The sequence below is a fragment of the Flavobacterium sp. 245 genome (assembly GCF_004362055.1).
Classification (GTDB): Bacteria; Bacteroidota; Bacteroidia; order Flavobacteriales; family Flavobacteriaceae; genus Flavobacterium.
In genome coordinates this window covers 1-57,671 of the sequence record NZ_SNXB01000005.1, presented here as the reverse complement: position 1 = coordinate 57,671, position 57,671 = coordinate 1, and the positions used below count along the sequence as shown (strand labels likewise).

At 33.5% G+C, this 57,671-nt stretch carries 57 protein-coding genes and 1 riboswitch (1 of these 58 running past the window's edge); of the genes, 23 read left to right on the top strand and 34 right to left on the bottom strand.

The genetic code is table 11. The features are described 5' to 3' along the window. The 3 genes from rny to EV145_RS11085 form a co-directional block, all read right to left on the bottom strand. Nucleotides 1-984 carry the 5' portion of a ribonuclease Y gene (gene rny / locus EV145_RS11095; RefSeq protein WP_133525292.1) on the bottom strand. Its footprint begins 579 nt before the window's first position, so only the first 984 of its 1,563 coding nucleotides appear in the window; the start codon lies at nt 982-984; its stop codon lies off the left edge, out of view. A gap of 209 nt (nt 985-1,193) precedes the next feature. Beyond that, a complete protein-coding gene (locus EV145_RS11090) occupies nt 1,194-1,487 on the bottom strand; it encodes a cell division protein ZapA (protein ID WP_133525291.1) in 294 nt (97 codons plus the stop codon). Nucleotides 1,488-1,493: 6 nt separating this feature from the next. Beyond that, entirely contained in the window at nt 1,494-1,784 is a 291-nt protein-coding gene (locus EV145_RS11085; RefSeq protein WP_133525290.1) for a hypothetical protein, read from the bottom strand. Between the two features lie 179 nt (nt 1,785-1,963). On the opposite strand from EV145_RS11085, the gene EV145_RS11080 reads away from it, so the two are divergent. From EV145_RS11080 to EV145_RS11070, 3 genes are all read left to right on the top strand, one after another. Continuing rightward, a complete protein-coding gene (locus EV145_RS11080; RefSeq protein ID WP_133525289.1) occupies nt 1,964-3,646 on the top strand; it encodes a M23 family metallopeptidase in 1,683 nt (560 codons plus the stop codon). A gap of 62 nt (nt 3,647-3,708) precedes the next feature. Then, nucleotides 3,709-6,120, top strand: coding sequence for a TonB-dependent receptor plug domain-containing protein (locus EV145_RS11075; protein WP_133525607.1), 2,412 nt, complete (start codon nt 3,709-3,711; stop codon nt 6,118-6,120). Nucleotides 6,121-6,196: 76 nt separating this feature from the next. Next, nucleotides 6,197-6,919 carry a hypothetical protein gene (locus EV145_RS11070; RefSeq protein ID WP_133525288.1) on the top strand — a complete coding sequence of 241 codons (723 nt, stop codon included), beginning with the start codon at nt 6,197-6,199 and terminating at the stop codon, nt 6,917-6,919. Nucleotides 6,920-7,111: 192 nt separating this feature from the next. Here EV145_RS11070 and EV145_RS11065 read toward each other — a convergent pair whose 3' ends face one another. The 5 genes from EV145_RS11065 to EV145_RS11045 all read right to left on the bottom strand — a co-directional run bounded on the left by EV145_RS11065 (nt 7,112) and on the right by EV145_RS11045 (nt 13,192). Next, nucleotides 7,112-7,813 (bottom strand): DUF2971 domain-containing protein, encoded by a 702-nt coding sequence (locus EV145_RS11065; RefSeq protein ID WP_133525287.1) that lies wholly within the window; start codon nt 7,811-7,813, stop codon nt 7,112-7,114. A 119-nt stretch (nt 7,814-7,932) separates the two neighbouring features. Next, nucleotides 7,933-9,762, bottom strand: a complete 1,830-nt coding sequence (locus tag EV145_RS11060) for an ABC transporter ATP-binding protein (protein WP_133525286.1) — start codon at nt 9,760-9,762, stop codon at nt 7,933-7,935. Between the two features lie 74 nt (nt 9,763-9,836). Beyond that, nucleotides 9,837-11,564: a phospho-sugar mutase gene (locus tag EV145_RS11055; RefSeq protein ID WP_133525606.1), complete on the bottom strand. Its 1,728-nt coding sequence runs from the start codon at nt 11,562-11,564 to the stop codon at nt 9,837-9,839. A 131-nt stretch (nt 11,565-11,695) separates the two neighbouring features. After that, nucleotides 11,696-12,652 carry a glycosyltransferase family 2 protein gene (locus EV145_RS11050; protein ID WP_133525285.1) on the bottom strand — a complete coding sequence of 319 codons (957 nt, stop codon included), beginning with the start codon at nt 12,650-12,652 and terminating at the stop codon, nt 11,696-11,698. Nucleotides 12,653-12,661: 9 nt separating this feature from the next. After that, entirely contained in the window at nt 12,662-13,192 is a 531-nt protein-coding gene (locus tag EV145_RS11045) for a DUF4199 domain-containing protein (RefSeq protein WP_133525284.1), read from the bottom strand. A gap of 249 nt (nt 13,193-13,441) precedes the next feature. Here EV145_RS11045 and EV145_RS11040 point away from each other — a divergent pair, with 249 nt between their 5' ends. From EV145_RS11040 to EV145_RS11020, 5 genes are all read left to right on the top strand, one after another. Next, nucleotides 13,442-13,696 (top strand): type B 50S ribosomal protein L31, encoded by a 255-nt coding sequence (locus tag EV145_RS11040; protein ID WP_011921626.1) that lies wholly within the window; start codon nt 13,442-13,444, stop codon nt 13,694-13,696. Between the two features lie 197 nt (nt 13,697-13,893). Beyond that, nucleotides 13,894-15,069: a GlmU family protein gene (locus tag EV145_RS11035; RefSeq protein WP_133525283.1), complete on the top strand. Its 1,176-nt coding sequence runs from the start codon at nt 13,894-13,896 to the stop codon at nt 15,067-15,069. Nucleotides 15,070-15,433: 364 nt separating this feature from the next. Next, complete coding sequence (locus EV145_RS11030; RefSeq protein WP_133525282.1) at nt 15,434-17,068, top strand: ABC-F family ATP-binding cassette domain-containing protein; 1,635 nt, start codon at nt 15,434-15,436, stop codon at nt 17,066-17,068. 215 nt (nt 17,069-17,283) lie between these two features. Further along, nucleotides 17,284-18,435: a porin gene (locus EV145_RS11025; protein WP_133525281.1), complete on the top strand. Its 1,152-nt coding sequence runs from the start codon at nt 17,284-17,286 to the stop codon at nt 18,433-18,435. A gap of 20 nt (nt 18,436-18,455) precedes the next feature. After that, on the top strand, nt 18,456-19,886 hold the full coding sequence (locus EV145_RS11020) for an anion permease (protein ID WP_133525280.1): 1,431 nt from the start codon (nt 18,456-18,458) through the stop codon (nt 19,884-19,886). On the opposite strand, the gene EV145_RS11015 is transcribed toward EV145_RS11020, so the two are convergent. After that, nucleotides 19,883-20,188, bottom strand: a complete 306-nt coding sequence (locus EV145_RS11015) for an N-acetyltransferase (RefSeq protein WP_133525279.1) — start codon at nt 20,186-20,188, stop codon at nt 19,883-19,885. The two genes, EV145_RS11020 and EV145_RS11015, sit on opposite strands and share 4 nt — an antisense overlap. Nucleotides 20,189-20,467: 279 nt before the next feature. On the opposite strand from EV145_RS11015, the gene EV145_RS11010 reads away from it, so the two are divergent. Continuing rightward, nucleotides 20,468-21,127 carry an alpha/beta hydrolase gene (locus tag EV145_RS11010; RefSeq protein ID WP_133525278.1) on the top strand — a complete coding sequence of 220 codons (660 nt, stop codon included), beginning with the start codon at nt 20,468-20,470 and terminating at the stop codon, nt 21,125-21,127. 257 nt (nt 21,128-21,384) lie between these two features. Here EV145_RS11010 and EV145_RS11005 read toward each other — a convergent pair whose 3' ends face one another. Continuing rightward, on the bottom strand, nt 21,385-21,900 hold the full coding sequence (locus EV145_RS11005; RefSeq protein ID WP_133525277.1) for a DUF2892 domain-containing protein: 516 nt from the start codon (nt 21,898-21,900) through the stop codon (nt 21,385-21,387). A gap of 167 nt (nt 21,901-22,067) precedes the next feature. Between EV145_RS11005 and rpmH the strand changes: the two genes are divergently transcribed. Both rpmH and carB read left to right on the top strand, forming a co-directional pair. Continuing rightward, nucleotides 22,068-22,229: a 50S ribosomal protein L34 gene (gene rpmH, locus EV145_RS11000; protein ID WP_008464848.1), complete on the top strand. Its 162-nt coding sequence runs from the start codon at nt 22,068-22,070 to the stop codon at nt 22,227-22,229. Nucleotides 22,230-22,376: 147 nt separating this feature from the next. Continuing rightward, nucleotides 22,377-25,232 (top strand): carbamoyl-phosphate synthase large subunit, encoded by a 2,856-nt coding sequence (gene carB / locus EV145_RS10995; protein WP_133525276.1) that lies wholly within the window; start codon nt 22,377-22,379, stop codon nt 25,230-25,232. Nucleotides 25,233-25,597: 365 nt separating this feature from the next. Here carB and EV145_RS10990 read toward each other — a convergent pair whose 3' ends face one another. From EV145_RS10990 to EV145_RS10975, 4 genes are read right to left on the bottom strand one after another with little or no spacing between them, the layout of a single operon-like run. Continuing rightward, nucleotides 25,598-26,134, bottom strand: a complete 537-nt coding sequence (locus EV145_RS10990; RefSeq protein ID WP_133525275.1) for a DUF4252 domain-containing protein — start codon at nt 26,132-26,134, stop codon at nt 25,598-25,600. A gap of 2 nt (nt 26,135-26,136) precedes the next feature. Further along, on the bottom strand, nt 26,137-26,664 hold the full coding sequence (locus EV145_RS10985) for a DUF4252 domain-containing protein (protein ID WP_133525274.1): 528 nt from the start codon (nt 26,662-26,664) through the stop codon (nt 26,137-26,139). Nucleotides 26,665-26,679: 15 nt separating this feature from the next. After that, a complete protein-coding gene (locus EV145_RS10980) occupies nt 26,680-27,138 on the bottom strand; it encodes a hypothetical protein (RefSeq protein WP_133525273.1) in 459 nt (152 codons plus the stop codon). Continuing rightward, complete coding sequence (locus EV145_RS10975; protein ID WP_133525272.1) at nt 27,125-27,634, bottom strand: RNA polymerase sigma factor; 510 nt, start codon at nt 27,632-27,634, stop codon at nt 27,125-27,127. Before EV145_RS10975 ends, EV145_RS10980 begins: the two co-directional genes overlap by 14 nt. Before the next feature lie 222 nt (nt 27,635-27,856). Here EV145_RS10975 and EV145_RS10970 point away from each other — a divergent pair, with 222 nt between their 5' ends. Then, on the top strand, nt 27,857-29,347 hold the full coding sequence (locus EV145_RS10970; protein ID WP_133525271.1) for a S41 family peptidase: 1,491 nt from the start codon (nt 27,857-27,859) through the stop codon (nt 29,345-29,347). A gap of 74 nt (nt 29,348-29,421) precedes the next feature. Here EV145_RS10970 and EV145_RS10965 read toward each other — a convergent pair whose 3' ends face one another. The 7 genes from EV145_RS10965 to EV145_RS10935 form a co-directional block, all read right to left on the bottom strand. Further along, nucleotides 29,422-30,471, bottom strand: a complete 1,050-nt coding sequence (locus EV145_RS10965) for a YncE family protein (RefSeq protein ID WP_133525270.1) — start codon at nt 30,469-30,471, stop codon at nt 29,422-29,424. 4 nt (nt 30,472-30,475) lie between these two features. Next, nucleotides 30,476-32,329 carry a TonB-dependent receptor plug domain-containing protein gene (locus EV145_RS10960; RefSeq protein ID WP_133525269.1) on the bottom strand — a complete coding sequence of 618 codons (1,854 nt, stop codon included), beginning with the start codon at nt 32,327-32,329 and terminating at the stop codon, nt 30,476-30,478. 26 nt (nt 32,330-32,355) lie between these two features. Continuing rightward, nucleotides 32,356-32,561, bottom strand: a riboswitch (cobalamin riboswitch). A 67-nt stretch (nt 32,562-32,628) separates the two neighbouring features. Continuing rightward, nucleotides 32,629-33,165: an alpha-ribazole phosphatase gene (gene cobC / locus EV145_RS10955; protein WP_133525268.1), complete on the bottom strand. Its 537-nt coding sequence runs from the start codon at nt 33,163-33,165 to the stop codon at nt 32,629-32,631. After that, nucleotides 33,150-33,947 (bottom strand): adenosylcobinamide-GDP ribazoletransferase, encoded by a 798-nt coding sequence (locus EV145_RS10950; RefSeq protein WP_133525267.1) that lies wholly within the window; start codon nt 33,945-33,947, stop codon nt 33,150-33,152. The genes cobC and EV145_RS10950 overlap by 16 nt, the downstream gene beginning before the upstream one ends. 177 nt (nt 33,948-34,124) lie before the next feature. Then, nucleotides 34,125-35,804 (bottom strand): nicotinate-nucleotide--dimethylbenzimidazole phosphoribosyltransferase, encoded by a 1,680-nt coding sequence (cobT, locus tag EV145_RS10945; RefSeq protein WP_133525266.1) that lies wholly within the window; start codon nt 35,802-35,804, stop codon nt 34,125-34,127. 136 nt (nt 35,805-35,940) lie between these two features. Further along, the gene (locus tag EV145_RS10940) at nt 35,941-36,447 is read right to left on the bottom strand and encodes a bifunctional adenosylcobinamide kinase/adenosylcobinamide-phosphate guanylyltransferase (RefSeq protein ID WP_133525265.1); all 507 of its coding nucleotides are present in this window, start codon (nt 36,445-36,447) and stop codon (nt 35,941-35,943) included. A 99-nt stretch (nt 36,448-36,546) separates the two neighbouring features. Beyond that, on the bottom strand, nt 36,547-36,909 hold the full coding sequence (locus EV145_RS10935) for a DUF5522 domain-containing protein (RefSeq protein ID WP_133525264.1): 363 nt from the start codon (nt 36,907-36,909) through the stop codon (nt 36,547-36,549). Nucleotides 36,910-37,005: 96 nt separating this feature from the next. Between EV145_RS10935 and EV145_RS10930 the strand changes: the two genes are divergently transcribed. From EV145_RS10930 to EV145_RS10920, 3 genes are all read left to right on the top strand, one after another. After that, complete coding sequence (locus tag EV145_RS10930) at nt 37,006-38,148, top strand: ABC transporter substrate-binding protein (protein WP_133525263.1); 1,143 nt, start codon at nt 37,006-37,008, stop codon at nt 38,146-38,148. Nucleotides 38,149-38,209: 61 nt separating this feature from the next. Next, complete coding sequence (locus EV145_RS10925) at nt 38,210-39,178, top strand: iron ABC transporter permease (protein ID WP_166638450.1); 969 nt, start codon at nt 38,210-38,212, stop codon at nt 39,176-39,178. Between the two features lie 104 nt (nt 39,179-39,282). Continuing rightward, nucleotides 39,283-40,059, top strand: coding sequence for an ABC transporter ATP-binding protein (locus EV145_RS10920; protein WP_133525261.1), 777 nt, complete (start codon nt 39,283-39,285; stop codon nt 40,057-40,059). On the opposite strand, the gene EV145_RS10915 is transcribed toward EV145_RS10920, so the two are convergent. The 4 genes from EV145_RS10915 to EV145_RS10900 form a co-directional block, all read right to left on the bottom strand. Then, on the bottom strand, nt 40,046-40,639 hold the full coding sequence (locus EV145_RS10915) for a hypothetical protein (RefSeq protein WP_133525260.1): 594 nt from the start codon (nt 40,637-40,639) through the stop codon (nt 40,046-40,048). The genes EV145_RS10920 and EV145_RS10915 overlap by 14 nt on opposite strands. Nucleotides 40,640-40,687: 48 nt before the next feature. After that, a complete protein-coding gene (locus EV145_RS10910) occupies nt 40,688-41,143 on the bottom strand; it encodes a tRNA (cytidine(34)-2'-O)-methyltransferase (protein WP_133525259.1) in 456 nt (151 codons plus the stop codon). A 67-nt stretch (nt 41,144-41,210) separates the two neighbouring features. Beyond that, nucleotides 41,211-41,777 carry a pseudouridine synthase gene (locus tag EV145_RS10905; RefSeq protein WP_133525258.1) on the bottom strand — a complete coding sequence of 189 codons (567 nt, stop codon included), beginning with the start codon at nt 41,775-41,777 and terminating at the stop codon, nt 41,211-41,213. Between the two features lie 66 nt (nt 41,778-41,843). Further along, nucleotides 41,844-42,041, bottom strand: coding sequence for a hypothetical protein (locus tag EV145_RS10900; RefSeq protein WP_133525257.1), 198 nt, complete (start codon nt 42,039-42,041; stop codon nt 41,844-41,846). A 143-nt stretch (nt 42,042-42,184) separates the two neighbouring features. On the opposite strand from EV145_RS10900, the gene EV145_RS10895 reads away from it, so the two are divergent. Both EV145_RS10895 and EV145_RS10890 read left to right on the top strand, forming a co-directional pair. Next, nucleotides 42,185-42,559: a hypothetical protein gene (locus tag EV145_RS10895; RefSeq protein ID WP_133525256.1), complete on the top strand. Its 375-nt coding sequence runs from the start codon at nt 42,185-42,187 to the stop codon at nt 42,557-42,559. A gap of 153 nt (nt 42,560-42,712) precedes the next feature. After that, nucleotides 42,713-43,465, top strand: a complete 753-nt coding sequence (locus tag EV145_RS10890) for an SDR family NAD(P)-dependent oxidoreductase (protein WP_133525255.1) — start codon at nt 42,713-42,715, stop codon at nt 43,463-43,465. A gap of 57 nt (nt 43,466-43,522) precedes the next feature. Here the strand turns inward: EV145_RS10890 and EV145_RS10885 are convergent, their stop codons facing one another. From EV145_RS10885 to EV145_RS10865, 5 genes are all read right to left on the bottom strand, one after another. Continuing rightward, nucleotides 43,523-44,083 carry a MepB family protein gene (locus EV145_RS10885; RefSeq protein WP_317128119.1) on the bottom strand — a complete coding sequence of 187 codons (561 nt, stop codon included), beginning with the start codon at nt 44,081-44,083 and terminating at the stop codon, nt 43,523-43,525. Nucleotides 44,084-44,158: 75 nt separating this feature from the next. Continuing rightward, nucleotides 44,159-46,018, bottom strand: coding sequence for a hypothetical protein (locus tag EV145_RS10880; RefSeq protein WP_133525254.1), 1,860 nt, complete (start codon nt 46,016-46,018; stop codon nt 44,159-44,161). Continuing rightward, the gene (locus EV145_RS10875; protein ID WP_262711921.1) at nt 46,015-46,530 is read right to left on the bottom strand and encodes an RNA polymerase sigma factor; all 516 of its coding nucleotides are present in this window, start codon (nt 46,528-46,530) and stop codon (nt 46,015-46,017) included. Before EV145_RS10875 ends, EV145_RS10880 begins: the two co-directional genes overlap by 4 nt. Before the next feature lie 87 nt (nt 46,531-46,617). Next, nucleotides 46,618-47,016 (bottom strand): hypothetical protein, encoded by a 399-nt coding sequence (locus EV145_RS10870; protein ID WP_133525252.1) that lies wholly within the window; start codon nt 47,014-47,016, stop codon nt 46,618-46,620. Nucleotides 47,017-47,023: 7 nt separating this feature from the next. Continuing rightward, on the bottom strand, nt 47,024-47,899 hold the full coding sequence (locus EV145_RS10865) for a protease complex subunit PrcB family protein (protein ID WP_133525251.1): 876 nt from the start codon (nt 47,897-47,899) through the stop codon (nt 47,024-47,026). Between the two features lie 188 nt (nt 47,900-48,087). Here EV145_RS10865 and EV145_RS10860 point away from each other — a divergent pair, with 188 nt between their 5' ends. The 4 genes from EV145_RS10860 (at nt 48,088) to EV145_RS10845 (ending at nt 51,534) form a co-directional block, all read left to right on the top strand. Beyond that, entirely contained in the window at nt 48,088-49,455 is a 1,368-nt protein-coding gene (locus EV145_RS10860) for a DNA recombination protein RmuC (protein ID WP_133525250.1), read from the top strand. A gap of 181 nt (nt 49,456-49,636) precedes the next feature. Further along, entirely contained in the window at nt 49,637-50,185 is a 549-nt protein-coding gene (locus tag EV145_RS10855; RefSeq protein ID WP_133525249.1) for an acyl-CoA thioesterase, read from the top strand. Nucleotides 50,186-50,224: 39 nt separating this feature from the next. Beyond that, nucleotides 50,225-50,617, top strand: a complete 393-nt coding sequence (locus EV145_RS10850; protein ID WP_133525248.1) for a VOC family protein — start codon at nt 50,225-50,227, stop codon at nt 50,615-50,617. A gap of 377 nt (nt 50,618-50,994) precedes the next feature. Beyond that, on the top strand, nt 50,995-51,534 hold the full coding sequence (locus EV145_RS10845; protein WP_133525247.1) for a YceI family protein: 540 nt from the start codon (nt 50,995-50,997) through the stop codon (nt 51,532-51,534). Between the two features lie 96 nt (nt 51,535-51,630). On the opposite strand, the gene EV145_RS10840 is transcribed toward EV145_RS10845, so the two are convergent. Next, a complete protein-coding gene (locus tag EV145_RS10840) occupies nt 51,631-52,542 on the bottom strand; it encodes a TIGR01777 family oxidoreductase (RefSeq protein ID WP_133525246.1) in 912 nt (303 codons plus the stop codon). A gap of 98 nt (nt 52,543-52,640) precedes the next feature. Between EV145_RS10840 and EV145_RS10835 the strand changes: the two genes are divergently transcribed. After that, nucleotides 52,641-53,300: a TetR family transcriptional regulator C-terminal domain-containing protein gene (locus EV145_RS10835; RefSeq protein ID WP_133525245.1), complete on the top strand. Its 660-nt coding sequence runs from the start codon at nt 52,641-52,643 to the stop codon at nt 53,298-53,300. Further along, nucleotides 53,300-54,604: an ABC1 kinase family protein gene (locus tag EV145_RS10830; protein ID WP_133525244.1), complete on the top strand. Its 1,305-nt coding sequence runs from the start codon at nt 53,300-53,302 to the stop codon at nt 54,602-54,604. The genes EV145_RS10835 and EV145_RS10830 overlap by 1 nt, the downstream gene beginning before the upstream one ends. Before the next feature lie 286 nt (nt 54,605-54,890). Here the strand turns inward: EV145_RS10830 and EV145_RS10825 are convergent, their stop codons facing one another. The 3 genes from EV145_RS10825 to EV145_RS10815 all read right to left on the bottom strand — a co-directional run bounded on the left by EV145_RS10825 (nt 54,891) and on the right by EV145_RS10815 (nt 57,464). Further along, nucleotides 54,891-56,186 (bottom strand): cryptochrome/photolyase family protein, encoded by a 1,296-nt coding sequence (locus tag EV145_RS10825; RefSeq protein ID WP_133525243.1) that lies wholly within the window; start codon nt 56,184-56,186, stop codon nt 54,891-54,893. Between the two features lie 180 nt (nt 56,187-56,366). Beyond that, nucleotides 56,367-56,876 (bottom strand): SRPBCC family protein, encoded by a 510-nt coding sequence (locus EV145_RS10820; protein ID WP_133525242.1) that lies wholly within the window; start codon nt 56,874-56,876, stop codon nt 56,367-56,369. A 147-nt stretch (nt 56,877-57,023) separates the two neighbouring features. Next, on the bottom strand, nt 57,024-57,464 hold the full coding sequence (locus tag EV145_RS10815; RefSeq protein ID WP_133525241.1) for a sterol desaturase family protein: 441 nt from the start codon (nt 57,462-57,464) through the stop codon (nt 57,024-57,026). Between the last annotated feature and the right edge of the window lie 207 nt (nt 57,465-57,671).

Here is a 57,671-nt window from a genome sequence, read left to right as displayed (position 1 = left end):
GTATTTCATTCTACCCACAACTTTAATCAATTCAGGGTGTAATCCATGAATTCCTAAGTCGATTACAGTACGTTTACCAACTTCAATAATTTCATCATCAATTTGTTTAGCTGTTTTTGCAACAACTTCTTCAATTCTTGCCGGGTGAATACGTCCGTCAGTTACTAATTTGTGTAATGACAAACGAGCAATTTCTCTACGAACTGGATCAAAACAAGAAAGGATGATAGCTTCTGGCGTATCGTCAACAATAATTTCTACTCCTGTTGCAGCTTCTAAAGCTCTAATATTTCGTCCCTCACGGCCAATAATTCTTCCTTTTACATCATCAGATTCAATGTTGAAAACAGAAACGCAATTTTCAACTGCTTCTTCAGTTCCAACTCTTTGAATGGTATTAATAATGATTTTTTTAGCTTCTTGTTGTGCCGTAAGCTTAGCCTCTTCAATAGTATCTTGAATGTGCGACATTGCTTTGCTTTTAGCTTCGGCTTTTAATCCTTCCACTAATTGCTCTTTTGCCTCTTCTGCAGAAAGCCCAGAAATTACTTCAAGCTGTTGTAGCTGGCTTTTGTGCAGTTTGTCAACTTCACTTTGTTTTTTGTCTAAAACCTCAATTTTGTTGTTGTACTCTTGAGTTTTAGCTTCAAAATCATCATTTACTTTTTTAGCTTTTGAAAGCTCATTAGAAATTTGAGATTCTTTGTCGCGCACTCTTTTTTCTACTTCAGCTACTTTTTTGTCTCTAGCTAAAATAACTTGTTCGTGCTCTGATTTTAGTTCGATAAAACGTTCTTTTGCCTGTAGAATTTTATCTTTTTTGATATTTTCAGCCTCTAAATTAGCGTCTTTTAAAATTGAAGCTGCCTCTTTTTTAGCGTTTTTGATTAGATTAGAAATATTGCTTTTTTCGATGATTTTAGCAATTGCAAAACCTGCTGCAATCCCTACAATACCTGAAATAATGATCGTTATTATGTCCATGTTTGTTAAAATTTATATATAAAAAAAGCCTACATTAATTGCTTGAATAAACTCGTAAAGACAAGTTTTGAGCTAACTCTCTGTTCAAGTTTCCCAGCCAAAAGGAGGGCATACTATAGTAGTGACGATTCGCTCATTCTAAATTGTTAGTGTTGAGTTTACCAATTGTGAACTAATGTAGGCAGTATCTTAGTTTCTGTAAAGAACGTTTAATTTTCGAGATATTGATCTAATAGCGAATTTAATTTCTTAATTCTATCGATGGTTTCTTCTCCATCGATTGCGTTATCAATTTGTTTTTGTTCAACTTGTGATGCAAATTGCAATGCACACATAGCTAATACATCTTGTTTGTCACGAACTGCGTAATTTTCTTCGAACTGCTTAATCATCGCATCAATTTTCTTAGAAGCGCTTCTAAGCCCTTCTTCCTGAGATGGTTCAACCGTTAACGGGTAAACGCGGTCTGCAATTGATATTTTGATTCTAAGCTTTCCGTCCATGTTTTACTAATCTGATAGTTGCGCTATACAGTAATCAATTTCGCGAATTAATGAATTTATTTTAAGCTTTGTCTCTCTCTTGTTATTGTCGCTGCCGAGCAACGAATTGGCTATTTTAAGTGTATCATATTGCTTCTTCAAAGCCTCAATTTCTTCAGATTGTTTCTGGATAATTTGCACAGCTTTGGCTAATTCTAATTGTAAATCCTGATTGTTTTTCTCCAGACCTTTTGATTTTTCAAAAAGCTTCTCGACTTTATATTCAAGAGTATCAATTATTTCGGCAATTACACTCATTATAAATCCTATTCATTACTTAATCATACAAAGTTAGTATTCCTTTTTATTAATGCAATTTTTTATCGATTTTTTTGCAGTTAAAATAAGCAAATAGATGAAATTCAGTCAATTGTATTTTTGCGGCTAAATTCTCGGTTTAAGCCTGTTATTTTTTTATCTTAGCAAAAATGTTGCTTATGAGATTTTCGTTATACACCTTGTTATTTTGCCACTTTATTTTTGCTCAGACGCAGTATCCTAAAGATTATTTTCGTGCGCCACTTGATATTCCAATGCAACTTTCTGGGAATTTTGGGGAGTTGCGTCCCAATCACTTTCACGCGGGTTTTGATTTAAAAACAAATCAGCGAGAAGGTTTAAATGTTTATGCAATTGCTGATGGTTATATTTCAAGAATTAAGATTTCAACTTTTGGAAATGGTAAATGCATTTATATAACACACCCAAATGGCTACACATCAGTATATGGACATTTGCAGACCGCAGTTGGTCCGGTGCAGGAGTATATTCAAAAGACACATTACAAAGAAAAAGCATTTGAGATTGAGATGTTTCCAAAACCAGATGAATTGCCTGTAACGAAAGGTCAATTAATTGCGCTTTCTGGAAATACGGGTTCTTCTGAAGGGCCACATTTGCATTTTGAAATTCGCGATACAAAAACAGAATTTGTCATTAACCCGATATTTTTTGGATTTGATAAAAACTTTACAGACACAAAAAAACCTGCTGTTTCTAGTCTTTTTGTTTATCCAATGGATAATGCGGTTGTGAATCAATCAAAACTGCCTGTAATGCTGAATATGTCACTTCAGAAAGATGGAACTTATCTTGCCAGCAAAGTAAAAACAAATGGGAAAATTGGTTTTGGAATTTCGGCTGTCGATTTTGATAATGTTTCGGGAAACAAAAATGGTGTTTTTAATGTTTCGACTTTTTTAAACGGAAATCAAAATTATAATTATCAATTTAATACGTATTCTTTTGACGAAATGCGATACATCAATGCTTTTATTGATTATCCAAAATATAAAAAAGCTGGACAGAGAGTTCAGAAGCTTTTTATGAAAACACCCTTTGCTTTGAGTATTATTAAAACGGATTCGCTTCGTGGGATTGTTTCGGCAGATCCAAATTTAGCTTCGTTATACAGAATTGAAGTTTCAGATTATTATGGGAATTTAAGTTCCATTACGGTTCCAATTGAATACGACAATGAAACTCCGGTTGTAAAAGAAGAGCCAATAGTTTCAAATTATTTTATCAAAGCGAATAGAGATGCAAATTTTGAAAAAGAAAATATGTCGGTATTTTTTCCGGCTGGAACTTTTTACGATGATTTCAATTTGAATTTTGATGTAAAAAACAATAAAATTTATATTCACGAAGATGTTATTCCGGTGCATTCTAATTTTACTGTCACTATTAAAGATGATACGTATGAAGAATCTTTAAGAGATAAACTTTTTATTGGACGAAGCGGCAGTTATAATGCAACTTCAAGAAAAGGAGATGTTTTTACAGCAAAATCTAAAACTTTAGGGCAGTTTGGATTGGTTTTGGATACAATTGCGCCTAAAATTTCGATTGCGAAATCTATTCAGGATAAATGGATCAGTGATGCAAAAAAAATACAGTTTACAATAAGTGATTCTTTGTCGGGAATTAAATCATATAATGGTTATTTAAATGGGAATTGGATTTTGTTTGAATATGACAATAAAACTAGAAAAATTACGCATACTTTTGATGATGCATTATTGTCTGAAGGTGCAAATGATTTAAAATTAGAAGTGACTGATAATGTTGGAAATGCCACTGTATTTGAAACTCACTTTTTTAGAAGTCAACAAAAATAAAATCAAAACGTTTGAATAATTATAAATTAATAGTTGTTTTCTTTTTTTTATGCATTGGCCAAATGGCAATTGCTCAAAATGCTCATGTTAAAGGTGTTATTTTAGACACTGAAAATCGGCCGGTTGCTGATGTGAATGTTACGTGTTTAGGAAATGTCGTTCAATCAGATTCGAATGGTGTTTTTGATATCGAATTACCTCCAAATAAAAAAGTATCTCTGATTTTTACTCATATTTCTTTGAAAATGTTGAGTTTAACAGTGAGTTTAAAGCCAAATGAAATTTTTCTTTTTAATCCGGTAATGAATAATTCGGAGGAACAAATGGGCGAAGTTTTTGTTTCTTCTAAAAATAAAAAACGCGTTCAGGGAATTGTGACCGTAGAGCCTGAAACCATAAAAAAAATTCCAGGCGCAAATGCCGGAATAGAAAATATACTGAAAACATTGCCGGGCGTAAATTCAAACAATGAATTGAGTACACAATATGCGGTTCGTGGTGGAAATTATGACGAAAATTTAGTTTATGTAAACGAAGTTGAAGTGTATCGCCCTTTTTTGATTCGTTCAGGACAGCAGGAAGGTTTGAGTTTTACAAATACTGATTTAGTTCAGAATGTTGATTTTTCAGCAGGTGGATTTCAGGCTAAATTTGGTGATAAATTGTCTTCGGTTTTAGATATTACATATCGAAAACCAACACAGTTTGGTGCTGCTTTTGAGGCAAGTTTCTTAGGTGGAAGTGCGGCGGTTGATCTTGTTTCTAAAAATAAAAAATGGTCGGCGGTAACCGGAATCCGTTATCGAAATAATAGTCTTCTTGTAAACAGTCAAGACACAGAAACGAATTATACTCCGGTTTTTGCCGATATTCAGACAAATATAAATTATGATATTTCCGAAAAATGGCAAATGAGCTTTTTAGGAAATATTTCTCAGAATAAATATTCCTACCAGCCTTTAACGCGTCAGACCAATTTTGGAACGATCGATCAGCCAATGGCTTTGAGTGTTTATTATGAAGGTCAGGAAAAGGATAAATACGAAACCTATTTTGGCGCTTTAAAAACAACTTATAAAGCTTCGCCAAGTCTTACTTTTAAATTAATTGGTTCTTTGTTTCATACTACAGAGCAGGAACATTTTGATATTTTGGCCCAATATAGATTAGGAAACGTTGATGAAGACGGAAATCCAGAGAATATTGATTTTACACGTGGTATTGGTTCGCAGCTTAATCATGCGCGAAATGACCTTGATGCATTAATTGGTAATGTCGAAATTAAAGGATTTAAGGAATGGCTGAATGACAGTGAATTGGAATTCGGTTTAAAATATACCAGAGAATCTATTCGTGATCGCGTAGTTGAGTGGGAAGTAATTGATTCGGCTGGTTTTTCAATTAATCCACCTTTGGTGATTTTGCCTAAAAATAATGAGCCTTATCAGCCGTATACCGGACCATTGTTGCCTTATCAAGATATTCGAGCCACAAATTACAATACCATAAACAGACTTTCAGGTTATGCACAATTCAATAAAAAAACGGCTATTGGTTCAAGTTTGGTCTGGTATCATCTTGGCGCGCGTTTTCAAAGCTGGAATGTTTCGGGAGCTTCTGTTGAAGGTAAAAATCAAATAGTCGTAAGTCCGCGTGCTCAATTTGCGATTCAGCCCAATTGGGATATGGATATGGTTTTCAGGATTTCTGGAGGATTGTATCATCAGCCACCTTTTTACAGGGAACTTCGGGATTTAGATGGGGTTGTAAATCCGAATGTAAAAGCGCAGGAATCGGTGCACATTGTTTTAGGAAATGATTACAATTTTAAAATGTGGAACCGCCCTTTTAAATGGGTTACCGAAGTGTACTATAAATCAATTTCAGATGCGAATGTGTATTCGATTGATAATGTCCGAATCCGTTATGTTGCCAATAATAATGCAAAAGCATACGCACAGGGTTTTGATTTCAGGCTGAATGGAGAGTTTGTTCCAGGAACGGAATCGTGGGTAAGTTTTGGATATATGAAGACCGAGGAAAATTATGAAAACAAAGGATATATAGCCAGACCAACAGATCAGCGTTTGAAATTTGCCATGCTGTTTCAGGATTATATGCCAAACATTCCGAGTGTGAAATTGTATCTGAATTTAGTTTATAATACCGGTTTGCCTGGTGGCGCACCTGCTTATTCAGATCCGTATTTGTATCAAAATAGGCTGAATGACTACAGAAGGGCAGACGTAGGATTTGCAAAAGTTTTTGTTGACAGCAGTACAAAAGTTGCTAAAGCTAAATGGTTGAAGGATTTTAAAGAATTATCAGTTGGGCTTGAAATTTTTAATCTTTTCAATAATCAAAACGCAATTACCAATACTTGGGTACGCGATGTGTATTCTAAAAATCAATATGCAATCCCAAATTATATGACTTCGAGGGTTTTTAATGTGAAGATTAACGCGAGGTTGTAAAGTTTACTAAAATGCAATAAAACCAAAATTTACAATCAAAAATAGTATATTTGATATTCTAATATAATTGCCATAAATGAAAAACTATATAAAATATATCGCCTTAGTAATTATCGGAACTACAGTGAGTTGTAAGGACGAAGTGCAGAAGCCGAAAGTAATTTATGATGCTTCAAACAAAGCAAGTGTAGTTGCCAAAACAGATTCTACCCAAATTGAGGTAGCAGATTTGCCTATTCAGATGGAAGGAACAAATTATTTAATTCATCCTGTTGGCGACTTGAGAGTTTATGAAAGAGGTTCAAAGGCGCGTTATGGTTCGTCAAGTGTAAATGATGTAAGTTTTACAATATCTAATTTAGGAGAATATGAAATTACAGGCTATCTGCAGAATTTAAAATTCCAACAAGTTGATTCAGATTCTATCAGGCCTTTATCAGATAAACCAGTTTTAATTTTGACGGCGACTTATTTGAAGACAGTTGCAGATAAAACTCAGAATAAAGTAATGGTTTATACGTTAACAGATTCTGATACAAATAAAGACGGGAAAATTGATACTGGAGATATTAAAACTTTGTATTTGAGTAAGATCAGCGGAGAAAACTTCACGAAAATTTCGCCAGATCTACAGGAATTGGTAGACTGGAGTTTAATTGAATCAAAAAATCGCATTTACTTCAGAACAATTGAAGATACCAATCAAAATGGTCAATTTGATAAAAATGACGTTTTACACTATAACTACATTGATTTAGCTTCTAAAAAATGGGAAGTTAAGAGTTATAAACCTATTTAAGATGCTAAGGTTCTAAGACGCTAAGATTCTGAGGTTTTAAGATTTCGGAATAAGAAAAAGCTCTTTAAAAATTATTGACTTAATTTTTAAAGAGCTTTTTCTTATTTAAGACTATGTTGAAAATCCTTTTAATCAGTGCAATCTGTGGCTAAAAAAACTTAGAACCTCAGAATCTTAGAATCTTAGCAACTTTCAAATCAATATGTCACTTTCCAAATCTGATTTTTCGATTTCAAAACCGAAATCCAAACGTTCAACCAATTCGATTACCAGTTTTTTATACCAGTTTTCAGATTTAGGATGAATGTAGATTTTTTCAATTAATTGATTGATGTCAACATTGATTTTTATTCCATCATTCAGTTTAATGGTGCTTTTAGAAGTATCCGTAATAATTCGGACTTCGCGTTCGTACTGAAAACTTTTTCTTTTAAATAAAAATGGAAAGAACAAATCATCAAATGGAATATATTCTTTTTTGTAGTCGATATAATTTACTTCACCAATATACTGATCAAAATTATTTTCGGGATTTAATGCTTTTTGCAATCTCCCAATTGTAGACTGAATAGCGAGTCCTTCGCTGTTTTGTGTGAAAATCTGCCACATAGCAAACGATTCGTATTCGTTAATGTGCCAACTGCTAATAGCAACCTTTTCGCGATGTGTTTTATAATAATTTAAAAAGTCAGGATTATCAACAGCCAGTTTTCTAATTTCTTCGTATGTAGGTTCGCTGAAAGTGCCTTCGTATTGATCTTCAAATTTATCGGAACGCGACATGAATAATTTCTTCGAAAGCAGTAAATCAAGAAATTTAGATAAGTCAAGATATTTCCAAACTATAGTATTTGGATCTTCAGGCAGTTTTATATTCGGATTCTTTAGATACATTTTTTAGGGATTTCAAAAGCTACCTAAAGTTAAAAAATAAACACAGATTAAAGAAATTAAATTGAGTTTTAATAGTTCCTTAATCTGTGTGAATTAATTTGTTTTCTTTGTTTTAAATCTTACGATTCAAAAGACTGCATAGTAACCAGTTTATTATAAGTTCCGTTTAAGGCAATTAATTGTTCGTGAGTTCCCTGTTCAACAATTCTTCCTTTTTGCATTACAACAATTACATCGGCTTTTTGAATTGTAGAAAGTCGGTGTGCAATAACAATCGAAGTTCTGTTTTGCATCATATTTTCAAGCGCAACCTGAACAAATTTCTCGCTTTCAGTATCCAATGCTGATGTTGCTTCGTCCAGAATCATAATTGGAGGATTTTTTAATACCGCTCTTGCAATAGATAAACGCTGTTTTTGTCCGCCCGAAAGTTTGTTTCCGCTGTCACCAATGTTAGTATAAATTCCTTTAGGAAGTTCTTTTACGAACTCGTAAGCGTTGGCAATTTTCAAAGCTTCGATAATTTCATCATCAGTCGCGTCTAATTTTCCTAATGAAATATTTGCTTTAATAGTATCATTAAATAAAATACTATCTTGAGTAACTAATCCCATTAAGCTGCGAAGTGACTGCAGATTCATGTCTTTGATATTAATATCATCAATCGAAATTGTTCCGTCATTAACATCATAAAAACGGGTTAAAAGGTTTGCAATGGTACTTTTTCCACTTCCAGACTGACCAACAAGTGCAACAGTTTGACCTTTTTTAATTTGAAGAGAAAAGTCTTTTAAGACAGTTTCTTCTTCATATTTAAAGTTAATGTGCTGAATATTTATGTTGTCATCAAAAGTAGTTTTTTCGACTGCTTTTTCTTTTGAAGTAATAGGGTTTTCCTGTTCCAGAATTTCAAGAACACGCTCTGCAGCTGCATTTCCTCTTTTTACTCCGTATGAAGCTTTAGAAATCGCTTTTGCAGGTGTTAAAATATTATATGCCAATCCCATGTAGGCAATAAATGAAGCACCTTCTAAAGTTTTATCAATTAAAACCATTTGTCCTCCGTACCATAATAAAATTGCAATTACAGTAATTCCCATAAATTCACTTGCAGGTGAAGCTAAGTTTTGGCGGTTTCCAATGCTGTTTGACAGAGTAAAAAAGCGTTCAGTTGAATTTTGAAAAATAGTGTTGAAGTAGTTTTCAGCATTATATCCTTTTACTACTTTCAAGCCACCTATTGTTTCTTCAATAGTAGATAAAAAAGCGCCTTGTTCCTGTTGTGCTTTTGAAGATTGTTTTTTTAGCTGTTTTCCAATTAATGAAATCAGATATCCTGAAACTGGAATAAAAATAAATACAAAGAGTGTTAATTTGGCACTAATAATTAACATTGCAATTATTGTAAAAAGGATTGTTAGAGGCTCTTTGACAATAAGTTCCAAAATAGCCAAAAAAGAAGTCTGAACCTCATTTACATCTGCTGAAATTCGAGAGATTACGTCGCCTTTTCTTTTTTCAGAATAAAAAGCCAAAGGCAATTCTAATGTTTTTTTGTATAATGCATTTCGCATATCTTTTAAAACGCCATTTCTTAAAAAGTTAATGAAAAACATTGCGAGATAATCGGCTAAATTTTTCAATAGGAAAATAGAGATGATTATTCCGACCATTACAGAAAGTATAAAACCTGGATTATTTGGGTCGTTATTTTTTGTAATGTAATAGTTTAGATAGTTTTCTCCGTATTCTTTTATATGTGCTATTCCTTCATAAGGAGGCATGGCAGTAAGTTTTTTGCTTTTGCCGAATAAAACCTGAAGCATCGGAATCAATGCCATGAATGAAAGTGTACTGAAAAGAGCATACAAAACATTAAAAAAAATGTTTAAGAATGCGTATTTTTTATACGGATAGATAAAAGGAACTATTTTTTTGAAATTACTCATTTAGGTGTTTTTTACCATTAAACCCGATAGCTTAAAAAGTTATCGGGTTTTTGAAAAATGTTTTTGTATTTTAATTATTTCAATTGCATATCTGCAATGATATTCTGTATTTTTCCGTCTAAGAATTTTTCTGCCTCTTCAAACTCTGAAACCGATTCGATTGCAGCATTTACGCTGATATAGAATTTGATTTTTGGTTCAGTTCCGCTTGGTCTTGCACAAATTTTAGAACCGTCTTCAGTGTAATAAATCAATACATTAGATTTTGGAATATCCATGGTAGATTCTTCACCGCTTATTAAATTCAAAGCAATTGAAGTGTCGTAATCTTCTACCATAATCACTCTTTGTCCATTGATTTCTTTCAAAGGATTCTGGCGCAAGTTGATCATCATCTGGTTGATTTCTTCTAAACCTTCCATTCCTTTTTTAGTCAAAGAAACCAAGTATTCTTTATAGAAGCCGTTTTCAACATAAAGCTGTAAAAGTTCTTTGTAAACAGAACTTCCTGCTGCTTTTGCCTGAGCAGCAACTTCGCAGATTAATAAAGTTGCAGCAACGGCATCTTTATCTCTCACAGCATCGCCAACCATAAAACCAAAGCTTTCTTCACCGCCTCCGATAAATTGAAGTTCTGGGAAATCTTTGATCATTTTTGCAATCCATTTAAAACCAGTCAAGCCAACTTTGCATTCAACGCCATAGCTTGTTGCCAATTCCATAATCATTGGAGTTGAAACAATTGTTGAGCCTACAAATTGTTTTCCGTTGATTTTTCCAGCTTTTTTCCATTGCTTCAATAAGAAAGAAGTCATTAAAACCATCGTTTGGTTTCCGTTAAGCAAAATTAACTTGCCATGATTATCTCTAACTGCAACGCCTAAACGGTCGCAATCAGGATCTGTACCAACAACAATATCAGAGTTTGTCTTTTCTGCTAAAGCAACAGCCATAGCCAAAGCTTCAGGCTCTTCGGGATTTGGAGATTTTACAGTTGGAAAATCTCCATCTGGAACCGCCTGTTCAGGAACAATATGGACATTTTTGTAACCAGCTTGAGATAAAGTATCAGGAACCGATTTTATAGAAGTTCCGTGCAACGAAGTAAATACAATTTGTAAGTTGTCTTTAGCTTCTGCCGGAGTATTAAAACTTGCGTTTTCAATAGATGATTTCACAAAGGCTTTGTCAATATCAGTGTCGATGTATTTGATCAGGCTTTCGTTAGCTTCAAATTTAATTTTGTCGTAGCTTAAATTTTCAATTACATTAATAATTGCAGCATCCTGCGGAGGAACAATTTGGCCTCCATCTTGCCAATACACTTTGTAACCATTGTATTCTGGTGGATTGTGTGAAGCGGTAAGAACAATACCACATTGACATCCTAAATATTTCAATGCAAAAGATAATTCGGGAGTTGGTCTTAAGTCTGAAAACAAATAAACCTGAATTCCATTTGCAGAAAAAACATCGGCAACAACTTTAGCCAAAGTATTACTATTATGACGGCAATCGTAAGCAATAACAACTTTTAAAGGTTCGTTTGGGAAAACTTCATGTAAATAGTTAGATAAACCCTGAGTGTTTTTTCCTAGTGTATATTTGTTTATTCTGTTGTTTCCAACGCCCATTACACCGCGCATTCCTCCGGTTCCAAATTCCAGATTTTTGTAAAAACTTTCCTCAAGTTCTTTTGGCGATGTTGTCATTAATTCCTTAACGGCTGCTTGTGTCTCTTTATCAAATGTTGGAGTTAACCATTCGTTTACAGCATTCAAAATATTAGGTGCTATATTCATCATTCGTGTATTTTTTATAGTTTAAATAAAAATAATATTTTTCAGGAGGTGATCACTGTTCCTTTTGGTCTTTTTTGTCCGTCGTGAGGACAAAAAAAGATTTTTTCTTTCATCAAAGTTAGGATGTCCTGCTAAAAATTAACCTCTCGGGAAACTTTATAACGTGCTTCGTTGCTTTTGGTTCTCAAAATAATCTCTCCCAGAAAACCTGCAAGAAACAATTGAGTTCCTAAAATCATAGTAGTCAAAGCGATATAAAACCACGGATTGCTGGTTACTAAACTGTATCGCATTCCGTTGTACATGTGGTGTAATTTTGAAACACCAATATATCCAGCAGATAAGAATCCGATGATAAACATAATAGATCCCATTGCGCCAAATAAGTGCATTGGTCTTTTTCCGAATCGAGACAAAAACCAAATTGTAATCAAATCCAGAAAACCGTTTATAAACCGTTCCATTCCAAATTTGGTTTCACCGTATTTTCTAGCTTGGTGAATAACTACTTTTTCACCAATTTTACTAAAACCAGCATTTTTTGCCAAAACCGGAATATATCTGTGCATTTCGCCTGATACTTCAATGTTTTTTACGACTGTATTTTTATACGCTTTTAATCCGCAGTTAAAATCATTTAATTCAACGCCCGAAGTTTTTCTGGCCGCCCAATTAAATAATTTTGAAGGCAGATTTTTTGCTACAACAGAGTCATAACGTTTCTTTTTCCAGCCAGAAACTAAATCATATTTCTGAGCTGTAATCATTTCATATAAACCTGGAATTTCATCAGGACTGTCTTGTAAATCGGCATCCATTGTTATAATGACATCGCCTTGTGCTTTTGCAAAACCTGCATGCAGCGCCTGTGATTTTCCGAAATTTTTCATAAAACGAATTCCTTTTACGTTAGGATTTTCGTTAGAAAAACTTTCAATAATATTCCAAGAATCATCTGTACTTCCATCATCAACAAAAATGATTTCATAAGAGTAATTGTTAGACTGCATCACTTTAATAATCCACGAATAGAGTTCTTTTAGTGATTCCTCCTCGTTTAGAAGCGGTATAAGTATAGATAAATTCATTTATATTTTTTATTCTTGAGTGGTTTTGCTTTTGAAAAATGCAGCAAAGATCAATCCGAAAATCGCACTGATTACTATTGCAAAAGCAGATCCTTTTAATAATTCGAAAGTTGAGTAAGGGCTGCTTTCTTTCATTTTGTTAATTGCTTCATTAATAGACGAAGCTGGAGCCCCAAATTTCTGCATCATGTTTGCAGTGTATTTAATCATTATTTCATTCAAAGTGTCTTTTGCACCCGGATCAATAACATTAAATAAAACAATATTAAAAGTTGTAGAAATTAAAACGCCAATTACGGCAGCTATAAAATACGTGGTAAAAGCATCTTTAAAAGGAAAAACACCTTTTAATTCTTTCTTCGTTTTAGAAAGTAGAACAATACTTATAGTTACGCTTATTGCAATTCCAATTATGCCCATCCACCATGCAGTGAATAAATTTAAATCAACCGCATAGATAGTAGCGGTAAATAATGCCGATGCAATTCCAATCATTACACCATAAGTAATACCATTCTTTTTTATAACTTCATTGATCATATTTCTATATGTTTTAAAATTAATCCACAAATATAGCAATTCCCAATATAATCGGAGATAAAAAAAGCTTTTTGAAATAAACTAAAAAAAAGTGAGCTAAGTATTTGTTTATTAAAAAAGAATTGTAAATTTGCACACTCAAAAATAATTAAATTTTTAAACAAAAAAGAGTAGTGTTGTTTATACCTTTTTCTAACCATGAAAAAGCTTCAAAATAAAAATGCTCTAAAACAATAAATAAAAAGAAAGATGAAAAAAGGAATTCACCCAGAAAATTACAGATTAGTTGCGTTTAAAGACATGTCAAATGATGACGTTTTTATCACTAAATCTACTGCAGATACAAAAGAAACAATTGAAGTTGACGGAGTTGAGTATCCAGTTGTAAAAATGGAGATTTCTAGAACATCTCACCCTTTTTATACTGGTAAATCTAAACTTATCGATACTGCAGGACGTATTGATAAATTCAAAACTAAATACGCTAAACACGCTAAAAAATAATAGCTGTTTTAAATTATATAAAAGCCTTCCAATTTGGGAGGCTTTTTTTATGGATTTGATTTTTTTATTGAAGCGAACACGTTAAAGAATAGAAGTATTTTATTTTATTAAAAAGTTTCACGTTTAATGAAACACATAAATATTTGTAACTTTGGCCTTGGTAACCAAATCAAATTTTAACACATTAAATTAATCGTATGAATTACATTCTTTTTGACGGTCCCGTCCGGAATGCTTTATTACCCTTTACTTTTACAAGGCCTGTTGCTGATATTCTAATAGGAATCACGACGATTCGTCAAAAATGGGAAATGCGCCTTGGATCAACTATCACAACAATTACTGAGGAATATTTATCTGAAAAATTCCCAATGGTTGAGATGGAAGAAAATGTTATGATCAACGCTGCTTATTTGCCAAATGATAAGCTTGCTGAACTGGTTTCTGATTTAACAACAAATCAGGCTATTTTTAAAGGTGAGGATGTAATCGCTTTTTTTACTACTGAAAATCAAGAGGAAGTTGATTTCGATACCTATGAAATTATTCAATACAATGAAGACTGTTTAACGGTGGAGCATACTTGGGATATTTTTTCTAAAAATGATGCCGCTATTCGTGCCGACTTTATTTTTTTGACAGAAGACAGAAAATCACAGCCAATTCCTAAAAGCGTAAATGTAATTGCGCCTGAAAATATTTTTATTGAAGAAGGAGCTAAACTAGAGTTTGTTACTTTAAATGCTTCAAATGGCCCTATATATATAGGAAAGAATTCAGAAATTATGGAAGGAACTGTAATTCGCGGACCTTTTGCTTTGTGTGAGAACGCTCAGGTAAAACTGAATGCAAAAGTTTATGGCGCTACAACGGTTGGTCCGGGATCAAGAATTGGAGGAGAGGTAAAGAATTCTGTTTTATTTCAAAATTCAAATAAAGGGCATGATGGATTTTTAGGTGATTCTGTTTTAGGTGAATGGTGCAATATTGGTGCAGATTCAAATAATTCGAACCTAAAAAATAATTACGAAGAAGTAAAGCTGTGGAGTTATGAAACGGAAGGTTTTGCAAAAACTGGACTTCAATTTTGCGGTTTAATGATGGGGGATCACAGTAAATGTGGCATCAATACCATGTTTAATACTGGAACTGTAGTTGGGGTAAGTGCTAATATTTTTGGATCTGGATTTCCTAGAAATTTTGTTCCAAGTTTTTCTTGGGGCGGTGCGGCCGGATTCACCACTTATGTGACTAAAAAAGCTTTTGAAACAGCAAAATTAGTTTTGGGAAGAAGAAATATAGATTTCGACGAAACCGAAGCGGCGATTTTAGAACATATTTTTGAAGAAACTAAAAAATGGAGAAAAGATTGATTAGATAATTAGTCAATTTGAAAATTAGATAATTTTTGCAAACCCGACAGGTTTTAAAACCTTTCGGGTTTTGTTTTTACATGTTGAACTGGACAGAAGTCCAGCCCTACAATATAGCTCGAGCCGAAGGCTCTCTTGTTGTTCCGTAGGAACTTATTGTATTGTAGGGCTGGACTTCAGTCCAGTTTAACAATAGAATGAGTTTTTTATAGATATGGAAAGTCTTCTAATCATCTAATTGTCACATTCTCAAAATTATCTAATTTACAAATTGCCAAATTATCTAATTAATCTATCTTTGCAGCACGAAAAAAATGGGTAGTCAAAGAAACGATTAACCGATTAAACAAATTAACAAAGACAAATGATTACAGTTAACGATATTTCGGTTCAGTTTGGTGGAACTACACTTTTTAGCGATGTTTCTTTTGCTATAAATGAAAATGATAAAATTGCCCTTATGGGTAAAAATGGTGCGGGAAAATCGACACTTTTGAAAATAATTGCTGGTGAAAACAAACCTTCAACAGGAAGTATTTCGACTCCAAAAGATGCTGTTGTGGCTTATTTGCCTCAGCATTTATTAACTAAAGATGGTTCGACTGTGATGGAAGAAGCATCAAAAGCTTTTGGTGAGATTTTTAAAATGAAAGCCGAAATTGATGAAATCAACGAGCAGTTAACCGTTCGTACCGATTATGAAAGTGATGCTTACATGAAATTGATCGAAAGAGTTTCTGACTTGAGTGAGAAGTTTTATGCTATTGAAGAAGTGAATTACGAAGCTGAAGTTGAGAAAATATTAATTGGTTTAGGTTTTGAACGTGAAGATTTTGGCCGTCAGACATCTGAATTTTCTGGAGGATGGAGAATGCGTATCGAGCTTGCAAAAATTTTATTGCGAAAACCAGATTTGATTTTGCTGGATGAGCCAACCAACCATATGGATATTGAAAGTATTCAGTGGCTGGAAGAGTTTTTACTGACTTCTGCAAAGGCAGTTGTGGTGATTTCGCACGATAGAGCGTTTGTTGATAATATTACAAACCGAACTATTGAAGTAACAATGGGAAGAATTTACGATTATAAAGCAAAATATTCTCATTACTTAGAATTAAGAAAAGACCGTCGTATTCATCAGCAAAAAGCTTATGACGAACAACAAAAAATGATTGCTGACAACAGAGCGTTTATTGATCGTTTCAAAGGGACATTTTCAAAGACTGATGCTGTTCAGTCTCGTGTAAAAATGTTGGAAAAATTAGAGATTGTTCAAGTTGACGAAGTTGATACTTCGGCACTTCGATTAAAATTTCCGCCGGCGCCACGTTCTGGGCAATATCCAGTTATTGTAAAAGAAATGTCTAAATCGTATGGCGATCATGTAGTTTTTAAAGATGCCAATATCGTAATTGAAAGAGGACAGAAAGTTGCTTTTGTTGGGAAAAATGGAGAAGGAAAATCAACAATGATCAAAGCGATCATGAAAGAAATTGGCGTTGATTCGGGAAGTGTTGAAATTGGGCATAATTCTCAAATAGGATATTTTGCTCAAAATCAGGCTGCATTATTAGATGAAAACGCTACCATTTTTGAAACTATCGACAATATAGCTGTTGGCGATATTAGAACACAAATTAAAAACATTCTTGGAGCATTTATGTTTCAAGGTGATGATATTACCAAAAAAGTAAAAGTGCTTTCTGGTGGAGAAAAAACGCGTTTGGCAATGATTAAATTGTTGTTGGAGCCGGTTAACTTGTTAATTCTGGATGAGCCTTCAAATCACTTGGATATGAAAACGAAAGACATTATTAAAGATGCTTTGCGTGATTTTGACGGAACATTGATCTTGGTTTCTCACGATCGTGATTTCCTTGACGGATTAGCAACTAAGGTTTTTGAATTCGGAAATAAAAGAGTTAAAGAACATTTTGAAGATGTGGCAGGTTTCTTGGCACATAAAAAAATGGATTCTATGAGAGAGATCGAAAAATAGAAATCTTCTAAAATAGTAAAAAGGCGCAAGTTGATTCTTGCGCCTTTTTTTTGCTTTGTTAAAATTGATAACTATATTTTAATGCAATTATTTTTACAAGTTGTTGTTTTTTTATTATATTTATAACTGCTTTTGTATTGATTTATAAGTATTTGTCTTTTTTTTATTGTGTAAAAGATTTTTTTGACCTTTTTAAAAGTTTACTATATAAGCCTATGAGAAAGACGTTACTTTTTCAAATTATTCTTGTTTTATTTTTTGTGCCATTGCTTTCGAATGCACAATCATTAGCAGCTCAACCGACGACTGATTCTGAAAGTGATATTAAGTATCCAGCATTTCAATTTAAAGGACTTTTACAAGCCAGGTATTTAGAAAGTTTTGAAGATAATGTTGATGTTTTGGGAGCGCATCATTCAACAGGAAATGTCACTCAAAGTTCCTTTGATATCAAAAGAATGCGTGTGGGACTTAATGCAAAGCTTAGTAAAGAAACTGAAGTCGTAATTTTAGTAAACTTGGCTGATTTCAAATCTGATACTAAGGGAAAAGTTCTTGAAAATGCTTACGGAAAATATACTTTTAATAAATATATAGCGCTAACTGGTGGGCAGTTCAGACCTGCATTTGGTATTGAGGAATTGGTGCCTGTAGATATTATTAAGTCGTTCGATTTTTCTAATCAATATTATGAATTTGGAAAGAACGGCTGGACAAGTTTTCAAATTGGGGCATCGGCAACAGGTGCTTTTGATATTGGAAAAATACCAGTGAATTATGCTGTTTCTGTTTTGAATGGAAACGGAAAAAATGCAGAAATGGATAAAGATAATGGCAAACAATTTTCAACAAGATGGGTTTTGGAGTTGTCGAAAAAACAGGGTATTAATTTGGGTTTAAACGGAGGTTTTGGAAAAGTTTTCAAAGAAGATGTTTTTGCAATTGGTGCCGATATCACAAGTAATTTTAAAATTACTGACAAATTCAGTTTTGATTTACAGATTGAATACAAGCAGGGAACAAATCATAATTTGTATTTTTCTCTGCCAGTTGCTTCAAGAACTCCAGATGTTGCAGATTATCAAATGCGAGGTATTTACTTTTTGCCAAATTTTAGATATGTTGTTGATTATAATAAATTAACCTCTTTAGAATTTTCGTGTCGTTATGAAAGATTTGATCCGAGTTATAAAATTGATTCAAATCTAAGACAGGCCTATACGCCAATGGTGAGCCTTGAATTTGGAAAAGCGTATAGAGGACGAATTGAGGCAGGATTTCAAATTGACCGATTTGATAAAAATGTTCCAGATACAACCACCTACGATAATAACTTGTTTTTAATACAGCTCCAGCTTAGGCTTTAATTAACTTAAATCTTGTTTTTATGAAAGAAGTACAAATCCCTCAAACCATTATCACACTTGCCGTTGGAGTTGCAATTTGGCTGATTCCTGCTCCAAATGGTGTTGTTGTTGAAGCTTGGCATTTATTTGCAATTTTTGTAGCTACTATTTTAGGAATTATTCTAAAAGCGGCTCCAATGGGAACTATGTGTATGATCGCTATTGCTTTGACGGCTTTTTCGCAGGTTTTGGCGCCTGGCGAGGCTGGTAAATCTATAACATTGGCATTAAAGGGTTTTGGAGATAAAGTAATCTGGCTTATTGGGATTTCATTTTTTATTGCCAGAGGATTTATAAAAACAGGTTTAGGAAACCGAATAGCTTTTTTGTTTATTCGAATTTTCGGTAAAAGTTCGCTTGGACTTGCTTATGGATTAGGTTTGGCTGATTTAGTTTTGGCTCCTGCTGTTCCAAGTAATACGGCTCGAGGTGGTGGAATTATTTATCCGATTATGAAGTCGATGTCAATGAGCTTTGGTTCGATGCCTGATCAGCCAGAAACACATAGAAAGCTAGGTTCGTATCTTACCTTGAGCAGTTATAATGCTAATCTTATTGCTTCGTCCATGTTTTTGACGGGGACGGCAAGTAATCCAATGTGTCAAAAATTTGCGCTTAATCTCGGAATTAAAATTACTTGGATTTCTTGGGCCACGGCTGCGATTGTTCCTGGTTTAGTTTCGTTTTTTGTAATTCCGTTTGTGTTATATAAAATTTATCCGCCAGAGCTTAAAAAAACAGGAGATGCGCCTCAAATTGCGGCTCAAAAACTTAAAGAAATGGGGTCAATTACGCGAAACGAGTGGATGATGCTGTTGACTTTTTTTATTTTATTGTTTTTATGGATGACAGGTGATCTCTTTTCTATAGATGCTACAACAACTGCTTTTATTGGTTTGGTTATTTTGCTTTTGACTTCAGTTTTAACTTGGGATGATGTAAAAGCTGAAAAAGGCGCTTGGGATACAATCGTTTGGTTCTCAGTTTTGGTAATGATGGCAAGTTCTTTAAATGAACTAGGTTTTATTGCGTGGTTTAGCGATTTGGTTAAAGCTGAAATAGGTGGGCTAAGCTGGCAAATGGCTTTTCCTATTATTATATTGGTGTACTTTTTCAGTCACTATCTTTTTGCAAGTGCAACGGCACACGTAGCCGCTATGTATGCAGCGTTGTTGGGAGTTGGAGTTTCACTCGGAATTCCGGGCTTGCTTCTTGCTTTTATGCTTGGTTTTGTGGGATCGATATACGGAACTTTAACGCATTACGGACATGGACCGGCACCAGTCTTTTTTGGTAGCGGTTATGTCGACCTAAAAAGCTGGTGGGTCAAAGGGCTGATAACTGGATTGGTTATGCTCTTTATCTATATGGTAATAGGAGGTTTGTGGCTCCGATTAATTGGTGATTTTTAAATCCTGATTCCAGGAGGAAGCAATTCTTTGTATTTCGGATTTTTTTTGAAAAAAGTAACAATCTTTGGATGAATAGGAACAACTCTGAATTTTTTCTCTGTATTCAATTCCATGATGTTTTTCAACATGTTGTCAAGTACGGCTTGATTGTCATAGCCTTCAGGTGTGTTGATTTTGGTTAGGAAAATTTTCTTTTCTTGAAATGAATATTCAACAGAAAGCATTCCTTCAGGAGCTAAAGTTTCAAATTGTCTCGCAAAAGTGTTGTCTTTAATTGCTAGTGTAGTTTCAATAGATTCCATAATTTGTCATTTTTTTAGCAGGTTTAAAATATAAAATAGATTTCGGGCGTATTCTGTTTAAATGCTTATATAAGGTATTAAACATGAATGATTTGGAATGCAAAGTTAATCATTTGATTTTCAATATGGAATTATTTTTTTAAGAGAGCGTTTTTTAAATATTTTGTAATTTTATTTGTTTTAATATGGATTATGGTGTAAGATTTGATGTGCATATTGTTAAAAAAAGTACATTTATATTGAAATAGAGATTTGTAATTAAAATACCGTTTTTGACAAATGAGTAAAATTCCTGTTTATTTTATGCCAGGCTTGGCGGCTAGCCCAGCCATTTTTGAAAGAATTAAATTAGACGAATCTGTTTTTGAAACCTATTTGCTTGAATGGGAGATTCCTAAACCTAAAGAATCTTTGTCTGATTATGCTATTCGAATTGCGAAAAATATCAAACATGAAAATCCGGTTTTGATTGGAGTTTCCTTTGGAGGAATTTTGGTTCAGGAAATTTCAAAACATATAAAAACGAAAAAAGTAATTATTATTTCGAGTGTAAGAAGCAATGCTGAATTTCCGCGAAGAATGAAAATCGGCAAGAAAACCAAAGCTTATAAACTAATTCCGATGAAGCTGATTCTGAATATTGAAAATCTAGCTAAATATTCTTTTGGAGAAAAAGTAAACAAACGAATTAAATTATATGAGAAGTTTTTGGCAGTCCGTGATCTTAATTATCTGCAATGGGCTGTAGAATCGGTTATTTTATGGGACAGAAATGAAGTTGATGATAATGTGATTCATATTCACGGTGATCAAGATGATGTTTTTCCTATAAAATATATTGACAAGTGTATTGTTGTAAAAGGCGGTACTCATATTATGATTCTGAATAAATACAAATGGCTCAATGAGAATTTGCCGTCTATTATATTGGAGGATTAAAAATTTAGTTTCAAGTTTCAAGTTCCCGGAGTTTAGTAAAGATCTATCTACCAACTTGTCATTTCGAACGTAGGGAGAAATCTTCGCAAGTGGCTCGACAAAGATGTTGTGCAAAGTCATTGCGAGGAACGAAGCAACCACACGAAAAAGGGTGTTAGTGAAATGCTAACTGAGATTGCTTTGTTTCTCGCAACGACAAAAAAAATCCCAAACTCTTTTTAGAATTTGGGATTTTTAATATTGTAATTTAAAGAAGTTTAGATTTTCTTCATTTGTTCTTTCATCATCGTGATTTGTTCTTTCAGCATGCCTTGTTTGTCTAATTTCTTAGCTTCATTCAATAAATTAGTAGCTTCAAGCTTTCTGCGGCGTGACATTGCAACTCCGGCAAGGTTCAATTTAGCTACTGCTAAATCCATATCCATTGATAGTCCAAGTTCGATTGCTTTCTTGAAATGTTTCTCAGCTTGGTTGATATTAGTTTGAGACAACATAATTCCGTGAAGGTAATTAAAGTATCCCTGTTGTTTTCTTACTAAGGCACCTTCTGGATTTTTAATGTATGATAACCACTTTTTAGCTCCTTCGAAGTCTTGTTTTCTTAATTTAAGGAAAGCTAATAAGATAAATTCGTTTTTAAAATAAAGGAAAATAGGAATAGCAGTAAGTAAAAGCAAAAATATACCATTCCCGATATTACTTTCTGTAAATTGCCAAATGCCAGCAACTACAAGAAGTCCGGCCAAAATAAGTTTAATATTTTTATGAAACATAATTAATGTAAATTTGTGATTGCAAATATAGTAAAATGAATTAAAAATATTTTTATTAAAGTGCTTGCCAGAAAAAAAAGTCTTTGTATATTTGCACTCGGTTTTTGAGCAACGATATTCAAAAACAGAAAAACAGATATTAGATACCATTTTAAAGATACAAAGCAATGAGCAAAAGAACATTTCAACCATCGAAAAGAAAAAGAAGAAATAAGCACGGATTTATGGACAGAATGGCTTCTGCGAATGGAAGAAAAGTTCTAGCGCGTAGAAGAGCAAAAGGAAGACATAAATTGACTGTTTCTAGCGAGCCTAGACACAAAAAATAATGTTTGTATAAACATACATAAGGCGATTACTTTTTTAGTATCGCCTTTTTTTATACCTTGTCGGTAATAAATTTGTAACATTCTAGTTTTTAATGCACTGTGAATGTTTTTTTGAATACAATATAATAACTACACAATACATACAAAATGCCTAAAGACACATCAATAAAATCAGTTTTAATAATAGGTTCAGGACCTATTGTTATTGGTCAAGCTTGCGAATTTGATTATGCAGGATCACAATCTGCACGCTCAATTCGTGAAGAAGGAATTGAAGTTATCTTGATTAACTCAAACCCAGCAACGATTATGACCGACCCATCTATGGCCGATCATATTTATTTGAAACCTTTAACGACAAAATCGATTATTGAAATTCTGAAGGAACATCCACAAATTGATGCTGTTTTACCTACAATGGGGGGTCAGACTGCTTTGAACTTGTGTTTGGAAGCTGAAGAAAAAGGAATCTGGCAGGATTTCGGAGTGCGATTAATCGGGGTTGATGTAAATGCAATTAATATTACAGAAGACAGAGAGCAATTTAAACAGCTTTTAGAAAGAATAAATGTACCAACTGCGCCTGCAAAAACGGCTACTTCATATTTAGAAGGAAAAGAAATTGCTCAGGAATTTGGTTTCCCACTTGTAATTCGCCCTTCGTTTACACTTGGAGGAACTGGAGCAGCGGTTGTTTATAAAAAAGAAGATTTTGATGAGCTTTTAACTCGCGGACTTGAAGCTTCTCCAATTCACGAAGTTTTGATCGATAAAGCTTTGATGGGATGGAAAGAATACGAATTAGAACTTTTAAGAGATAAAAATGACAATGTTGTAATTATCTGTTCTATCGAAAATATGGACCCAATGGGAATCCACACTGGAGATTCGATTACGGTTGCTCCGGCAATGACTTTATCTGATACGACTTTCCAAAAATTACGTGATTACGCTATCTTAATGATGAGAAGTATCGGAAATTTTGCGGGAGGATGTAACGTACAATTTGCAGTTTCGCCAGACGAAAAAGAAGATATCGTAGCAATCGAGATTAATCCTCGTGTATCTCGTTCTTCTGCTTTAGCATCAAAAGCAACGGGTTATCCAATTGCAAAAATCGCTTCTAAACTTGCTTTAGGATACAATTTAGATGAATTGCAAAACCAAATTACTAAATCTACTTCGGCTCTTTTTGAACCAACTTTAGATTATGTAATCGTAAAAATACCTCGTTGGAACTTCGATAAATTTGAAGGATCTGATAGAACTTTAGGTCTTCAGATGAAATCTGTAGGTGAGGTTATGGGAATTGGACGTTCTTTCCAAGAAGCATTACACAAAGCGACTCAATCTTTAGAGATTAAGAGAAATGGAATTGGTGCTGACGGAAAAGGGTACAAAAACTACGAACAAATTATCGAGAAACTGACTTATGCAAGTTGGGATCGTGTTTTTGTGATTTATGATGCAATCGCAATGGGAATTCCGTTGAGCCGTATTCATGAAATTACAAGAATCGATATGTGGTTCTTAAAACAATACGAAGAACTTTATACTCTAGAAAAAGAAATTTCTAATTATAAAGTTTCAAATCTTCCGAAAGATTTATTGCTTGAGGCAAAACAAAAAGGTTTTGCAGACAGACAAATCGCACACATGATGAATTGTCTTGAAAGTGAAGTGCATGCTTTGCGTATGGATCAAAACATTAACCGTGTGTTTAAATTGGTTGATACTTGTGCAGCAGAATTTAAAGCAAAAACCCCTTATTACTACTCAACTTTTGAGGCTGAAATCGAAAAAGCAAATGGTGAGCGTTATGTAGATAACGAAAGTATAGTTACTGATAAAAAGAAAATCATCGTTTTAGGTTCTGGACCAAACAGAATTGGTCAGGGAATTGAGTTTGATTATTCTTGTGTACACGGAGTTTTGGCGGCGAAAGAATGTGGTTATGAGACAATTATGATCAACTGTAATCCAGAAACAGTTTCGACTGATTTTGATACAGCTGATAAATTATACTTCGAACCCGTTTTCTGGGAGCATATTTATGACATCATTCAGCATGAAAAACCTGAAGGTGTAATTGTACAGCTTGGTGGTCAGACAGCATTGAAATTGGCTGACAAACTTTCTAAATACGGTGTAAAAATCATTGGAACTAGTTTTGATGCACTTGATTTAGCTGAAGACAGAGGCCGTTTCTCAGACTTATTGACTGAACTGCACATTCCTTTCCCTAAATTCGGAATTGCGGAAACTGCTGATGAAGCTTCTGCACTTGCAGATACATTAGATTTCCCATTATTGATTCGTCCTTCTTATGTATTAGGAGGTCAGGGTATGAAAATTGTAATCAACAAAAAAGAATTAGAAGAGCACGTTATCAACTTGTTGAAAACGATTCCAGGAAATAAATTACTTTTAGATCACTATTTAGCTGGAGCAATTGAAGCTGAAGCTGATGCGATTTGTGATGCTGATGGAAATGTTTACATCATCGGAATTATGGAGCACATTGAGCCTTGCGGTGTTCACTCTGGAGATAGTAATGCTACTTTGCCTCCTTTTAACTTAGGAGAATTTGTAATGCAGCAAATTAAAGACCATACGCATAAAATTGCGAGAGCATTAAAAACGGTTGGTTTAATCAACATTCAGTTTGCGATAAAAGATGATACGGTTTACATTATCGAAGCAAACCCTAGAGCTTCAAGAACGGTTCCGTTTATTGCAAAAGCTTATGGAGAACCTTATGTAAACTACGCTACAAAAGTAATGTTAGGTCATAACAAAGTAACTGACTTTGATTTCAATCCGCAATTAAAAGGATATGCGATCAAACAACCAGTTTTCTCTTTCAGCAAATTCCCGAATGTAAACAAAGCATTAGGGCCAGAAATGAAATCGACGGGAGAAAGCATCTTGTTTATTGATGACTTGAAAGATGATCAATTTTACGAATTGTACTCTAGAAGAAAAATGTATTTGAGTAAATAATCTCAGATCCCAATATAAAAGAAAAAGCTCCAATGAAAATTGGAGCTTTTTGCATTTTAATTGTTTTGATTAAAATCACATTATCTCTAGTGATTTTTGTAATGAAGTCACAATTTATTCATTCCAAATTTTCCGTAGAGACGCACTGCTGTGCGTCTACGTCCAATATTTATCACAATTAGTTTTGTGTTTTGTAGATTTATTTTGCGCATAAGACGCACAGCAGTGCGCCTCTACGATTTGCGTTGCGTGATTTTATGGTTCAAAAAATATTAATTCAAGTTTAAAATAATACATTAACAAAATAGACAAAAAAGCTCCAAAATTATTTGGAGCTTTTTCTAATTATAAAGTAAGATTGATGATTATTTTATCAATTGCTGTAAAGGTTTCAGTTGATCCATATTGATATTTGATTTTTGTAAAACCGACATCAATGTCATAATGTTGTTTGGGTTCATATTTTTTCCTAACACACGAACTACTGCAAAACCATTTTCTTTTCTGTTGGCAAAAACCACAAATTCTTCAATGTTTTCATCTGTGCCTACATAACTTATTGAAGCTCCGTCTTTACCTGAACCAACTTTCATTAATTGCTGGTATTTTGGATCTTTTAAAATTGCATTTACTTTAGTGCGTTCTGTTTCAAATTCGGCTTGATTTTTATCTGTGGCTTTAAAGGCTAAAATGTTCATTTTGTCAAATGATTTTAAAGCTTCCGTTTGCTCGGCAGATAATTTTGCTTTGTCTACATTTAAAATATTAGACGAAACATCGATCGCTATAAAGTCCTTTTTTTCGGTATTTTCAACAAAATACTTTTGCAATGAAGGTTCAGAATTACAACTTATTAAAGTAAGTAACGCTATAATGGCTGAGGTAAAAACACGTGTTTTCATGATTATTTTTTGCCTTTAGAGGCCTTTTTTAAGTCTGAACCGCCTGGAAGTTGCATTTTGTCAGTAAGCACAGAGATTTCGTTTAAGTCAAAATTACCAGTTAGAGACAGTAAAACCGTTTCGTCATTTTTTGCACCGTCAACAAACATCAGCAATTCTTTAATTTGCGTGTCGCTTGCGCCAGATTTTACCATAATGCGAACATTTTTTCCGCTATCATTTACTCGCATCAATTCTTCTAAACCTGCTGTTTTAATGTATTTGTCAGCAGAAGCTTTCATATCCGCTTCGATTTTAGGATTCTTTGTTGTAAACACTTTTAGGTAATCTAATTTTTTGATCAGATTAATATATTGCTGTGTTTCTTTGTCAGTAGCGTCAACTTTTACTTTGCTCATTAAATCGAACATTTTTTTGTTTACAATTACTGATGTTACATCGTCTTGACCGTCAAATTTGTCAAAAGCGCCTTGTGCGTAGAAAGAATGAGTGAAAAAGGCGAAAACTAGTGTTATAATAAGATTTTTCATTTTTGATTGATTTAATTACTGTTTAAAGATTTTGTTTTTTGATTGTTCATATTCGTTAATGTATTGTACACTTTCGATACCTACATTAACATTGTTTGATAATAGTGCCAAAGCTTTTTGAGTTGCTTTCAGTGCTTCTTCAGGATTATCATAGGTTCCTAATTCTGACTGCGCTACAGCCGGAGCTGCATTTTTTTCGCTTGTAAAGAAATAAGTTCCAATGCCGAGTAAAACAACCATCGATGCCGCAATTGACAACCATGCCACATTTCGTTTTTTAGTTTGTAATGGAATCTCTTGTGTCGATTTTTGTTGTTTTACTTGAGAGAAATAACCAAACATTGGCTGATATTGCTCTAAATGCTGCGCAACATTTGGAGACGAAAAATATTCTTTTAATTCGTTTTCTTCAGCAATAGTAGTTTCTCCCTGAAAGTATTTTTCTAATATATTTTCTATTCTATCTAATTCCATAACTGTGTGTGTTAACCATTGATTCTCTAATTTTTTTTCTCGCTCTCGAAAGTGCTACTCGAATAGCTGTTTCATTCATGTTGACAATTTTTGCAATTTCATCAAATTCATATTGCTCAACATCCCGAAGCTGAATTAGTAATTGAAGTTGCTCGGGCAACTGATTTATAATTTTTTCGACCCATTCCAGACTATTTGAATCTTCTAGTTTTTTATCTAACTGCGGTTCACGATCCGTGTAATTGTTATGAACTATTTTTAGATTTCCGGCTCTTTTAGATTTTAACTGGTCCAGACAATAATTCTTGGTCATTGTCATTGCGACAGCTTCAATATTATTATAAGCGTCTAAATTTTCCTTTTTATTCCATAATTTAACCATTACTTCCTGAGTGGCGTCTTCTGCTTCTTCAGTACTCGTAAGCAACCTTTTTGCCAGACGAAAAACTTTGTCTTTGAAAGGATTAATCAATTCTATAAACGCAACTTGATTCATAATTGGTTATTTGTTGGTTTTTGGTCGGTTATAAATTACTTGTTTATCATGATTTTTTTCAATTAATCAATATTTATAAGTAAGCTTATATAGTCAAGACGAGGCACTATTATTTTTGTTACAGCCACTTTTAAAAAAAATGCAGAAAAAATGAAATAAACTTAATAGAGTTAAAACTAAAGGTAGTATTTTTACGTTAATAGATTACCAAGAACATTTTTTATGAAAACAATATTAAAGAGTTTACTACTAATTTTTATGCTTGCCTTTGTTTTGCAGTCCTGTGAAGATCAGGATGATGTAGAAGCTCCGGCAACTTTGCAAGTAAATGATTTTATCTGGAAGGGATTAAATGCAGTTTATTTGTGGCAGGCTGATGTGCCAAATCTAGCGGATGATAGATTTAGTAGCCAAGCAGAATTAAACTCTTATTTATCTGGATATTCAAAACCTGAAGAATTATTTCAAGATTTATTAAATAAGCCAATCAGTAAATATCCTGCAACTGCAATTGACCGTTTTAGCTGGATTGTTGATGATTACACTGTTTTAGAACAAGAACTTAACGGAATCACAAAAAATAATGGTGTAGATTTTAAACTTACAAGAGTTGCTGAAGGCTCAAATGATGTAGTAGGTTATGTTCGCTATATTATTCCAAATTCTGATGCTTCGACTAAAGAAATAAAAAGAGGTGATTTGTTTACGGCTGTAAATGGAACAAAATTGACGGTTTCAAATTATCAGTCATTATTGTTAGCTCCAGACAGTTATACTCTGAATTTTGCCGATTATAATGGATCTTCATTTGTATTGAATGGGAAATCAGTTGCTTTGACCAAAACAGTTTTGGAAGAAAATCCTATTTTGATTAATAAAGTAATTGCATCTGACGGGCATAAAATTGGCTATATAATGTATAATGGTTTTTATGCTGATTATGATGTTAAACTGAATCAGGCCTTTGGTGAATTAAAAGAGCAGGGAATTACCGATTTAGTTTTAGACTTAAGATACAATGGAGGAGGATCTGTACGTACATCAACCCGATTGGCAAGTATGATTACAGGTCAGTTTAATGGAAAAATATTTTCGAAACAGCAATATAATCTGAAATTAATGGCTACAATGACAACAGAAGATCTGGAATCTTTGAACCAAAGATTTGTAAGCAATATTGATGGCACGGACTTAAAAAGTTTGAATTTGAGTACAGTATATATAATTACAACTTCTAATACTGCATCGGCGAGCGAGTTGGTAATAAACGGATTGAAACCTTATATTAATGTTGTTCAGATTGGAGAAACAACAACTGGAAAAAATGTTGGTTCATTTACAGTTTATGACTCACCAACTTTCACGAAATCAAGGGTAAATCCGAATCATAAATATGCAATGCAGCCATTGGTTTTTAAAATTACAAATGCCTCAGATTTTGGAGATTATACACAAGGATTGGTGCCAACGTTTCCTAAAAATGAAGCTGTTGTAGAAAAGGGGGTACCGGGTACTCTTTATGGTGTATTAGGAGAAAAAAATGAACCATTATTACAATATGCTATTTCTAAAATAACAGGAGTTACTGCGAAGAAAGTTCAGCCTGAAGGATTGGTTTTGCCTTATATAAGTGATTCGAAAAAAATCAACGGTTTAGGAAATGAAATGTATTTAGAAACTGCTCCAAAAGAGTTTTTAAAATCGTTTAAATAAAAAAAAAAGGCTTTCAGAAATGAAAGCCTTTTTTTCAAAAAAAATCCAAAAACTAATTTAAAAATAAAGGTATATTAATTGTTGAAGTAAAAACCATTTGGTCCAACACCTACAGTTAATTCTTTTTGAGATACACCACTTAAGTTGTAGATGTAAGCCTTGCTATTTGAAGCATAATCGCCAGCGTCAGCAATATAAATTTTATTGTTTTCTACTGCAAAACCATAGATAGAACCACCTGTTGGAAGATTAGCAGTTAAAATTGCAGTTGTAGAAGCTTCTGTTGCAGTAGGGCTAATTGCATATACTGATTTGTTAGAAGTATAATAAATTTTATCATTATAAATATCTAAGTATCCAGCTCTGTCTAAAGATTTTGGGAAAGTAATCTTAGTAACTGATTTATCAGATAATTTCACTTTTACAATCTCACTTCTGTTGTCTCCGTAAGGCGCTCTCAATACGTAAAGAACACCATCTTTAACTTCCATGCTATCTCCACTGGCACCAATTGTTACAGGAGTTTCAAGTGCTTTTGTTGCCGGATTTACAATCAATACTTTGTCATTATAAAAGTCAGTAATGTATAGTTTATTGTTTTCTAATAAAATTCGGTTTGCAGTAGCTTTCAATTCGATTTTAGATTCTACTTTGTTAGTTGCTAAGTCAATTACAGCAATATAATCATCAGTATCTCCAGTTGCAGGATTGCTGTACGAATACGTATTTGCATTCGTTACATAAGCTTTTCCGTCTTTTGCAACTCCGTATCTTGGGTTTGCTAATCCACTGTCAACTTTTGCAATTAATTTAAATGTGTATCTGTTTACTACATTAATCACGTTAGATCCGCCAGCGATGATATACGCTTTATCTCCATCAAAAAAGATGTTTTGAAGATACACACCTGCAAAATCACCTGTATTTGCTGTTTTGTAAACGTCTGCTGTAAAATTGGCTAAATCATCACTTGCAAAAGAAACTGAACCACCGCCAGAATTCCCTTCGTTTAAGATGAAAAATCCATTATCATAAGCCCCTTTTGGGTCATTGTCATCATCGTTAGAACAAGAAACAAAAAGCGATACGCTTACTGCTAATAAAAATAATCTAGTTAATTTCATTATATTAAAATTTAAGGTTTAAGTACAAATTAAAATTTCTTCCAGGCATTGGTCTGTTTTCAAGGCTTTCATAATTTTCGTTCCAAAGATTTAATACTTGAAATCCAAGTTTGAAAGAACTTAAAAATTTAAAATCATAATCGATTCCAATATTCGAAACGGTATAAGCATCGACAATTTCATTCGGATCATTATCGGCTTGTGTATAAACAAAACCATTATACAGGAATTGATAATAAGCTGAAATTCGGCTTCTTGAATACGAAACAGCAGCTGTTACTTTATTAAAAGGAACAAAAAACAACTGTTTGTCGGTTTCTGTGTTTTCTGATACGGTGTAGGCGTAAGTGGCATTGGCTCCAAAATAATTTTTGCCATATTGTTTTTTCCAGCTCAGCAAAGTTTCAGTTCCATAACTGTTCACTTTGTCTGTGTTTTCTGGTTTCCAGATACCGCCACTTCCGGGAACCCATCGCAACAAATCAGTAATTTTTATGTAATAAAAAGTCTGGGTAAGCGAAATATTTTTGAAAGTAAAAACATTTCCAATTTCTGCCTGATACGAACTTTCCGGTTTCAAATTAGGATTTCCGCCTTCTTCCCAATACAAATCGTTGAAAGTCGGGATTCTGAAATTTCGAGAGAAATTTAATTTTAAATTATATAGTTTCCCAAATTGATATGAAGATCCTAAATTGAATAAAACAGGTGATTTATAATTGTCTGTAAATTCTTTTCGAATACCAAATTCAGTTTTCCAGTCTTTAGAAAAATCTTGCTTTACTAATATTGCCGCAGAACTAATTTCTCGAGTATTGTCGCCAAAACCGCTTCCAAAACCTTTTGTTCGGTTATAGTCTATAATTCCGTTTAGCTGCGTCGATTTGGAAAGTGTATATCCTAAATCTGCCTTAGTAATTAAGCTTTCTGTTTTTCCAAAAGTATACTGATTAAGAGCATTATCTGGGTAATATTGATAATTTTCGAAAATATATGCTGTTTTGAAATTGGCTTTAAGCTTGCCAAAATCCCCATCGTATTCCAGTAAATTTCTGTTGAAACCGTTTACATATTTGCTTGGTGTTTCGGTTTCTGTTATTAAAGAAGTATTTCGGTCTGTGTTAGAAGTCTGCGTGTATAATTTTAAACTGTTTTTAGCGTCAAACTTATAGCCCAAATTTGCGCTCAGCGTGATAACATCATATTGCCCGTTTTGATTCCAGCGTTGTTCGCCTTTCCAAGTATATCTATTCAGATATTTATAATCGTTTGTAGAACTGTTTTTAGAAAAACCAATTTGTGCACTCCATTTTTTATTTGAAATGTTGGTTTTATAATTGATTCCGATCGTGTTGAAACTTCCATAATCGAGTTTTAAATTATTCTCAAACCGATTATAAAATGCCAAATCGTTATTTAAATGCACCGTTCCGCCCACGGCACCGCTTCCATAAATAACACTTCCGCCACCGGCTTTAACGCTTACAGAATTATAATCGGAACCCGAAATAGTGTTGAAATCGGTGCTCCCGTTCATTTGAGAATTAATGTTGATTCCGTTCCAGATTACTGCTGTTTGTGATGAAGTTGTTCCTCTAAAAGCAACTGTCGAAAGCATTCCGCGACCGTATTCCTTGAAATAAATGGTAGAATTGAAGTTTAATAAATCAGTTAATAAAGCTTCATTTTTATTGATAACCGAATCATTAAGTTTTAGAACCGATTGTGAAGCAGAATATTTTTTAAGATTAGCGTCTGAAACGATAACTTCTTTCAAACCGGTAATAGAGTCCTGTTGCGCCCAGATAAATTGGCACAGCAATAATAAACTAAAAGAGAAATATTTTTTTAAAGTCATAATTTCTACACTCTTTTTCCCGAGAGTTCGATCTTTGTTTCAAAGGCAGGTCTCCTGGCTTGCGTCTTGTTGTTTGCCTTCCCATTCGCCGGGGCGAGCAGTGGCTTTGCGGTTACAACAAGCATTCTTTTCAGAACTAAGCTTACAGTTGCGGGTACAGCTCAAGATTTTACTTGATTCCCTTTTAATGTGTTTTCGTAATTAAAACACAACCTTAATTTCGCGCAAAGATAAAGTTAAAATTATTGAATATTCAAATTTGTTTTAGTTTTTCGGTAAAATTCTAAACAAAACCTTTGTCAAAGCTCAATTTTAATGACTTGGCCAAAATCTACTTTATTTTGAAAAGCTTCTTTTAGTGGCAAAGAAGTTTGATGACATAAAATGCTTCTGATAATTCCTGCGTGAGCAACAACAACGATTGGGTTTTGTATGTTTTTTGAAAAAAGATCAGAAATAAAATCCCCAACTCTGTCATGTAATTCAACAAATGATTCGCCATTTGAAGCACGAATATTTACAAAATCTTCCATCCAAGGATTTAGTTGTTCTGGAGGAATTTCATTCCAGTTTTTTAATTCCCAGTCGCCAAAATTCATTTCTTTTAAACGTTCATCTTCTTGATATGAAATGGTTTTGACATTGTTCTGAACATGTTTTGCTAAAAGGACACAGCGCTTTAACGGACTTGAAATAATAATTGCTTCTGAAGGTAATTGAGAAATTATTTCATCAAAAATAACATCAAATGGTTCAGCAATATTTACATCAGATTGCCCATAACAAATTCCTTTTTCGCAGACAGTTTCTGTATGTCGGATTAGATAAATTTCCATATAAAAAGTATACTTAAATAAAAAATAACTTCGCACACTTGTTGTGTTGCGCCTAGGCAATCGCCTGTATAACCGTCAATCCATTTTTGAAAATATCTTGCCAGAAAATATCTTGTCAAGAAAACTGGAATTAAAAGTAAAAGGACTTTTAATTCAAAACAAAAATAGGTGAGCGCAAAAAGAGGAAGTAATCCAAAGAAAAAAGAACCTGAAATTTCTTTCCAGGTATGCTTTTTCGCAATTGGTTTGCTTTTGCTTGAAGCATCATCTCTCGAATATTCGTGTGTAAAAATAATGCTGATTGCCGCCAAACGACTTAATGCATGAACTGAAATAAAAAATAAGAATATTAAAAAAAAGTTATTGTCATTTTTGAAAATTAGAATAGATTCTGAAAGTAATTTAAATTTGGCTAAAAATAATAGTAGTAGACCAATTGCACCGTAAGCACCAATTGCACTGTCTTTCATAATTAACAGAATTTTTTCTTTGGTCCAGCCACCGCCAAAGCCATCACAGACATCGGCAAAACCGTCTTCATGAAAAGCACCAGTCGTTAAAACAGAAGCGATTATGGCAAAAATTACAGCTGTTTCTATTGAAAGAAAAAGAGAAAAAAGATAAAAAGCCAGAAATGAAATACTCCCAACAATCCATCCAATAAAAGGAAAATAGCGGGTGGCTTTATTTAAATAATCGGGATGATGTGTAATGTTTTTTGGGCATGGAATTCGGGTGTAAAACATTAAACAGGTAAAGAAGATATGTAGTTCTTTTTTCATTAATTATTATTTTTCTATTTAATATGTCATTTCGACGAAGGAGAAATCTCCGCGAGAAGCTCGACAAAGATTGGCGATTTGCATTGCGGAGTTACTTGTGGAGATTTCTCCTTCGTCGAAATGACAAAAATGAGAATAAAACATTCATGAACATAATTAATTATGACAAATTGAAGTTTACTTCCTGCTAACCCCAGCGCTTTCAAAACTAGCCATTTCATTCAAGAAAACTTCAGCCGATTTTAAAATTGGGTAAGCAATTGCACAGCCAGTTCCTTCGCCAAGACGCAAATCTAGGTTTAAAATGGGTTTGGCATCTAAATAATGAAGTAATTTTTGATGTGCCTGTTCAGCAGAGCAATGACAAAAAACAGCATTTTGTTTGATATCAGGATTTATTTTTAAAGCGATTAAAAAAGCAACAGAACAAATAAAACCATCCACCAAAATCAGCATTTTATTATCGAAGGCAGAGAGCATTCCGCTTGCCATTTGCAGGATTTCAAAACCGCCAAAATAAGCCAGGTGCGACATTAATTCGGCTTGACCGGAATAATTTTCGATTGCTTTTTTTAGAATATTATGTTTTTGAATGAGTTTCTCATCAACAATGCCGGTACCTTTTCCAATACATTCTTCAATTGGAAAATCGGTTAAAATGCTCATTAAAACCGAAGCGGTAGAAGTATTTCCAATTCCCATTTCGCCAAAACCAATGCAGTTTGAACCTGTTTTCGAAATATCATCAACAATTGATTTCCCTTTTTCAAAACACAATTTTAATTCGGCTTGGCTCATTGCGGGCACGTGCAGAAAAGATTGCGTTCCTTTGGCAACTTTCGCGTTAATGAGCTTTGTATTTGTTGGGAAATCATAGTTGACTCCCGCATCAACAATGGAAAGCTGTATGTTATTTTGTTTGCAAAAAACATTTATGGCGGCGCCTCCGTCCAGAAAATTCCCAACCATTTGTCGCGTCACATCTTGCGGATAGGCACTTACACCATGATTTGCAATTCCGTGATCAGCGGCAAAAACAACCATATTGGGTTTGATAATTTTTGGATTCAAAGTTTTAAAAACTTTCGCCATTTGAAAAGCAAGCGTTTCTAAAGTTCCCAAAGCACCAATAGGTTTGGTTTTTGAATCTATTTTTTCTTGAAGAAGTTGATCAAAATCTGTTGTCGTATTTTTTTCTGAAGAAATTGTAGTCTTTATTTCCGAAACGAAACTTACGCTTACATTTTGAATTTCGGTACAAATTGGACTTTCCGATTTTTGTTTCCAATGCAATTGTTGGAGCATTGGCTGATTATTATAATTTGTTGCCGGTTTTCCAATGCAGAAATACCCAAGCGGTTCAATATCTTCGGGTAAATCCAGAATCTTTTTGAACTGATAATAATTTAAAATAGAGACCCAGCCCATTCCGTAACCTTGTTCTGTCAACGAAAGCCAGATATTCTGTGCAGCACAAACCGAACTAAATTTTACGGCTTCATTGCTGCCAACCGTTCCAATTGTAAATTGATTTAAAACAGATCGGTCATAAGCAATTATAAGTCCGATTGGCGCTTCTTCAATTGCTTCTAGTTTTAGCGATCTGTAAAGTTCTTTTTGTTCGGGATTATCGGTAAGTTCTTCGGCTTTTTTATTGTAGTCTAAAAAGAGATTTTTAATCGCTGTTTTAATTGCAGCCGATTTGATGATGTAATATCGCGTTGCATCTGTAAGCCCAACCGAAGGCGCCCAATGTCCTGCCTGCAAAGCTTTTTGCATCACTTCATCAGGAACTTCATCAGCGGTAAAATGTCGGGTATCGCGGCGCGATTTTAAAATATCATCTAAATGGCTCATAATTTCTCAATTTCAAAAAATCATTTTCAAAAGTCAATGTCAATTTTGCTCTTTCTTGTAAAGGTACTTCATGATATTGAAATTTAGAATTTATTTTTGAAATTGATTTTTGCAATTGACAGTGACTTTGATAATGCTATCCCTTTATTTTGACCGGAATTCCAGAAATCATTAAAACAACTTCATCAGCATTTGATGCTAAAAACTGATTCATCCAGCCTTGAAGTTCGGTAAATTTTCTGCCAATATGAGTCTCAGCGTGAACACCCATTCCAATTTCATTGGTTACAATTATTAGTGTTCCGTTTTGTTTGGCTATTTTATTGAATTCGTTTTTTGCTTCTTCCAGTGATAGCGCAACATCATTTTTAGTGTCGATAAAAAAATTGGTCAGCCATAAGGTGACGCAGTCAATCAAAGCCACTTTTCCGGTAAAATCAATTTCACTTAAATATTTTTCCTTTTCAATATTATTCCAGCGTTCATCGCGTTCCAGCTGGTGACGGTCAATACGATTCTGAAAATCGGCATCCCATTTTCTGGCAGTCGCAACGTAGATTGGCGCATTTGAAAGTTCTAAAGCTAATTTCTGCGCGTAACTGCTTTTTCCAGATCTTTCGCCACCCGTTATTAAGTAAATCATTTTTTGTGTTTGTGTTTGTGTAAAATGTGAAAAGCGAAATATAACATGAAAAGTATTAAAGAAAGAACTTGTCACTTTTTACTTTTCACTAATAACTAATTAGTAGGGGCAATGTCTGCAGTCGTTTCCGCAACAAGTTCCTCTTTTAAGATGAAACCAGGCTTTAAAAACATAATTGCCGTTTTCAATATAATAGTCAATTCCTTCGATTAGTTTTTCGGTTTTGGGTAAAGATATAGCTTTGTTTTTTAAAGCTTTTTCAGGAGTAATTGTTTCTATGTAAGCATCAATTTTATCTTCGCAGGCTTCTTTGAAACAAACTGGGCACAAACAGTCGCCTCCTTCTGAAAGATTAAAAATTGGTGGGTAATCATTGCACCAGCATTTGTTTTCAACCGAGATATCTCCACAGCTGAAAGAAGTTTCGCAGCTTGAGCAAATTTTTGTTTTTATGGTATTCATAAATTTAAAGATACAGTTTGTTGAATTTTGTAAGAATAAAAGTAAACAAAAAAATCAGAAAATGATTTACCTTTGTCCCTATCCAAAACGTTAAATATGAAATTTTATTTACCTAAGTTAGTATTTTTTCTTTCTTTTTTCATTCTTACAGGATGTAAAAAAAATGAAAATATTGTAGTCGAAAAGTCAGAAATTGCAAAAAACAGCATAGAATATGCTTCAGGACTTTCTATAGTAAAACAAAAAGGCTATTCTATTGTTACAATTTCAAATCCTTGGCCTAATGCTAATAAGGATTTCAAATATATTTTGAAAGAAAAGGATGCTGAAGTTCCAGACAGCCTTCAAACTTATCCAATAATAAAAGTGCCATTAGAGTCAGTTGTGGTTACTTCAACTACTAATATTCCATTTTTAGAAATGCTGGAAGTTGAAGATAAATTGGTTGGTTTTCCACACACCGATTATGTTTCTTCTGAAAAAACCAGAGCACTTATTGATAAAGGTTCAGTGAAAAATGTTGGACAAAATGAAAAATTAAATATCGAACAGCTTATTGAATTAGCGCCTGATTTGATTGTGACTTTTGGAGTAGATAATAATAATCCGATGTTGGATAATCTTAAAAAAAGTGGCTTGAACGTTTTAATTCAAGGAGATTGGATGGAACAGTCACCGCTTGGTAAAGCCGAATGGATAAAGCTTTACGGTGCCTTGTTTGGCAAAGAAGACAAAGCCAAAGAATTGTTTGATAAAATTGTGGAGAGCTACAATCAAGCCACAAAATTAGTTGCAGATAAACCTGCAACAACCAAGGTTTTATACGGTTCCATGTATGAAGATGTTTGGTATGTAGCCAAAGGAAACAGCTGGGTTGCTCAATTCATGAAAGATGCAAAAGCCGATTATTTGTGGAGCAATCTACAAGGAACAGGAAGCGAAGGTCTGTCATTTGAAAAAGTTTTGGACAAAGCAAAAACAGCAAATATCTGGATTGTTTCGGGATCTTTTAAAAGCTTAGAAGAATTGCAGAAAGCAAATCCGCATTATGGCGAGTTTGATGCTTTTAAAAATAAATCGGTTTATTCTTTAGAAAGTAAATTTGGAGCTACTGGTGGCACTATTTTTTATGAATTATCGCCAAGTCGACCTGATTTGGTTTTAAAAGATTATATCAAAATTTTCCATCCCGATTTATTGGCTGGTTACGAATTTACTTTTGCATCAAAACTGAATTAAATTGGCAAACAAAAAAAGAAATACCATTTTATTTGTCGTTTTGTCTTTAGGGCTTTTACTGATGTTTTTTGCGAGTATCAGTTTAGGTTCTGTTACAATTCCGCTAAAAGATGTTTTTACAAGTTTAACAGGCGGACAGGCATCAAAATCAACTTGGGAATATATTATTATTAATTATCGTCTGCCAAAGGCAATTACTGCTGTTTTGGTAGGAACCGGACTTTCAATAAGCGGACTATTGATGCAGACTTTGTTCCGAAATCCTTTGGCTGGACCTTATGTTTTAGGATTAAGTTCAGGCGCAAGTTTAGGTGTTGCTTTTGTAATTTTAGGCGCAGGTTTTTTACCGTTGTTTTTACGCACAATCGCCTTATCATCTTACGGAATTGTTATTGCTTCGACATTCGGTAGTACTTTAGTTTTATTGCTGGTTTTAGTAGTTTCACAGCGATTACGTGATACAATGGCAATTTTGATCGTTGGGTTAATGTTTGGAAGCTTTACCACTGCAATTGTAAGTGTTCTAACCTATTTTAGTACAGCAGAACAGCTTCAGAAATTTACTTTTTGGTCAATGGGAAGTCTAGGCAATCTTTCATGGCCAACGATCGGAATTTTGACAGTTTGTGTTGGTATTGGTTTAATTTTAAGTGCCAAAAGCATTAAGCCGTTAAATGCATTGCTTTTGGGTGAAAATTATGCCAAAAGCATGGGGTTGAACTTTAAACAAGCAAGACTGATTATCATATTTGCAACAAGTATTTTATCAGGAAGTATTACCGCTTTTGCGGGACCAATTGCTTTTATTGGATTAGCTGTTCCTCATATTGCAAAATTGACCTTTCAGACCAGCAATCATACTATTTTGTTTTGGAGTACTTTGTTTTTTGGTTCGATTATAATGCTGTTTTGTGATATCGTTTCGCAAATGCCAGGATTCGATGTTACGTTGCCAATAAATGCCATAACGTCTATAATTGGTGCGCCGGTGGTGATTTGGCTTTTGGTAAGAAAAAGAAATTTTCAGTAAAGATGTTTTTGGCCACGGATTATGCTGATGAAACGGATTTTCGCAGATTATTTAAAAAAAACTTAGAATCTTAGCGTCTTAGGACCTTAGTAACTTTAAAAGAAATGAAAATCATATTAAAGACTTCAAATTTAAGTATTGGATACAAATCCAAGAAAGCAACTGTGACCATTGCTGAGAATTTAAATCTAAATTTAAGTTCAGGAAAACTCATTTCATTAATTGGGGCAAACGGAATTGGAAAATCAACTTTATTGAGAACCATTACCGGAATTCAGCATCCTATAAATGGAAATGTTTATTTAAATGAAAAAAATATTTCTTCATACAATCCATTGGATTTAGCACAAAATTTAAGTTTAGTTTTAACCGAAAAACTACCGCCAAGTAATCTTTCAGTTTTTGAATTGGTTGCGCTTGGACGTCAGCCGTACACGAATTGGGTTGGAACTCTTACAAATACGGATATTGAAAAAGTTCAGGAAGCCATGCAATTGACACAAATTGAAAATCTCGCCCACAAAAAACACTACGAAATAAGTGACGGACAACTGCAAAAGGTTTTAATCGCCAGAGCTTTGGCACAAGATACACCGCTGATTATTTTAGATGAACCTACAACACATTTAGATTTGCTTCATAAAGTTTCATTATTCAAATTATTGAAGAAACTTACTCAGGAAACTCAAAAATGCATTTTATTTTCGACGCACGATATTGACTTGGCCATTCAGTTGAGCGATGAAATGATTATCATGACGCCAGAAAATGTGGTTCAGGACGAGCCGTGTAATTTAATTTCAAACGGAAGTTTTGCTACTTTGTTCAAAGACGAACACATTATTTTTGATTCCGAAAAGGGAAAGTTTATAGTGACTTAAGTTTTGCAGTTTTTCTCTCGTTTATTTTTCGATTAATTAAAAAGAAGATGCCAACTGATAATAGGAAAACAACAATTTTCATTAAGAGCTCAAGAATTAAATTTGAGGGATAAATGCTTAAATCATTATACATAACCCATGAACTCGGTAAATAATCTCTTTGGAAAGAAGTGTAAATTATCACCATTTTTTCTATTGAGAAAATAAGAAGAACAGCAAAAATGATTCTCAGTAAAACGTTTTTTCTTACAGAATTAAGTCTTAATAATTGCGTTACAATAACCCAAAGCAAAGGCTGAATCCAAAATCCAATCCAATATTTTCCAAACATTCGATCGATAAGGAAACCTTTATCTTCTTCAGTAAGAAGATTTAATTCCGTAAAAATCCCAATGATCCATACAAGTAGAAAAACGATTCCTATAAATGAAATAAAACGATTAGATTCTTCATCGATATTTTTTAAATATTGATTTTTAGAAAAAATGGAAATTAAAAAATACAATATTGTAACAAGTCCGAAAGCAGTAAAAAAATCTATTTGTATTAATTGCAGTGTAAAGATTGTTTTTTCTATCATTTTTTGAGACGTATCAAAATTCGATTAAACAGTTAAACAAATAAACGATTAAATTTTTAAATTAATCTGTCTCTTAGCCTCACCAACTACAAACGCCACAGAATTTGCAATATTAAAAGAACGAATAAGAGGTGACATCGGAATAGTTAAATGATTTTCAAATCGAGCCATAAACTCTTTGCTCAAACCAACACTTTCTTTTCCGAAAACTAACCAGTCGCCATCTTGGAAATCATTTTCTAAATATGATTTATCAGAATGCGAACTCATTAAAAATACTCGAGATTGATCCGGAATTTGTTTTACCCATTCGTCAACATTTGGATATTCGGTAACATCAAGATGTACCCAATAATCCAAACCGGAACGTTTTAGATTTTTATCATTAATTACAAAACCAAAAGGATGAATTAAATGAAGTCGGCTTTCTGTACCAACACACAATCTTCCAATGTTTCCAGTATTATTAGGTATTTCAGGTTCAACAAGAACAACGTTTAGCATTTTTTTTGATTTATGAATTATAAGTTATGAATTATGAGTTTCAGAAATTATCTAATTATCACATTATCTAATTATCAAATTGATCGACTTCGCGAACTTCTCCAGCTTTTAAGTTTTGCAAATATACATTTCCAATCCGAACGCGAACTAACCTTAAAGTTGGAAAACCAACCGCAGCGGTCATTTTTCTAACCTGACGAAACTTTCCTTCTCTTACTGTGATAGAAGCCCAAGAAGTCGGACCATGGCGCTCGTCTCTTATTTTTTTAGCTCTAATGCCAAAATCTGGAATTTCGGTAACTATTGAAGCTTTACAAGGTTTTGTTTTGTATTTGCCACCATCAAGCCCAATTTCGACACCTTTTTGCAATTGCTCAATCGCTTCGGGAGTAATAATTCCGTCTACCTGAACATAATATTCTTTTTCGAACTTCTTGCTTCTTACGAGTTCGCTCATGTTGCCGTCTGTGGTCAATAAAAGCAAACCTTCAGAATCTTCGTCTAATCTTCCAATTGCCATTGTTCCTTCGGGAAAATCATGCAATTCGCCCAAAAGCTTTTTCTTTCTTTTTAATTCATAAATAAATTGACTCAAATAGCCGTAAGGTTTAAAAAGAATAAAGTGTCTGTGCATTTTTAATTTTTTGCAAAGATAGGTTCTTTGGTAAAATTAAAAGCCAAAGTGTCGGAGATACTACTTTTAGTCTTTTATTTTTTTTAGCCATTGATACACAAACCAAATTACGGTTATGCCAAAAACGACAATCAAAGCCGTATAATAGTTTTTGAAAAAGTCATGAAAATAACTTCCGATAAAAATATAAGCCGAAGCCATGCATAATTTGATCAGAATAAATTCGGCATTCGACCAGCATGTTTTGATTTTAAAGAAATTCATAATGATACAAGTTGTTAAGTAGTTATGAATAAAGGTACTAAATTTTGAAAGATGGAAATTATAAAACAAAAGCAATGTTAAGCCGTAAAATGTTCAGATTTATAATTCGTAATATTATGATAGTAACACAAAATAATAAAGTTATGGAAACGAATAATTTAGGATCAAAAAAGATAAATGGGGTTCAGAAAAATATAGAGGTTGCAAAAGGGAAAAATGTTTCGCACGATGGCAAAGCCGATCATGCTAATTTGAAAAAAGAAGTTGTTGCTGATAAAGATGGAAACAAAGAAATCGTTGAAAGAGCAAGAAATGAAAATGAAGACATCAAAAAAGTTTCAGATAAAATAAATCCGAATAACCCAAATGCAAATCGAGGTGTAGAAACCGATGAAGAAGCCAAGAAAACAGTCGAAAATAAAGATAGGAATTCGGATATCACGCCTAATCGTTATCCGAATTCCAATCCAGAAAGTCATAAAGACAGAGGAAACATGAAATTAGACGAAGAAAGCTGATTCAATAAGGATTTTTTTGTTCATAGAAGCAAATTAATTGTCAAATAACATTTGATTAGCATATCAAGTTAATGTTATGGTAAACTGCGCTTTTGAGTCGGTTAACGGTTAAGAACTTTGTAAATTGTAAGGACAAATTTAAATTACAAGAACATGGCACTTTTAGAAAACAAAGTGGCTTTTGTATCTGGCGGTGGTTCAGGAATTGGCCGTGCCGTTGCAGAAGCTTATGCTCAAGAAGGAGCAAAAGTTGTCCTTTCGGATATTAATGTTGAACACGGTGAAGAAACCGTAAAAATTATAAAAGACAGTGGGGGCGAGGCCTTTTTTGTAAAAGGAGATTCGTCGAGTGCCAGTGATAACAAGCACATGGTTGAGGTTGCGGTTTCGAAATATGGCCGACTTGATATTGCCTGCAATAATGCAGGAATGGGCGGGCCTGCAAAACCAACTGGAGAATATGAGCCTGATGCATGGGATCGCGTAATTGCGCTTAATTTAAGTGGTGTTTTTTATGCATGCCGTTATCAATTAGAACAAATGGAAAAAAATGGCGGTGGAAGCATTGTTAATATTGCTTCAATTCACGGCCAAGTTGCAGCACCAAATAGTCCCGCTTACACGGCTTCAAAACACGGTGTTGTGGGGCTGACAAAAAATATTGCCGCCGAATATGCTTTGAAAAATATTCGCTGTAATGCCGTTGGTCCAGGTTACATTGAAACAGCATTATTAAAAGATAATTTAACGGATAATATGATGGATGCTGTTGCTGCAAAAGCGCCAATGAATCGTTTAGGAACTGCTAAAGAAGTTGCTGATCTGGTTGTATTTTTAAGTTCTGAAAAATCTTCTTTTACAACCGGAAGTTATATAATTGCAGATGGAGGATATACTGCAATCTAAACCTTAAAATTTTAAATTGAAAAAGGCTGTCTAGAAAATAGACAGCCTTTTTTTGTATTAATAGGCAATTAATTTTTTAAAAACATCAAAATCGGGTTCTGGAACTATTGGGTAAAAATATTCCAGTTGCCATTGTTGTGTTTTTTTCGCTTGTTTGCTTTCAGTTTCGTCCCAAGGCGGGTAAACTCTAATGGCTCTTTTGCCTTCTTGAGTTTTTGACGAAAAAATAGCTTTTTCCAGCAAAACATTTTTTGGGAAAATGAATTGCCCTAAAAGAGCATCTTTTCGAACACTTACAATAACAAAATCGATAGCATCATCAAAATCAAAAGGTTCAATGATTCCAAGTCGGCTTCGTTTCCACAGCGTGACAAATTGCCCTGTCTTTGTTGGTGTAATTTTAGCCTCACGATAACAAATGTGTTTTTCGTTCATCAAAAAACGATAGGCACTGTAGTCAATGCTCTCGCTTTCCTGCTGAGGTTGCGTGCAGTCAAAATCAAAGCAATCATAAACCAGTTCTTTGGCTAAAATTAAATCCTTGGGGAAAGATTTGTGGTTCGACCAGTGGTTTTTTACGATCATTTTGAGAAGGCTGGCTTTTAGGCTTGTTTTCAAAATTATGTAGGTTTAGGGGGTTACGTAGGTTTGGGGCTGTTAAATAGTTAGTATTTTTTAATAATTAATATTTTTTTAAAATGAAACATTTAATCCAAAGTTCAATCCCCATTGAAATTGATTGAAAGATTGACTGCTCAAAGGATTTATATAATAATTCATTGCTGGTTCTACAAAAACATTTGTTTTTTTATAAACTCGGTATTGTACTGTACTGCTCAAAGTTGAACCGTAAACAAAATCATTTGCGTTTGCGTTTTCCCCAATCGAATTTCCGTTAAGAGCAAGATTATTTGCTATTAATTTCCCAACAAAACCGCCAGTGTTTAAACTGATGCTTGCTTTATTTTTTGAAAAAACGGCATATGAAACTTCTAACGGCATTTCGATATATTTCAAACTCTGATCTAAATTTCCACTTTGCAAGTTGTCACTTTTCAATGCATTTTTTGTGGTATTAGATACAAGTACATAACCTGCATTTGTTGCAATTTGAGGCACCGTTGCGTTTTGAACTAAATAATCACTGGTTCCTAAAAATGCATTATTTTTCGTGCTAATATAGGAAACATTTGCAACACTTTGTCCTAATTCATTTATTTTAAATCCTGAACCTACTGCCCATTTCTTGTTAAGCTTGTATTTGGTTTTTACACCAAAACTGTTGCTTTGTTTTGAATCGTTGACGTTCCCTAGCGTTTTGTCATTTTTGTAGTTTTCAGAATTTGCTACTCCGGCAAAAACTTCAAGCGCCCATTTTTCTGCTGTTAAAGGAGTTTTAGGATTTTTTTCTTTTTCTTTTTTTACTTCAGGAGCTACAATTCCTTTTTCCAGATTTTGAAGCTCTGCTAATTGTACAGAATCCTGTTTACTTAAAACATCATTAAATTTTGGATTGCTTTTTGGTATATTTTCAGCAATTGCTTTTTCTGATTTTTGAGTATTATTTACAGTTTCCTTTTTATTTTCAGCGAGCATATTTTGCTTGCGTTCTGCGGTATTTTTGCCCGAGCCGTTTAAAGCAACAGCATTGGCATTCGAATTCAAATTGTTTTTAAAAACAGAGTTTGGAAGCTGATTTTTTGAAGCCTTATTAAATGAATTTGCCTTTTTGCCTGTAAACGTTTTTTCGGCTAAAACTTTATCGAGGTTTCTTTTTTCGTTTTCAGAAAACTGATTTTTATCAGCGGTATTAAATGCGTTATATTTTCCTGAATTATAATTTTTTGATGCTACAGCTTGATTTGAATTTCCTTTTTCGGTATTTAATTTTTGAGTTTCCGAAGCATTAAATTGATTTTTTTCGGCAGAATTAAATCTGTTTTGTTTTTCAGAATTATAATTTTTAACAGCAGCTGCTTGATTCAGATTTGTTTTTTCCGAATTTGATTTTTGGTTTCCAGAAACAGAGATTTGATTTTTCTTTTCCTTAACTGCAGTTCCTCCGACAGCAACCTGATTGGTATTACTGTTTCCAATATTTGATTTTGATTCAGTTGTTTTTGAATTGCTTTCCGTTTTTGAGTCAGCATTAGCAACGGCTGTTTTTTCTGATGCATTTCCTGTCGAATTTTCTATTGGATCTAATGCATTTCCTGAATTTGGATTTACAATACTGTTTTTATTGTTTTCTGAATTTTTATCATTTGCCGAAGCTGGTTTTTGGTGGCTTTCACCATTTTTATTTTCATCAAGAACGACATTGTTTTTTTCTAAAGAGGTACCTGTGTTGATTTTATTGCCAGAGTCAGACAAAACTGCAGGAAGCGATAAGCATAATAATAAGCATGCAGCAGCTGACCACCAAAGAATAACTCTTTTTTTCTTTTTAGGTTTATCTAGTTTTTCCTCAATTCCAGCCCATAGTTCTGGTGGCGGAACACTCGAAAAGTGTTCCATTGATGAAAAAATATCTTCTATTTTTTGCTTCTTCATGCTATCTTAAAATTTTTTATGCTCAAAATCCGTTTCTGCAAAATCCCCTTTGCTCTATTTAAATTTGATTTTGATGTTCCTTCTGAAATCTTCAATAATTCGGCTATTTCTTTATGTTTCATATGTTCAAAAACATATAAGTTAAAAACCGTCCGGTATTGATCGGGTAAATCCCGTATGTATTCTAATAATTTTTCTTTTTCTATCGGAATCGTTTCTAATTCCTCTTCTTCGATAAAATCAGTGTCAGGATCAAAAACGTCTAAAAAGAAACTCTCTTTTTTCTTCTTATTTAAAGTCTCAATAAGTTTGTTGATGAAAATCCGTTTTAGCCAGCCTTCAAAACTTCCTTCAAATTTATATTGGCTTATCTTTTGAAATACGATAACAAATGCTTCTTGAAAAACATCTTTGGCATCATCTTCATTTTTCATATACTTTAAGCAAATACCATATAGAACCGGAGAAAACAGCTGATAAATTTTCAGCTGTCCTGCTCGGTCATTCTGCATGCATTGCCTAATGTATTTTTCTAAATCGTCTTTCAAAAAAGTGGTATTGTTTGGTTTTGCAAAAATAGTTTTTAAAAATTTAAAAAACTACCTTTTAAAGATACTGCGTGCAGCATCTTGATTATTGCTTACAATGGTTAGGTTTTGATTGTCAAGGTTTTCTATCACGTATGTTTTGCCTTCAAAGGTAATCAGGTCATGTTCTGTATGATCAGAAAAGCCAATTCCTTTTCCTATTTCATAAGCGCTGTTTCTGATTTCAATATCATTTTTATAAGTGATAACTCTTCCTTCTGAGGTAAAAATTACCTTTTTTGTAAATCCAGCAGTTTTTGGCGTCGCTGTATAAGGATTACTCACTCCTCCAACAGATTTCTCCCAGATCCAAGTATTCACAATTGATCCCGAATTTACATTCGAAGAATCGATCGAATACGCTGTAGAAAAAAGCCCAAAAACGATAAGTAATAAAAAATACTTTTTCATACTTCGATTATTTTAAACTAGTGATTTTATCTTTAATTGCTTTTTTGAAAGCTTTGATTTCTGTGCTTTGATCAGCTGTATCGTTGTTGTCAATAAATATTTTAGTTACAGATGCTCCTTGTTTCAATTGGAAGAAAATCCCGCCTTGATCTGCTGCATCCGGAGAACCGTATGTTTTAGTTTGTCCTTTTAAGCTATAAATTTCTGCAGGAATACTTTTTGTAAACGTTGTATACTCACTTCTTTTTGATTTAGCAAAATAAGCTGACTGCTCAAAATTGAAGTTTCCAGAAGCAGTGCTAATTAATTTTAAAATATTAAAATCATTCAGCTGAAAAAAGTTTTGACAGTCAGAACCTGAACAATTTCCATAATAACTTCCAATGATAATATTATCTGGAGTCTCAGTAGTTTTGTTAAAAATGATTGTTTTGTTTGATTTCGGAAGCAAAATAAAGTCCGAAGGGTATGTTGCAGTTGAAGAAATATTTTCTCCTGCCTGTGGTCCGCTTTCGTAATAACTAATCACAATTTCACATTTGTTCTCTACAATCGAAGTCATTTTAATAGAATAGCCAGTTGTTGTTTTCATTCCCGCAAAAATACCAACCAACATGTTTTTAGAAAAATCGATATTAGGGTCAGTAGCAACAGGGCACGTGTTTTCATGTTTTGTAAAAAGGGCAGTCATTTTTTCTTCAGTCATTACAACAACAGCCGCTGGGTTTTCAGGAAGTGTTTTGATTGTATAATTGCACAAAAGCGGAAAACCTGTAAATCCTAAATCGGTATTAGCGCCGCAATCCATATCCAATCCATCATTTCCAAGCGAGCATGCACTCAATCCAAAAGCTATAAATAAGCTCAACATTAATTTTTTCATTGTATTATTTTAATAGGTTATATTCTGTAGATGGCTGAGATTTAAAAAGGTTGCGTCTAAAATGTTTTTTTCTTTATTTTTTTTTAAATGTTTGTTTAATTTAGAATGTTCACGAATTAGTGAAATTTTAAATTTTAAAAATCAGAACTACGTATTATTGCGTACTTTTACTTAAAAAAAACTTAGTTATGTTTGATTTTCTTCCAATTTTGTTGGCTTTTATTAGTGCATTGTTTTTAGGTATTTACTTAGGAAAGCTTTTGATGTCGGCCAAATCGCAAACTGAAAAAGTGAGTTTGGAAGAAAAATTAAATGCAAATGTAAATCAGCTTCAATTGCAGAAAGAACAATTTGAAAGTGAAAGAAATAATTTTCAGAAACAGGTTCAATTAATCAATTCAGAAAAAGAAAATATCAGAACCGAGAAAGACAGTCTCGCGATTCAGCTTTCTAAAAAAGAAGTCGATTTTGAAAATTTATGGGAACGCCATAAAGAACAGAAAAATGAAATAACGGAGCTTCAAGAAAAATTTACCAAAGAATTTGAAAATTTGGCCAATAAAATTCTGGAAGAAAAGTCGGCTAAATTTACGGAACAGAATAGCGAAAATATGAAGAATATCTTGTTGCCTTTGCAGGATAAAATTCAGGGATTTGAGCAAAAGGTAGAACAAACACATAAAGAAAGCATCGATTATCACGCGGCTTTGCGTCAGCAGATTATTGGTTTAAGCGAAATGAATGCGCAAATGAGCAAAGAAACGCTCAATTTGACTAAAGCATTAAAAGGTGATACTAAAATGCAAGGAAATTGGGGCGAACTGGTTTTAGAGCGTGTTTTAGAAAAATCAGGTTTAGAAAAAGGACGTGAATATGAAGTACAGCAAAGTTTTACCAATAATGAAGGAACGCGTGTTTTACCAGATGTTGTTATTAATTTGCCTGACGGAAAAAAAATGATTGTCGATTCTAAAGTTTCACTGGTTGCTTATGAAAGATGGATCAATGAAGAATCTGAAATAATGAAAATCGATTTTCTGAAAGAACACGTCAATTCCATAAAAAGACATGTAGAACAGCTCGGAAACAAAAATTATCATGATTTATATCAAATTGAAAGTCCCGATTTTGTTTTGCTTTTTATTCCGATAGAACCTGCGTTTGCGATAGCTTTAAATGAAGATTCAACCTTGTATAATAAAGCATTTGACAAAAATATTGTCATTGTAACACCAAGCACGCTGTTGGCGACTTTACGTACAATTGACAGCATGTGGACAAACCAAAAACAGCAGGAAAATGCTTTTGAAATTGCCAGACAAGCCGGAGCTCTATATGATAAATTTGAAGGTTTTGTAACGGATTTAGTGCGAATAGGAAATAAAATTAAAGACACAAAAACCGAATACGAAAGCGCCATGAGCAAATTAGTTGACGGAAGAGGAAATTTAATTTCCAGCGTCGAAAAATTAAAGAAAATGGGAGCCAAGGCAAAAAAGGCGCTTCCTGAAAATATTATTGCACGAGCTTCAGCTGAAGATGAATTATTAAATTAAATATAAATATTAAAACACATAGAAACATAGGTTTTGGTTTGTTGAAAAAGAGCAAAAAAAGAAACTCGTTTCTAATACGTAGTGCTCTGTTTGTTTAAAAAAGTGAAACGCTTTTTTTACATTGAAAAACTATGTTTCTATGTGTTGAAAAAGAAACACAAATTTTCCAAAAACAAAAAACATGGCTACAGATTTCAAACTCGTTTCATCATCAAAAATCAGTATTTCCGAATTAATGCTTCCATCGCATACCAACTTTAGCGGTAAAATTCACGGAGGATATATTTTACAATTACTGGATCAGATTGCTTTTGCTTCGGCATCAAAATTCAGTGGTAATTATTGCGTTACGGCTTCTGTCGATACCGTGAATTTTTTAAAACCTATTGAAGTTGGCGAACTGGTAACCATGAAAGCTTCGGTCAATTATGTGGGAAGAAGTTCGATGGTTGTCGGAATTCGTGTGGAAGCTGAAAATATTCAGACTGGAGTAATAAAACATTGCAATTCGTCTTATTTTACGATGGTAGCCAAAGATAAAGAGGGAAAAAGTGTTCAGGTTCCAGGTCTTATTTTATCAAGTCTTGAAGAAGTTCGTCGTTTTAGAAAAGCAATAAAGCATATCGAAATTAAAAAGGAAGTTGAAGAACATGAAAAAGTAGCCAACGTAAGTTCTATTGAAGATTTAGCAAGCTTGGATAAATATAATGTGCTTTTAGAAATCAGTTAGATTTCTTATCTTTAGATTATAACATTAAATTATAACAGGATGGTAAAGTTTGGATATACAATATTATATGTTAACGATGTAGAAAAAGCAATTGAATTTTATGAAAATGCATTTGGTTTTTCTCGAAAATTTATAACTCCAGATAATGATTATGGAGAGTTGAGTACAGGAGAAACTACGCTTTCATTTGCATCAAAAAACCTGGCAAGTCAAAATTTGTCTGATGGATTTATTGAAAGCAATTTAGAAAACAAGCCTTTTGCAATTGAAATAGGTTTTATAACTGAAGATGTTGGCGAATTGTTGCAAAAAGCAACTTCTTTTGGAGCCGTTTTGGTAACAGAACCAACGAAAAAACCTTGGGGACAGGTTGTAGCGTATGTACGTGATCCCGAAGGATTTTTGATTGAAATTTGTACACCGATGCAGTAGTTAAAATATGGTGAAGTCCCTACGGGACAATAATACATTCGAATATCGATCTTATTCCTACCAATATTTAATCTCTCCGAGATATTCCGCTAGGAATTAAATATTGGTAGAAAAAAAAGAATACCGCAACGTATGTCCCGTAGGGACTTCATTATTCAAAACACTCATTTCACAACATAAAATATTCACAAATATTTAGGATAAGCAACAGAACTTTGTGCCGAGAAATTTCGTAACTTTAAGTATGAATTATTAGGTTACGGAATATTCACGGAGTACTGCCATTCAATTTTTTTAAGCCAAAATCTTAAGTTCTGATTTTTCTCTTCTTAAAATAAAAAAAAATCGAATGACATAATTGTTTAATGATGACGATTATGAAAAGAACTACTTTATTAATTTTACTTTTTACCGCATTTTCTTTGCTTGCTCAAGATAAATTTAAAACCAATTCGGCGGTTGTAAATTTTGAAGCTTCTGTTCCTTTTTTTGAAGAAGTGAAAGCGGTAAATAAGCTCGGAACTCTTGTTCTTGAACCGGAAACAAGTACGCTTGTCTGTACTGTTATTATCAAAGATTTTCGTTTTAAAATGGATTTAATGCAGGAACATTTTAACGATAATTATATCGAAAGTCACCGTTATCCTAAAGCAGTCTTTAAAGGTAAAATCGAAAAATTTGACCTAAAAAATATCGATGAAACTGAAAAAGAATACGACATTAAAGGAAAATTATATCTGCATGGAAAATCGAAAATTATCTCTGTAAAAGCACTGATGAAAAGAGTTCCTGAAGGAATTCAGATTGTTTCGACTTTTCCTATTTCGGTAGAAGATTTCAATATCGAAATTCCTTATGTTGTCGCCAACAAAATTTCAAAAACGGTCCAGACTGATTTGACGGGAATCATGCGATAAAAAATTGACGAAGATTTTTACAAATTCTTTAGGTTTATTTTAAAAAATGGGTAGCAGCATAACAGCCTCAAGAATTTGTAGAATCTGAGTCCTAAATTATTGTGTACAATTCAAAAGTGTTCGTTCTAAATCGGTAAACTGGAACTCAAATCCGGCTTTCTGTATTTTTTGCGACGAAACACGTTGTCCTTTTAAAACAGCTTCACTCATTTCGCCCAAAGTAATTTTTAATAAAAAAGCTGGAATTTTAGGAAACCAGATTGAATAGCCTAAAATCGTAGCTAATGTTCTTGAAAATCCTGAATTAGTGGTATTGTCTGTAACACAAGCATTGTAGGCGCCTTGCATCTGTTCGTCTTTAATTGCCTTTAAATAAATCTGTGCTAAATCGTCAATATGAATCCAAGGTAAATATTGCTTTCCAGTACCTAGAACTGCACCAAACCCAGATTTAAAACTCGGCACCACTTTTTTTAAAAATCCTTCATTTTTCCCAAAAACAATTCCGGTCCTGATTTTTACCGTTCTAATTCCGAGCGTACTAATTTTATCGGCTGTATCCTCCCATATTTGGCAGGTTGTGCCTAAAAAGTCTTTTGCTGACGGTGTTTCTTCATTACAAATTTTATGACTAGTAATAGCGCCATAAATTCCAATTCCTGATGCCGAAACAAATGCATTTAAGGTTTTATGGTTTTCTTTTAAAATCGAAAAGATAAGTTCGATTGGTTTTGTACGACTTTCTAAAATGGCTCTTTTTCGCCTCTTTGTCCATCGTTTTTCAACAATGCCTTCGCCCGCAAGATGTATAATATAATCAGCATTCAGGATGGCTTCTTTTTCAATGAAATCTTTTTTTAAATCCCATTTATAATAAGTAATTGATGGCGTGTTTTTTTGCTCAGAACGACTCAAAACAGACACCGAAAAACCGTTGTCGATAAGAACATCTGTCAGATGTTTACCAACAAATCCAGTACCTCCGGTCAGTAAAACATTTTGAGCCATAATAGTTTATAATATATTTAACAGTGCATATTGTTTAAGGAATAGTAAAGGTACTTAAACAATGCTTACCTTTAAGGCAAATTCTAAATTTTAATAAAATGGCGACTAAAAAAAAGGTAATTACCAAAGATGATATCGTTTCAATATACATGAATGAAGTTTTAGAGAAAGGCCAAAAACCAAAATCAGTTTTTCATTTTGCGAAAGAAAATGATTTTAGCGAAGCTGAGTTTTATGCTTTTTTTGGAACATTAGAAGGTTTAGAAAAAGAAATATTTAGACTGTTTTTTGAAAACACGGTTAACCTGCTTCACAAAAATGAAGAATATCAGCAATATGATATGAAGAATAAAATGCTGAGTTTTTATTTTACTTTCTTCGAAATTTTGACTGCCAACAGAAGCTATGTTTTGCAGTCGCTTAAAGTAGACAGAAATCCGCTTAAAAATTTAGTCCAGCTTACATCACTCCGAAACAGTTTTAAAGAATATGTTTCAGAAATTCTGACGGATGATTACCGACTGGAACAAGAAAAACTTCAAAAATTTCAGGAAAGTGCCATTCAGGAATCGGCTTGGTTGCAACTAATGTTGACGATTAAATTCTGGATGGATGATGAATCTGCGGGATTTGAGAAAACCGATATTTTTATTGAAAAATCAGTTAATGCTTCATTCGAATTAATGAATGTTGCGCCAATGAACCATTTGATAGATCTTGGCAAATTTTTGTTCAAAGAAAAAATATACAGCAAATAATGAAAACAATCGATTATATCCCAACTTCAAAAATTGAAAGGGCAGGAAAACTGGTTCAGACCGGCGCCAAAATTGGAGTAAATTATGTGAAACATTATGCTGAAAAAATAGTTAATCCTGATTTATCCAGAGATAAGCTAAATGAAAATAACGCCGAAGATATTTACGACGGACTAAAAAGTTTAAAAGGAAGTGCACTAAAAGTAGCTCAAATGTTGAGCATGGATAAGAATTTTTTGCCACAGGCTTATGTGGAGAAATTTTCGCTTTCGCAGTTTTCTGTACCACCGCTTTCTGCGCCATTGGTTTTAAAGACCTTTAAAAATAATTTTGGAAAAACACCTTATGAAATTTACGATGAATTCAATCCAAATTCAGTAAACGCAGCGAGTATTGGCCAAGTGCATTTAGCAAAGAAAAATGGCAAAAAACTGGCTGTTAAAATTCAATATCCTGGCGTTGCAAACAGTATTTCGTCTGATTTGGCTTTGGTTAAACCAATCGCAATCAGAATGTTTAATCTGCAAGGAAAAGATTCGGATAAATATTTTAAAGAAGTTGAAGACAAACTGATTGAGGAAACTAACTATTTGTTAGAATTAAAACAAAGTCAGGAAGTTGTTGATGCTTGCAATAAAATCGAGAATATTTCTTTCCCGAATTATTATCCTGAATTTTCATCAGAGAAAATTATCACAATGGATTGGATGACAGGAATTCATCTTTCTGAATTTACTGCTAAAAATACGGATCAGGAAGCAGGAGATAAATTAGGGCAGGCACTTTGGGATTTTTATATGTACCAAATTCATGTTTTGCGAAAAGTTCATGCCGATCCGCATCCGGGGAATTTCCTTGTTGATGATCAAAATCAGCTGATTGCTTTGGATTTTGGCTGTATGAAACAAATTCCAGAAGAATTTTATACGCCTTATTTTGAGTTAATCAACAAAAATGTGATTACTGATGAAAAGCTTTTTAATGATAAATTATTTGAATTAGAAATTCTTCGTCCAGATGATACACCGGCAGAAATTGAATATTTTACGGAAATGTTTCATGATTTGCTATCACTTTTTACAAGACCTTTCCAAAATGAAACTTTCGATTTTGCCGATGAAACTTTTTTTAATGCAATTGCCCAACTAGGAAAACGTTTTTCTGAAGATACAAATCTGAAAAAAATGAATGGAAATAGAGGTTCTAAGCACTTTATTTACATGAATCGTACTTTCTTTGGGCTTTATAATTTAATGTTCGATTTGAAAGCGAAAATTGTGGTAGAGAATTATTTGAAGTATTAGGCTGTCATTGCGAGGAACGAAGCAATCTCATACTGTATATGGATAGTGAGGTTGCTTCGTTCCTCGCAATGACTTTCAATGTAAATAAAAAAAATATAAACCTTTGTCGAAGTTTTAAACTTTGACAAAGGTTTTTTTTAACGAAAAGGTTTGTCATCCTGAGCGAAGTCGAAGGATGCACAAACCTGAAACCTGAAACCTGAAACCTGAAACCTGAAACCTGAAACCTGAAACCTGAAACCTGAAACCTGAAACCTGAAACCTGAAACCTGAAACCAAAATAAACTTATTTCAAAATTCCCGCTTTGTAAGTCGCAATCGCGCGATCTCTCGCGAACGCATGATCAACCATAGGTTCATTATAACCAAAATCAAATTCGGAAATCCATTTACGGATGTATTCACCTTTTTCGTCGAATTTCTTTTGCTGGATTTCGGGATTAAAAACTCTGAAATAAGGTGCGGCATCACAGCCCGTTCCTGCTGCCCATTGCCAGTTCCCAACGTTTGAAGCCAATTCAAAATCCAAAAGTTTTTCTGCGAAATATGCTTCGCCCCATTGCCAGTTAATGAGCAAATGTTTGCATAAAAAACTAGCGACAACCATGCGGACACGATTGTGCATATATCCGGTTTCGTTAAGCTGACGCATTCCGGCATCGACGATCGGGTATCCAGTTGTTCCAGAGCACCAACGTTTAAAATCGTCTTCATTATTTCGCCATTGAATTCCGTCGTAAGCGGATTTAAAATTGTGATTGACACAATTTGGAAAACTAAATAGAATCTGAATAAAGAATTCCCTCCAAATCAATTCGCTTAAAAAAGTCTGATTTTTTCTATTTGCCCAGTTTACTAATTTCCGAATACTAACGGTTCCAAAACGTAAATGCGGTGAAAGATATGATGTGCTGTCTAAGGCAGGAAAATCGCGGGTTTCTTTATAATTTGAAATCTGAGATAAATCGTGAGGCTGTACTTTTATGGAACTTCTGTCAAAACCAATTTCTGATAATTCTGGAAATGAAAATTGATTTTTGAAAAAATTAGATTGCAATGATGCTGAATCATATTCGGGTGCAGATCCTGAAAAATGATATTTCTCGAGCCATTTGTTTTTATATGGAGTATACACAGTGTAAGGAAGTCCGTCTGCCTTTGTGATTTCTTTTTCTTCGAAGATTACGTGATCTTTAAAAGAGAAAGATGTGATGTTATTTTCTTTTAATAAAGAAGTTGTTGAAGAATCTCGTTTGATTGCAAACGGTTCGTAATCTTTATTGAAGAAAACATTTTGGATGTCAAATTCTTCAATTAGAGATTTCCAGACTTCTGTTGTTTTTCCTTTTTTGATTAGAATTGAAGAATTGAATTCGCTTAGCTGTGTATTTATTTTTTGAAGTGAATCATAAATAAAAGTTACTCTGGCATCATTTTTTGGAAGATGATCCAAAATATCTTCATCAAAAATAAATAACGGAATTACAGCAAAATCAGATTGTAATGCATGAAATAATCCGGTATTGTCTTCTAAACGCAAATCGCGTCTGAACCAGAAAAAAGAAACTTTTTGTTTTGTCATTATTATTGTTTTTGCTGATCGAATTTTAAGTTTTTTTCTTTTAATGCCGAAAATTGCTCGCAAAGACGCTAAGTCGCAAAGTTTTATTGAAAAGTTTAATAGAAAATACTTTGCGACTTAGCGTCTTTGCGAGATCAAAAAAAAGTAAGCCAGAGAAAAAAAACTTTGCGACTTTATAATTTAAAAGCTTTTTTGTTTGCCATTAATTTGCACGACTTGTGGCTCTTTTTGTGAATTGAACAATTCTTCAATTTTGTTATAACGGAAATTGAAGATTGTTTTTAGTTTGTTTTTTACAATTAAGGTATTCATGAATCGGCCTAGAATTCCGAGAGGAAGCGCGTAATGAACTATGTCTGTCATTTTTGTTCGGCCATCTTTTGTGCCTTCAAAAAAATGTTTGTGATGCCATAATTTGTATGGTCCAAAACGCTGAATGTCGATGAAATATTCGTTTTCTTTACAGGCAGTAATTTCAGTAACCCATGAAATTTTGATTCCTAAAAGCGGTTTTAAAGTGTATGTGATGAGTTGTCCATGATACATTCGTTTGTTGTCAAAATCTTGAATTTCAAAACTCATATTATCAAGCGTTATGGTTTTAAGATTTTTTGGACTTGAAAAAAAATCCCAACATTCTTCAACACTTGAATTTACATATTGTACGGTTTCTATTTTGTATAATTTCATTTTCTTGCTGCATCAATTGTTACGAATAGTTCTTAAAGCACGTGAGCGTTAGGGATTGAAGTGGAGCTCTTTTTGTGGCTGGCTTTTTCTGCCAGACATAAAAAAGCGGGAACGAAAAGCCCGACCGTAGGGAACGCCCAAAATATTTTACATTTTATAATATTTAAATGGTACAAACAACATTCCGAAACATTCTCCTTTTTCTTTATTGAGGTGTTTATGGTGTATTTTGTGTGCTTTTCGGAGCCCGATGAGGTATTTGTTTTTAGTGTTTTTAAACCATTTAAAACGCTGATGTATCAAAACATCGTGAATTAAAAAATAGCAGACGCCGTAAAGCGTTATGCCACAGGCAATGAAAAACAAATAATTGAAACCGGCCTGAGCACCAAAATAAAATAAAAGAATACTTGGAGTGGCAAAAATGACAAAGAAAATGTCGTTTCGCTCAAAAGTATGCTCGTATTTTGGCTGATGGTGATCTTCGTGAAAATACCACATAAAACCGTGCATTACGTACTTGTGCGTAAGCCAGGTAACACATTCCATGAACAGAAAAACGCCTAAAAAGATTAAAAAAGAAATCATTTTATAAATGTTGTTATTAAAATTATGACTTTATTTTGTTTGAGTTTAGCTTTAGATTATAAAAGATTAACTCAAAAGAATATTTTTTGTTTTTTTTAAAATTCCCTCAATCTTGTCATTTCTGTAAAAGTCACTTATTTCGGTAACGGATTTATCATTTCGATTGGCTTTTTTCCATCAATACCTTGATGTGGTCTTTCATGATTG

Coding starts and splice junctions, on each gene's coding strand:
- EV145_RS11045 (WP_133525284.1), bottom strand. CDS start 13,192: ATGATCAATGAAGTTATAAAAAAGAATGGTATTACTTATGGTGTAATG.
- EV145_RS11060 (WP_133525286.1), bottom strand. CDS start 9,762: ATGAGTAATTTCAAAAAAATAGTTCCTTTTATCTATCCGTATAAAAAA.
- EV145_RS10920 (WP_133525261.1), top strand. CDS start 39,283: ATGAAAATCATATTAAAGACTTCAAATTTAAGTATTGGATACAAATCC.
- EV145_RS11085 (WP_133525290.1), bottom strand. CDS start 1,784: ATGAGTGTAATTGCCGAAATAATTGATACTCTTGAATATAAAGTCGAG.
- EV145_RS10930 (WP_133525263.1), top strand. CDS start 37,006: ATGAAATTTTATTTACCTAAGTTAGTATTTTTTCTTTCTTTTTTCATT.
- cobT (WP_133525266.1), bottom strand. CDS start 35,804: ATGAGCCATTTAGATGATATTTTAAAATCGCGCCGCGATACCCGACAT.
- EV145_RS10890 (WP_133525255.1), top strand. CDS start 42,713: ATGGCACTTTTAGAAAACAAAGTGGCTTTTGTATCTGGCGGTGGTTCA.
- EV145_RS10840 (WP_133525246.1), bottom strand. CDS start 52,542: ATGGCTCAAAATGTTTTACTGACCGGAGGTACTGGATTTGTTGGTAAA.
- EV145_RS10845 (WP_133525247.1), top strand. CDS start 50,995: ATGAAAAGAACTACTTTATTAATTTTACTTTTTACCGCATTTTCTTTG.
- EV145_RS10910 (WP_133525259.1), bottom strand. CDS start 41,143: ATGCTAAACGTTGTTCTTGTTGAACCTGAAATACCTAATAATACTGGA.
- EV145_RS10870 (WP_133525252.1), bottom strand. CDS start 47,016: ATGAAAAAGTATTTTTTATTACTTATCGTTTTTGGGCTTTTTTCTACA.
- rpmH (WP_008464848.1), top strand. CDS start 22,068: ATGAGCAAAAGAACATTTCAACCATCGAAAAGAAAAAGAAGAAATAAG.
- EV145_RS10850 (WP_133525248.1), top strand. CDS start 50,225: ATGGTAAAGTTTGGATATACAATATTATATGTTAACGATGTAGAAAAA.
- cobC (WP_133525268.1), bottom strand. CDS start 33,165: ATGGAAATTTATCTAATCCGACATACAGAAACTGTCTGCGAAAAAGGA.
- EV145_RS10875 (WP_262711921.1), bottom strand. CDS start 46,530: ATGCAGAATGACCGAGCAGGACAGCTGAAAATTTATCAGCTGTTTTCT.
- EV145_RS10855 (WP_133525249.1), top strand. CDS start 49,637: ATGGCTACAGATTTCAAACTCGTTTCATCATCAAAAATCAGTATTTCC.
- EV145_RS10980 (WP_133525273.1), bottom strand. CDS start 27,138: ATGGAATTAGATAGAATAGAAAATATATTAGAAAAATACTTTCAGGGA.
- EV145_RS10825 (WP_133525243.1), bottom strand. CDS start 56,186: ATGACAAAACAAAAAGTTTCTTTTTTCTGGTTCAGACGCGATTTGCGT.
- EV145_RS11030 (WP_133525282.1), top strand. CDS start 15,434: ATGATTACAGTTAACGATATTTCGGTTCAGTTTGGTGGAACTACACTT.
- EV145_RS11025 (WP_133525281.1), top strand. CDS start 17,284: ATGAGAAAGACGTTACTTTTTCAAATTATTCTTGTTTTATTTTTTGTG.
- EV145_RS11005 (WP_133525277.1), bottom strand. CDS start 21,900: ATGTTTCATAAAAATATTAAACTTATTTTGGCCGGACTTCTTGTAGTT.
- EV145_RS10965 (WP_133525270.1), bottom strand. CDS start 30,471: ATGAAATTAACTAGATTATTTTTATTAGCAGTAAGCGTATCGCTTTTT.
- EV145_RS10900 (WP_133525257.1), bottom strand. CDS start 42,041: ATGAATTTCTTTAAAATCAAAACATGCTGGTCGAATGCCGAATTTATT.
- EV145_RS11055 (WP_133525606.1), bottom strand. CDS start 11,564: ATGAATATAGCACCTAATATTTTGAATGCTGTAAACGAATGGTTAACT.
- EV145_RS11070 (WP_133525288.1), top strand. CDS start 6,197: ATGAAAAACTATATAAAATATATCGCCTTAGTAATTATCGGAACTACA.
- EV145_RS10925 (WP_166638450.1), top strand. CDS start 38,210: ATGTTTTTTGCGAGTATCAGTTTAGGTTCTGTTACAATTCCGCTAAAA.
- EV145_RS11035 (WP_133525283.1), top strand. CDS start 13,894: ATGAATTACATTCTTTTTGACGGTCCCGTCCGGAATGCTTTATTACCC.
- EV145_RS11015 (WP_133525279.1), bottom strand. CDS start 20,188: ATGGAATCTATTGAAACTACACTAGCAATTAAAGACAACACTTTTGCG.
- EV145_RS10835 (WP_133525245.1), top strand. CDS start 52,641: ATGGCGACTAAAAAAAAGGTAATTACCAAAGATGATATCGTTTCAATA.
- EV145_RS11010 (WP_133525278.1), top strand. CDS start 20,468: ATGAGTAAAATTCCTGTTTATTTTATGCCAGGCTTGGCGGCTAGCCCA.
- EV145_RS10830 (WP_133525244.1), top strand. CDS start 53,300: ATGAAAACAATCGATTATATCCCAACTTCAAAAATTGAAAGGGCAGGA.
- EV145_RS10935 (WP_133525264.1), bottom strand. CDS start 36,909: ATGAATACCATAAAAACAAAAATTTGCTCAAGCTGCGAAACTTCTTTC.
- EV145_RS10940 (WP_133525265.1), bottom strand. CDS start 36,447: ATGATTTACTTAATAACGGGTGGCGAAAGATCTGGAAAAAGCAGTTAC.
- EV145_RS10985 (WP_133525274.1), bottom strand. CDS start 26,664: ATGAAAAATCTTATTATAACACTAGTTTTCGCCTTTTTCACTCATTCT.
- EV145_RS10815 (WP_133525241.1), bottom strand. CDS start 57,464: ATGATTTCTTTTTTAATCTTTTTAGGCGTTTTTCTGTTCATGGAATGT.
- EV145_RS10820 (WP_133525242.1), bottom strand. CDS start 56,876: ATGAAATTATACAAAATAGAAACCGTACAATATGTAAATTCAAGTGTT.
- EV145_RS10860 (WP_133525250.1), top strand. CDS start 48,088: ATGTTTGATTTTCTTCCAATTTTGTTGGCTTTTATTAGTGCATTGTTT.
- EV145_RS11080 (WP_133525289.1), top strand. CDS start 1,964: ATGAGATTTTCGTTATACACCTTGTTATTTTGCCACTTTATTTTTGCT.
- EV145_RS10915 (WP_133525260.1), bottom strand. CDS start 40,639: ATGATAGAAAAAACAATCTTTACACTGCAATTAATACAAATAGATTTT.
- carB (WP_133525276.1), top strand. CDS start 22,377: ATGCCTAAAGACACATCAATAAAATCAGTTTTAATAATAGGTTCAGGA.
- EV145_RS10960 (WP_133525269.1), bottom strand. CDS start 32,329: ATGACTTTAAAAAAATATTTCTCTTTTAGTTTATTATTGCTGTGCCAA.
- EV145_RS10990 (WP_133525275.1), bottom strand. CDS start 26,134: ATGAAAACACGTGTTTTTACCTCAGCCATTATAGCGTTACTTACTTTA.
- EV145_RS11040 (WP_011921626.1), top strand. CDS start 13,442: ATGAAAAAAGGAATTCACCCAGAAAATTACAGATTAGTTGCGTTTAAA.
- EV145_RS10970 (WP_133525271.1), top strand. CDS start 27,857: ATGAAAACAATATTAAAGAGTTTACTACTAATTTTTATGCTTGCCTTT.
- EV145_RS10905 (WP_133525258.1), bottom strand. CDS start 41,777: ATGCACAGACACTTTATTCTTTTTAAACCTTACGGCTATTTGAGTCAA.
- EV145_RS11065 (WP_133525287.1), bottom strand. CDS start 7,813: ATGTATCTAAAGAATCCGAATATAAAACTGCCTGAAGATCCAAATACT.
- EV145_RS11075 (WP_133525607.1), top strand. CDS start 3,709: ATGGCAATTGCTCAAAATGCTCATGTTAAAGGTGTTATTTTAGACACT.
- EV145_RS11020 (WP_133525280.1), top strand. CDS start 18,456: ATGAAAGAAGTACAAATCCCTCAAACCATTATCACACTTGCCGTTGGA.
- EV145_RS10950 (WP_133525267.1), bottom strand. CDS start 33,947: ATGAAAAAAGAACTACATATCTTCTTTACCTGTTTAATGTTTTACACC.
- EV145_RS10880 (WP_133525254.1), bottom strand. CDS start 46,018: ATGAAGAAGCAAAAAATAGAAGATATTTTTTCATCAATGGAACACTTT.
- EV145_RS10865 (WP_133525251.1), bottom strand. CDS start 47,899: ATGAAAAAATTAATGTTGAGCTTATTTATAGCTTTTGGATTGAGTGCA.
- EV145_RS11050 (WP_133525285.1), bottom strand. CDS start 12,652: ATGAATTTATCTATACTTATACCGCTTCTAAACGAGGAGGAATCACTA.
- EV145_RS10975 (WP_133525272.1), bottom strand. CDS start 27,634: ATGAATCAAGTTGCGTTTATAGAATTGATTAATCCTTTCAAAGACAAA.
- EV145_RS10895 (WP_133525256.1), top strand. CDS start 42,185: ATGGAAACGAATAATTTAGGATCAAAAAAGATAAATGGGGTTCAGAAA.
- EV145_RS11090 (WP_133525291.1), bottom strand. CDS start 1,487: ATGGACGGAAAGCTTAGAATCAAAATATCAATTGCAGACCGCGTTTAC.